Origin of the sequence: Kitasatospora sp. NPDC058492 (genome assembly GCF_042720685.1) — a bacterium.
Classification (GTDB): Bacteria; Actinomycetota; Actinomycetes; order Streptomycetales; family Streptomycetaceae; genus Kitasatospora.
On record NZ_JBHXMU010000061.1, the window covers coordinates 1 to 54,929 of the forward strand.

At 73.0% G+C, this 54,929-nt stretch carries 41 protein-coding genes and 1 other RNA gene; 31 read left to right on the plus strand and 11 right to left on the minus strand.

Translation table 11 applies throughout. The features are described from left to right. The first annotated feature begins 253 nt into the window (after positions 1 to 253). Positions 254 to 661 (plus strand): YciI family protein, encoded by a 408-nt coding sequence (locus ACFWPI_RS31260; protein ID WP_063351357.1) that lies wholly within the window; start codon positions 254 to 256, stop codon positions 659 to 661. An 8-nt stretch (positions 662 to 669) separates the two neighbouring features. After that, positions 670 to 1,815, plus strand: coding sequence for an RNA polymerase sigma factor (locus ACFWPI_RS31265; RefSeq protein WP_380377002.1), 1,146 nt, complete (start codon positions 670 to 672; stop codon positions 1,813 to 1,815). Between the two features lie 86 nt (positions 1,816 to 1,901). Here the strand turns inward: ACFWPI_RS31265 and ACFWPI_RS31270 are convergent, their stop codons facing one another. From ACFWPI_RS31270 to ACFWPI_RS31290, 5 genes are all read right to left on the minus strand, one after another. Continuing rightward, positions 1,902 to 3,212: a DUF58 domain-containing protein gene (locus ACFWPI_RS31270; protein ID WP_380376994.1), complete on the minus strand. Its 1,311-nt coding sequence runs from the start codon at positions 3,210 to 3,212 to the stop codon at positions 1,902 to 1,904. A 28-nt stretch (positions 3,213 to 3,240) separates the two neighbouring features. After that, on the minus strand, positions 3,241 to 4,161 hold the full coding sequence (locus ACFWPI_RS31275) for a MoxR family ATPase (RefSeq protein ID WP_244293663.1): 921 nt from the start codon (positions 4,159 to 4,161) through the stop codon (positions 3,241 to 3,243). A 101-nt stretch (positions 4,162 to 4,262) separates the two neighbouring features. After that, positions 4,263 to 5,495, minus strand: coding sequence for a DUF4350 domain-containing protein (locus ACFWPI_RS31280; protein WP_380376991.1), 1,233 nt, complete (start codon positions 5,493 to 5,495; stop codon positions 4,263 to 4,265). Further along, a complete protein-coding gene (locus ACFWPI_RS31285) occupies positions 5,492 to 6,151 on the minus strand; it encodes a DUF4129 domain-containing protein (RefSeq protein WP_063349151.1) in 660 nt (219 codons plus the stop codon). The genes ACFWPI_RS31280 and ACFWPI_RS31285 overlap by 4 nt, the downstream gene beginning before the upstream one ends. A 5-nt stretch (positions 6,152 to 6,156) precedes the next feature. After that, positions 6,157 to 7,332 (minus strand): hypothetical protein, encoded by a 1,176-nt coding sequence (locus ACFWPI_RS31290; RefSeq protein WP_380376989.1) that lies wholly within the window; start codon positions 7,330 to 7,332, stop codon positions 6,157 to 6,159. A 288-nt stretch (positions 7,333 to 7,620) separates the two neighbouring features. Here ACFWPI_RS31290 and mtrA point away from each other — a divergent pair, with 288 nt between their 5' ends. The 3 genes from mtrA (at position 7,621) to ACFWPI_RS31305 (ending at position 12,245) form a co-directional block, all read left to right on the plus strand. Further along, a complete protein-coding gene (gene mtrA, locus ACFWPI_RS31295) occupies positions 7,621 to 8,298 on the plus strand; it encodes an MtrAB system response regulator MtrA (protein ID WP_030247322.1) in 678 nt (225 codons plus the stop codon). A gap of 70 nt (positions 8,299 to 8,368) precedes the next feature. Beyond that, on the plus strand, positions 8,369 to 10,405 hold the full coding sequence (gene mtrB, locus ACFWPI_RS31300) for an MtrAB system histidine kinase MtrB (protein ID WP_380376987.1): 2,037 nt from the start codon (positions 8,369 to 8,371) through the stop codon (positions 10,403 to 10,405). Further along, on the plus strand, positions 10,380 to 12,245 hold the full coding sequence (locus tag ACFWPI_RS31305) for an LpqB family beta-propeller domain-containing protein (protein ID WP_380376986.1): 1,866 nt from the start codon (positions 10,380 to 10,382) through the stop codon (positions 12,243 to 12,245). The genes mtrB and ACFWPI_RS31305 overlap by 26 nt, the downstream gene beginning before the upstream one ends. Positions 12,246 to 12,321: 76 nt before the next feature. Here ACFWPI_RS31305 and ACFWPI_RS31310 read toward each other — a convergent pair whose 3' ends face one another. Beyond that, positions 12,322 to 13,041 (minus strand): ComF family protein, encoded by a 720-nt coding sequence (locus ACFWPI_RS31310; RefSeq protein WP_380376984.1) that lies wholly within the window; start codon positions 13,039 to 13,041, stop codon positions 12,322 to 12,324. 370 nt (positions 13,042 to 13,411) lie between these two features. On the opposite strand from ACFWPI_RS31310, the gene hpf reads away from it, so the two are divergent. Both hpf and ACFWPI_RS31320 read left to right on the plus strand, forming a co-directional pair. After that, positions 13,412 to 14,104, plus strand: coding sequence for a ribosome hibernation-promoting factor, HPF/YfiA family (gene hpf, locus ACFWPI_RS31315; RefSeq protein ID WP_380376983.1), 693 nt, complete (start codon positions 13,412 to 13,414; stop codon positions 14,102 to 14,104). A 205-nt stretch (positions 14,105 to 14,309) separates the two neighbouring features. Beyond that, on the plus strand, positions 14,310 to 15,068 hold the full coding sequence (locus ACFWPI_RS31320) for a response regulator transcription factor (RefSeq protein WP_079135841.1): 759 nt from the start codon (positions 14,310 to 14,312) through the stop codon (positions 15,066 to 15,068). 20 nt (positions 15,069 to 15,088) lie between these two features. Here ACFWPI_RS31320 and ACFWPI_RS31325 read toward each other — a convergent pair whose 3' ends face one another. Both ACFWPI_RS31325 and ACFWPI_RS31330 read right to left on the minus strand, forming a co-directional pair. Beyond that, positions 15,089 to 16,312, minus strand: a complete 1,224-nt coding sequence (locus ACFWPI_RS31325; RefSeq protein WP_380376982.1) for a winged helix-turn-helix domain-containing protein — start codon at positions 16,310 to 16,312, stop codon at positions 15,089 to 15,091. Positions 16,313 to 16,368: 56 nt separating this feature from the next. Next, entirely contained in the window at positions 16,369 to 16,941 is a 573-nt protein-coding gene (locus ACFWPI_RS31330; protein ID WP_380376979.1) for a GNAT family N-acetyltransferase, read from the minus strand. Positions 16,942 to 17,183: 242 nt separating this feature from the next. Here ACFWPI_RS31330 and secA point away from each other — a divergent pair, with 242 nt between their 5' ends. Further along, entirely contained in the window at positions 17,184 to 19,946 is a 2,763-nt protein-coding gene (gene secA, locus ACFWPI_RS31335; RefSeq protein ID WP_380376976.1) for a preprotein translocase subunit SecA, read from the plus strand. Positions 19,947 to 20,086: 140 nt separating this feature from the next. Here secA and ACFWPI_RS31340 read toward each other — a convergent pair whose 3' ends face one another. Next, positions 20,087 to 20,527 carry an Rv3235 family protein gene (locus ACFWPI_RS31340; RefSeq protein ID WP_063349159.1) on the minus strand — a complete coding sequence of 147 codons (441 nt, stop codon included), beginning with the start codon at positions 20,525 to 20,527 and terminating at the stop codon, positions 20,087 to 20,089. 360 nt (positions 20,528 to 20,887) lie between these two features. On the opposite strand from ACFWPI_RS31340, the gene ACFWPI_RS31345 reads away from it, so the two are divergent. From ACFWPI_RS31345 to ACFWPI_RS31400, 12 genes are all read left to right on the plus strand, one after another. After that, positions 20,888 to 22,042 carry a patatin-like phospholipase family protein gene (locus ACFWPI_RS31345; protein ID WP_380376972.1) on the plus strand — a complete coding sequence of 385 codons (1,155 nt, stop codon included), beginning with the start codon at positions 20,888 to 20,890 and terminating at the stop codon, positions 22,040 to 22,042. A 90-nt stretch (positions 22,043 to 22,132) separates the two neighbouring features. Then, positions 22,133 to 22,642 (plus strand): DUF6912 family protein, encoded by a 510-nt coding sequence (locus ACFWPI_RS31350; protein ID WP_350881082.1) that lies wholly within the window; start codon positions 22,133 to 22,135, stop codon positions 22,640 to 22,642. An 85-nt stretch (positions 22,643 to 22,727) separates the two neighbouring features. Next, positions 22,728 to 23,387, plus strand: a complete 660-nt coding sequence (locus ACFWPI_RS31355) for an HAD family hydrolase (protein WP_079135844.1) — start codon at positions 22,728 to 22,730, stop codon at positions 23,385 to 23,387. A 151-nt stretch (positions 23,388 to 23,538) separates the two neighbouring features. Next, entirely contained in the window at positions 23,539 to 25,164 is a 1,626-nt protein-coding gene (gene pruA / locus ACFWPI_RS31360; protein ID WP_380376999.1) for an L-glutamate gamma-semialdehyde dehydrogenase, read from the plus strand. A gap of 283 nt (positions 25,165 to 25,447) precedes the next feature. Beyond that, complete coding sequence (locus tag ACFWPI_RS31365) at positions 25,448 to 30,394, plus strand: NAD-glutamate dehydrogenase (protein ID WP_380376969.1); 4,947 nt, start codon at positions 25,448 to 25,450, stop codon at positions 30,392 to 30,394. Between the two features lie 365 nt (positions 30,395 to 30,759). Continuing rightward, positions 30,760 to 32,073, plus strand: a complete 1,314-nt coding sequence (locus ACFWPI_RS31370) for an ATP-binding protein (protein WP_380376966.1) — start codon at positions 30,760 to 30,762, stop codon at positions 32,071 to 32,073. Continuing rightward, a complete protein-coding gene (locus ACFWPI_RS31375) occupies positions 32,070 to 32,480 on the plus strand; it encodes a roadblock/LC7 domain-containing protein (RefSeq protein WP_063349165.1) in 411 nt (136 codons plus the stop codon). The genes ACFWPI_RS31370 and ACFWPI_RS31375 overlap by 4 nt, the downstream gene beginning before the upstream one ends. Next, complete coding sequence (locus ACFWPI_RS31380) at positions 32,477 to 32,851, plus strand: DUF742 domain-containing protein (protein WP_350881090.1); 375 nt, start codon at positions 32,477 to 32,479, stop codon at positions 32,849 to 32,851. The genes ACFWPI_RS31375 and ACFWPI_RS31380 overlap by 4 nt, the downstream gene beginning before the upstream one ends. Continuing rightward, positions 32,826 to 33,416: an ATP/GTP-binding protein gene (locus tag ACFWPI_RS31385; RefSeq protein ID WP_063349167.1), complete on the plus strand. Its 591-nt coding sequence runs from the start codon at positions 32,826 to 32,828 to the stop codon at positions 33,414 to 33,416. Before ACFWPI_RS31380 ends, ACFWPI_RS31385 begins: the two co-directional genes overlap by 26 nt. 73 nt (positions 33,417 to 33,489) lie before the next feature. Then, positions 33,490 to 34,875, plus strand: a complete 1,386-nt coding sequence (locus ACFWPI_RS31390) for a cytochrome P450 (RefSeq protein WP_380376963.1) — start codon at positions 33,490 to 33,492, stop codon at positions 34,873 to 34,875. A 266-nt stretch (positions 34,876 to 35,141) separates the two neighbouring features. Continuing rightward, positions 35,142 to 36,332 (plus strand): cytochrome P450, encoded by a 1,191-nt coding sequence (locus tag ACFWPI_RS31395; protein ID WP_380376996.1) that lies wholly within the window; start codon positions 35,142 to 35,144, stop codon positions 36,330 to 36,332. Continuing rightward, positions 36,329 to 37,261 carry an enoyl-CoA hydratase/isomerase family protein gene (locus ACFWPI_RS31400; protein ID WP_380376961.1) on the plus strand — a complete coding sequence of 311 codons (933 nt, stop codon included), beginning with the start codon at positions 36,329 to 36,331 and terminating at the stop codon, positions 37,259 to 37,261. The genes ACFWPI_RS31395 and ACFWPI_RS31400 overlap by 4 nt, the downstream gene beginning before the upstream one ends. Positions 37,262 to 37,400: 139 nt before the next feature. Here ACFWPI_RS31400 and ACFWPI_RS31405 read toward each other — a convergent pair whose 3' ends face one another. Further along, positions 37,401 to 40,358, minus strand: coding sequence for an FtsK/SpoIIIE domain-containing protein (locus tag ACFWPI_RS31405; protein WP_380376959.1), 2,958 nt, complete (start codon positions 40,356 to 40,358; stop codon positions 37,401 to 37,403). 320 nt (positions 40,359 to 40,678) lie between these two features. Between ACFWPI_RS31405 and ACFWPI_RS31410 the strand changes: the two genes are divergently transcribed. From ACFWPI_RS31410 to prfB, 3 genes are all read left to right on the plus strand, one after another. Beyond that, positions 40,679 to 42,568, plus strand: coding sequence for a serine/threonine-protein kinase (locus ACFWPI_RS31410; RefSeq protein ID WP_380376956.1), 1,890 nt, complete (start codon positions 40,679 to 40,681; stop codon positions 42,566 to 42,568). A gap of 228 nt (positions 42,569 to 42,796) precedes the next feature. Then, on the plus strand, positions 42,797 to 44,056 hold the full coding sequence (locus ACFWPI_RS31415; protein WP_063349170.1) for a serine/threonine-protein kinase: 1,260 nt from the start codon (positions 42,797 to 42,799) through the stop codon (positions 44,054 to 44,056). 80 nt (positions 44,057 to 44,136) lie between these two features. Beyond that, positions 44,137 to 45,246, plus strand: a complete 1,110-nt coding sequence (gene prfB, locus ACFWPI_RS31420) for a peptide chain release factor 2 (RefSeq protein ID WP_380343626.1) — start codon at positions 44,137 to 44,139, stop codon at positions 45,244 to 45,246. A gap of 154 nt (positions 45,247 to 45,400) precedes the next feature. Here the strand turns inward: prfB and ACFWPI_RS31425 are convergent, their stop codons facing one another. Continuing rightward, complete coding sequence (locus ACFWPI_RS31425; RefSeq protein WP_363370334.1) at positions 45,401 to 45,595, minus strand: hypothetical protein; 195 nt, start codon at positions 45,593 to 45,595, stop codon at positions 45,401 to 45,403. A gap of 349 nt (positions 45,596 to 45,944) precedes the next feature. Here ACFWPI_RS31425 and ftsE point away from each other — a divergent pair, with 349 nt between their 5' ends. The 8 genes from ftsE to ACFWPI_RS31465 all read left to right on the plus strand — a co-directional run bounded on the left by ftsE (position 45,945) and on the right by ACFWPI_RS31465 (position 54,885). After that, positions 45,945 to 46,634: a cell division ATP-binding protein FtsE gene (gene ftsE / locus ACFWPI_RS31430; RefSeq protein WP_063349173.1), complete on the plus strand. Its 690-nt coding sequence runs from the start codon at positions 45,945 to 45,947 to the stop codon at positions 46,632 to 46,634. Positions 46,635 to 46,720: 86 nt separating this feature from the next. Further along, on the plus strand, positions 46,721 to 47,632 hold the full coding sequence (gene ftsX, locus ACFWPI_RS31435; RefSeq protein WP_350881111.1) for a permease-like cell division protein FtsX: 912 nt from the start codon (positions 46,721 to 46,723) through the stop codon (positions 47,630 to 47,632). A 110-nt stretch (positions 47,633 to 47,742) separates the two neighbouring features. Continuing rightward, positions 47,743 to 48,879: a S41 family peptidase gene (locus ACFWPI_RS31440; protein WP_380380779.1), complete on the plus strand. Its 1,137-nt coding sequence runs from the start codon at positions 47,743 to 47,745 to the stop codon at positions 48,877 to 48,879. Positions 48,880 to 48,922: 43 nt separating this feature from the next. Then, a complete protein-coding gene (gene smpB / locus ACFWPI_RS31445) occupies positions 48,923 to 49,399 on the plus strand; it encodes an SsrA-binding protein SmpB (RefSeq protein WP_380380781.1) in 477 nt (158 codons plus the stop codon). 85 nt (positions 49,400 to 49,484) lie between these two features. Continuing rightward, positions 49,485 to 49,866, plus strand: a transfer-messenger RNA (tmRNA) gene (gene ssrA, locus ACFWPI_RS31450). A gap of 128 nt (positions 49,867 to 49,994) precedes the next feature. After that, positions 49,995 to 52,298, plus strand: a complete 2,304-nt coding sequence (locus tag ACFWPI_RS31455) for a HelD family protein (RefSeq protein WP_380380783.1) — start codon at positions 49,995 to 49,997, stop codon at positions 52,296 to 52,298. Positions 52,299 to 52,621: 323 nt separating this feature from the next. Then, positions 52,622 to 54,094: an NAD-dependent malic enzyme gene (locus tag ACFWPI_RS31460; protein ID WP_063349178.1), complete on the plus strand. Its 1,473-nt coding sequence runs from the start codon at positions 52,622 to 52,624 to the stop codon at positions 54,092 to 54,094. Between the two features lie 509 nt (positions 54,095 to 54,603). Continuing rightward, a complete protein-coding gene (locus ACFWPI_RS31465; RefSeq protein WP_030059737.1) occupies positions 54,604 to 54,885 on the plus strand; it encodes an HU family DNA-binding protein in 282 nt (93 codons plus the stop codon). The last annotated feature ends 44 nt before the right edge of the window (positions 54,886 to 54,929 follow it).

The following is a 54,929-nucleotide window of genomic DNA, read 5'->3' on the forward strand; positions in this document are numbered from 1 at the left end:
CGATGGTACTGCAGGGGGGACCCTGTGGGAGAGTAGGACGCCGCCGAACAATCATTCACAGAGAACCCCCATCCGGGAAACCGGATGGGGGTTCTTTGCGTTTCCGGCCCACGGGAGCACCTCACCAGGGCCCCACGAAAGTCCCCACGAAAGTTCAAAAAAGTTCGGCCGGCCATGTCGAGAACCCGTGGCTGCCTCCGTCCCCGGGGTGGACGCGGCCACAATGGGTCGCACCAGTACCGAGGAGAACATCATGGCCAAGTACCTGCTGCTCAAGCACTACCGAGGCGCCCCGGCTCCGGTCAACAACGTGCCCATGGACCGATGGACGCCCGAGGAGATCTCGGCGCACGTGCGGTACATGCAGGACTTCGCGGACCGGCTGGAGAAGACCGGCGAGTTCGTCGACGGCCAGGCGCTCGCTCCCGAGGGGACGTTCGTCCGGTACGACGGCGAGGGGCGCCCGCCGGTGACCGACGGCCCGTTCGCCGAGACCAAGGACCTGATCGCCGGCTGGATGGTGATCGACGTCGACAGCTACGAGCGCGCCGTCGAGCTGGCCGGGGAACTGTCGGCCGCTCCCGGGGCGGGCGGGCGGCCGATCCACGAGTGGCTGGAGCTGCGTCCGTTCCTGGCCGCGCCGCCCACCGTCACCGAGTGACCTCTCCGGTGGACGAAGTCCTGCTCCGGAGCCTCACGCCGAGCGTGCTCGGTATCCTCGTCCGCCGCGGAGCCGACTTCGCGGCGGCCGAGGACGCCGTGCAGGACGCGCTGGTCGAGGCGGTCCGAGTCTGGCCGGCCGACCCGCCGCGGGACCCCAAGGGCTGGCTGGTCACCGTGGCCTGGCGCCGGTTCCTTGACGGGGCCCGGGCGGACGCGGCCCGCCGCCGACGCGAGGACCGGGTCGAGGAGGAACCGGAGCCGGGGCCCGCGTCCGCGGTGGACGACACGCTCCAGCTCTACTTCCTGTGCGCGCACCCGTCGTTGACGCCGTCGTCGGCGGTCGCGCTCACGTTGCGGGCCGTGGGTGGGCTGACCACCCGCCAGATCGCCCAGGCCTACCTGGTGCCCGAGGCGAGCATGGCGCAGCGGATCAGCCGGGCCAAGCGGACCGTCTCGGGGGTGCGGTTCGACCGGCCCGGCGACGTCGCCACCGTGCTGCGCGTGCTCTACCTGGTCTTCAACGAGGGCTACTCCGGGGACGTCGACCTCGCCGCCGAGGCCATCCGGCTGACCCGGCAGCTCAAGGAGGCGATCGACCACCCCGAGGTGGCGGGGCTGCTCGCCCTGATGCTGCTCCACCATGCCCGGCGCGGGACCCGGACCGCCTCCGACGGGAGCCTGGTGCCGCTCGCCGAGCAGGACCGTGGCCGGTGGGACACCGGGTTGATCGCCGAGGGCGTCGGGATCCTGCAAGCGGCCCTCGGCCGCGACCGGTTGGGCGAGTTCCAGGCCCAGGCCGCCATCGCGGCACTCCACGCCGACGCGCTCACCGCCGAGGAGACCGACTGGGTGCAGATCGTCGAGTGGTACGACGAGCTCGCCCGCCTGACCGAGAGCCCGGTCGTCCGGCTCAACCGCGCGGTGGCCGTCGGTGAGGCCGACGGACCGCGCGCCGGGCTGGCGGCGCTCGGGGAGCTGGACGGCTCGCTGCCCCGCCACACGGCGGTGGCGGCGTACCTCCACGAGCGCGACGGCGACCTGGAGACGGCGGCCCGGCTGTACGCCGAGGCGGCCCACCGGGCCCCCGACCTCGCCGAGCGCGACCACCTGACGCGCCAGGCCGCCCGGCTCAACGCCCGTCGGCGTCGCTGACGGACCAGTAGGTTGACGCGACGCCACCACGGTCTGCCCGTTGAAGGAACGGGACCACCCGACGGGACCGTCCGTACGGCGAGGGCTCAGAGGCGGCCGGCGGCCTTGAGGGCGAGGTAGGTGTCGGCGAGGGCGGGGGCGAGCTGGGCGGGGGAGGCGTCGAGGACGGTGACGCCGTGGCGGCTGAGGAGGTCGGCGGTGGCGCGGCGGTCGGCGCGGGTCTGTTCGGCGGCGGCGGCGCCGTAGACGGCCTCCAGGGTGCCGCGCCCGGCGGCGAGGGCGTCCAGGTGGGGGTCGGCGACGGAGGCCAGGACCACCTCGTGGCGCTTGGTGAGGAGCGGCAGCAGCGGGCGCAGGCCGTCTTCGACCGGGGCCGTGTCGAGGCCGGTGAGCAGGACGATCAGCGAGCGGTGCGGTGCCATCTTGAGGGCGGTGGAGACCAGTGAGCGCATGTCGGTCTCGTGCAGGGCGGGTTGGAGGGAGGCCATCGCGTGGGTGAAGGCCGGCAGGATCTCGCTGGGCGAGCTGCCGGCGACCGCGGCGCGCTTGCGGGCGTCGTGGGCGAGCAGGTCGACGCGGTCGCCGGCGCGGGTGGCGAGGGCGGTGAGCAGCAGGGCGGCGTCGAGGGCGGCGTCGAGGCGGGGTGCGTCGCCGACCCGGCCGGCGGAGGTGCGGCCGGTGTCGAGGACGACGAGGATGTGCCGGTCGCGTTCGGGGCGCCAGGTGCGGACGGCGACGGTGTTGCGGCGGGCGCTGGCCCGCCAGTCGATGGAGCGGACGTCGTCGCCGGGCAGGTACTCGCGCAGGGAGTCGAACTCGGTGCCCTGGCCGCGGGTCAGGACGGAGGTGCGGCCGTCGAGTTCGCGCAGCCGTGCGAGCCGGGAGGGCAGGTGCTTGCGGCTGTTGAACGGGGGCAGGGCGCGGACCGTCCAGGGCAGGTGGTGCGAGCCCTGGCGGCCGGCCAGGCCGAGTGGCCCGAGCGAACGGACCGTCACCCGCCGGGCGTGGTGGTCGCCGCGGCGGGTCGGGGTGAGTGCGGTGACGGCCCGGCGCCGCTCGCCGGCGGGGACGTGCAGGGTGTGCCGGGAGGCGGCCTCGGCGGTGCCCGGCCGCCAGGCGGACGGGGCCCAGGCGTCGCGGATCCGGGCCCGGAGGGGCCGCCCGGAGGGGTTGGTGACGGTCAGTTCGACGGAGGCGGGTTCGCCGAGCCGGACGGTGGTGTCGCCGCCCCGGCCGAGTTCCAGGCTGCGGACGGGGGCGGCGAGCACCAGGTCGATCACGGCGGCGAGCAGCACGGTGCCGGTGACGAGGCCGATCCCGGCCCAGGACGGCAGCAACAGGCCCACGACGAGCGTGCCGAGCGCGGCGAGCAGGGCGGTTCGCCCGGTGAGGGCCATGCGGTGCGCTCCTTCGGGAACGGGCGGTTCAGCGGGGGGCGGGCGTCTGGGTGAGGACGGCCTGGATGACGGAGTCGGCGGTGACGCCCTCCATCTCGGCCTCGGCGCGCAGCGCGACGCGGTGCCGCAGGGTGGGCAGGGCCAGGGCCTTGACGTCGTCGGGGGTGACGTAGTCGCGGCCGGCGAGCCAGGCCCAGGCGCGCGAGGCGGCCAGCAGGGCGGTGGCACCGCGCGGCGAGACGCCGATGGACAGCGACGGGGACTGCCGGGTGGCCCGGCAGAGGTCGACGATGTACGCGAGGATCTCGGGGGAGACGGTCAGCTTGGCGATCTGCTCGCGGGCGGCGGCGAGGTGCGCGGGCCCGGCGACCGGGCGGACGCCGGCGGCGGCGAGGTTGCGGGGGTCGAAGCCGGCGGCGTGCCGGGACAGGACCTGGAACTCCTGGTCCCGGTCGGGCAGCGGCAGGACCAGCTTGAGCAGGAAGCGGTCCAGCTGGGCCTCGGGCAGCGGGTAGGTGCCCTCGTACTCGACCGGGTTCTGGGTCGCGGCGACCAGGAACGGGACGGGCAGCGGGCGCGGCACGCCGTCGACGGTGACCTGGTGCTCCTCCATGGCCTCCAGCAGGGCGGCCTGGGTCTTCGGCGGGGTGCGGTTGATCTCGTCGGCGAGCAGCAGGTTGGTGAAGACCGGGCCGGGCTGGAAGGAGAACTCGGCGGTCCGGGCGTCGTAGACGAGGGAGCCGGTGACGTCACCGGGCATCAGGTCGGGGGTGAACTGGATGCGCTTGGTGTCCAGGTTGAGCGCGGTGGACAGGGTGCGGACCAGCAGGGTCTTGGCGACGCCGGGGACGCCCTCCAGCAGGACGTGGCCGCCGCAGAGCAGGGCGACGACGAGGCCGGTGACGGCGGCGTCCTGGCCGACCACGGCCTTGCCGATCTCGGCGCGCAGGGCGGTGAGTGCGGCGCGCGGGTCGACGGCGGCGTCGGGGGTGCCCGGGGTGGCAGCCGCCGCGCCGGGGGTGCTGGACGGGGTGGCGGTGGCCTGTTCGGTCACGGGTTCCGTACCTGCCTTTCGAGGGCGTCGAGGTCGTCGGCGAGCCGCAGCAGTGCGGCGTCGTCGGTCGGGGGCGGGCCGAAGAGGAGGGCCCGGACGTCGCCGGCGGGCTGCTCGGGGAGGCGGTCGGCCACGGCCGCGCACAGGGTGTCGGGGTCGGGCGCGCCGACGTGGAGCGGGACGCCCAGGGCGGGGGCGAGGCGGTGCGCGGCGGCCCGGCGCAGGGCCTCGGCGGCGCGGCCGCGGGCCTTGGCGCGGCGGTAGAGCCGGGCGCGGCCCTCGGTGGTCTCGGCGGCGCGGACCACCACGGGCAGGTTCTCGCTGATCACCGGGCCGAGTCGGCGGCCGCGCCACAGGGCGGTCAGGACGGCCGCGGCGGCGAGCTGGTAGCCGGCCCAGCGCCAGCCGTCCGGGATGTAGTCGCCGAAGGTCTTGTCCCGGGTGCCCTGGGCGGGCGGGACGCTGTAGTCGGGCAGGTGCCAGGTGAGGCGGGGCTGGGAGCCGAGCAGGCCGAGGGCGAGGGCGGCGTTGCCGTCCTTGGCGAGCTGCTCGTTGTGCAGGAAGGCGCCGGTGCCGAGCACGATGACGTCGCCGCCGGCGGTCGGGGCGCTGACCAGCGGGTAGCCGTGGCCGCGTGGGTAGCAGCCGGCGCCGCGGCTGCCGCTGGTGTAGAGCATTCCGCCGATCTCGGCGCTGCCGGCCCGCACGGCCTCGGTGAGCGGGCACTGTGCGGCGGTGCTGCGGACGGAGGCGTAGGAGGGCCCGCCGTCCTCGTCGGAGGGGCGGATGCCGGGGGCCAGGGCGCTGAGTGCGGCCGGACCGGGGGCGATGAGGACGAGCCGGCTGTGCCGGGCTGCGGCGACGGCGCGCAGTTCGGTGGGGCCGAGCAGGTCGGGCTCGGGCAGGACGAGGGTGTCGGCGCCGCCCGGGTGGCCGATGAGGTCGGTGGTGAGGTCGGCCTTGAGGCCCTGGTGTTCGAGCAGCGCGAGGACGGCGTGGGTGCCGTCCTGGTCGTAGGAGCGCGGGTCGAGCGGCGGGTAGCGGCGGTCCTGGCCGAGGGCGGCCACGGCGGTGGCGCCGATCAGCAGGATGGCGAGGACGAGCAGGTACCAGCGGGCCCGGCGCCAGAGGCCGCGGCCGGTGAGGGCGAGGCTGGTCGTGGCCGTCCCGTCGGGGGCAGGACTGGCGGGCGGCTGCGGCGCGGGCGGCGCGGGGGTGGTGCTGGTCATGCCGCTCCTCCCAGGGCCGGGCGGGCGCGTTCCAGGGTCCGGTCGAGCTCGCGCAGCAGCTGGTACGCGGCCTGGTCTGCGGTGCGCTCGCCGTAGGCGATGTCGTCGAAGGTGCGGGCGGCGGCGGCCAGGGCGGCGGCGTGGTCGGGCAGGGCCCGGCCGGCCTCGGTGGCGGCCTCGTCGGCGGTGCGGCCGGGGCGGACGTCGAGCAGGGTGCGTTCCTCCAGGGCCCGGACCAGGGCTCGCATCTGCGCGCGGACGGCCTCGTTCCAGTGCCCGGCGGCGGCGTGCCGTTCGGCGTCGGCCCGGTACTGGCCGGCGCCGCGCGGTCCTTCGACGCCGTAGACGTCGAGGACGGTGCGGGCCGCGCGCCGTGGCGCGCCGAGGCGCCACCAGAGGGCGGCGCCGATCAGCAGGGCGACGATCAGGAAGAGCACCAGGCCGGTGGTGCCGCTGGTGCCGTTGCCGGAGATGCTGTCGAGCGCGTCGGTGATGTGGTCGTTGAGCCAGGTCATGACCCGTTCCAGGACGCTCGGGTCGTGCTTGTGGTACTCGGCGTTGAGCAGTTCGTCGCGGGCGGCGTCGCGGGCCGGGTCACGCGGGACGGTGACCGGGGCGCCGTCCGCGACGAGGAGCCTGTCCCCCCAGGTAGGCATCCGGGTCAGTGCCTCGCGGGGGGTCGGCCGGCCTGGTCGCCCCAGCCGGTGGCGCCGGGCTCGGCGAGGCCGGCGGCGCGGGCGAGTTCGATGTCCAGGGCCTCGCGGCGGATCCGCTGGTCGATGTAGATGAGGACGCCGAGGGCGGCCCGGAAGGGGATGGTGAGGGTCGCGGCGATGATGCCGGCGATCGCGGTGGTGATCAGCATCGCGGTGGGCTCGTGGGCCGCGGTGAGGTCGACCTGGCGGTCGAAGTCGCTGAAGCCGAGGACGAGTCCGGCGAAGCGGAACGGGATCGCGATGACCATGGCGACGATGAAGGTCAGCACCTCGCCGAGCAGCGAGATACCGAAGATGCGCCACCAGGAGCCGAGGGTCAGGCGCCGGGAGCGGGACAGTGCGGTCCGCACGCCCTGCTTCTCCAGCATCAGGGCGGGGGCGGCCAGGCTGAACCGGATCCACAGCCAGAACCCGACCGGGATGGTCAGGATGCCGACGAGGAAGAGGAGGGCCTCCGTCCCGGGGTCGCCCGCCGAGCCGGTGGCGTAGAAGTACCAGGGGCTGAAGCCGAGCAGCACCACGCCGCCGGACATCAGGCCGGTGAGCAGGGTCAGCCCGAGCAGCTGCGGCAGCCGGCGGCGGGCGTCGCGCCAGGCGTCCCCGGCGGTCGCGGACTGCCCGAGGACGGCGCGGCTGACGACCATGGTGAGCAGCGCGGTGGCGACCACGCCGAGCAGCACCGTCAGCGGCATCGAGGCGAGCATGGTCGTCACCTGGGTGGCGGGGCCGGTCTTGCCCTTGACCAGCAGCTGGGCGGCGACGTTGCCGGCCTGCTCGACGACGGCGATGCCGAGGGAGAGGGCGAGGGTCGTCCGCCAGTGCTTGCGGATGGTGGCGACGGAGCCGTCGAGGAGTTCGCCGAGTCCGAGCGGGCGCAGCGGGATGACGCCGGGCTTGGGGCTCTGCGGAGCGCCCCAGCCGTAGGGGTGGTGGCCGCCCGGTGCGGGCCGGCTCCAGTCGGGCCGGGCCTGCTGGCCGTTCCAGCCGGGGGCCGGGGCGGGGGCGCCCTGCGGTGGTGCCGACGGCCCGGGCACGGCGGCGGGCGCGTCGGCCGGGGGCCGGGCGTCGTCGCGGGGCGGCTCGGGCGAGCCGGGCGAGGCCCAGCCCGGAGTGTCGGTCATCACTGCTCCTCGGAGGGGCGTCACGGGCGCGGTTCCGGGCGGATCTTTCGCCCGCGCGCAGCGCCCATCGTGCCATGGGGCCTGGGGAGGCCCCATGGGTATCCGGCCGCTGATCGGAAACGGGGGCCTTCCGGTGGTCGGGCGGTGGGCCGCGGACCGTTCGAAGGTGTTCCGACCGGGCACATTAGCCCGGTATGGCCGGAATTAACCGGTGGGGGGAGTTGGCCGTTGTGGAGCATTGGCACTGCTGTGCGGCAGGTCACAATGCGGTAATGAGAGGATGGACGCATGAAGGGACGCGTCCTCGTCGTTGATGACGACTCCGCACTGGCCGAGATGCTCGGTATCGTGCTGCGTGGTGAGGGTTTTGAGCCGTTTTTCGTCGCGGATGGAGACAGGGCGCTAGCCGCGTTCCGGGAGACCAAGCCGGACCTGGTCCTGCTCGACCTGATGCTGCCCGGTCGGGACGGTATCGACGTCTGCCGGCAGATCCGGGCGGAGTCCGGTATTCCGATCGTCATGCTGACCGCGAAGACCGACACGGTCGACGTCGTGGTGGGCCTGGAGTCGGGTGCCGACGACTACGTCACCAAGCCGTTCAAGCCCAAGGAGCTGGTGGCCCGGGTACGTGCCCGGCTGCGCCGTGCCGAGGAGCCGACGCCCGAGCAGCTGACCATCGGCGACCTGGTGATCGACGTGGCCGGCCACTCGGTGAAGCGGGACGGCCGGGGCATCCCGCTGACCCCGCTGGAGTTCGACCTGCTGGTCGCGCTGGCCCGCAAGCCCTGGCAGGTGTTCACCCGCGAGGTGCTGCTGGAGCAGGTCTGGGGCTACCGGCACGCGGCGGACACCCGCCTGGTCAACGTCCACGTGCAGCGCCTGCGGTCCAAGATCGAGAAGGACCCGGAGCGCCCCGAGATCGTGGTGACCGTCCGTGGCGTCGGCTACAAGGCCGGACCCAGCTGACGTGACGCACCTGGCTGACGAAGCCCCGTCGGGTTCCGCGACCGACGGGGCCGACGCGGTTCGCGGGTCCGTGCTGAGTTCGACCACCCGCCGCCGGCGCCGGGCGGCCGCGTTCGCGCTGCTGACCCGTCAGCTGCGTCGGCCCGCGCGCCGGGTGACGGCGCTGTACCGCCGGTCGATCCAGCTGCGCGTGGTGGCGGTCTCGCTGCTCGCGTCCATCGCGGTCGTCCTGGTGCTCGGCGTGGTCGTGATGGCGCAGGTGCGCACCGGCCTGCTCGGCACCAAGATGGCGGCCGCCCGCGAGCAGGCCAGGATCGGGTTCCAGGCGGAACTGAAGAAGATCGACGAGGCGAAGGACCAGCGGCTGCGGGTCGGCGCCACGCCCGACCCCACCATCGAGGAGACCGGCACCTGGCTGCTGCGCCAGGTCAACGACCTGGCCGCGAGCGGGCAGACCGTCTACTCGGTGATCGCGATGGCCGCCGGCACCGACGCCATCGTCCCGGAGAACGGCTTCGCGCCGCGCTTCTCGGGCGACATCCTGCCCAGCAGCGTCCCCGACACCCTGCGGGACAGGGTCCACTCCGAGCCCGGCCAGATGTTCGACCAGCCGGCCCGGATCCACCGGGCCGACGAGCGGACCGAGCCCGGGCTGGCCCTCGGCATGCAGTTCACCGGCCCGGCCGGCAACAGCTACCAGATGTTCTACGTGTTCTCCTTCGGCCAGGAGACCGACACCCTCGACCTGATCACCGGCACCCTGGCGACCGCCGGCGTGTTCGTGGTGATCCTGATGGGCGGCATCGCCTGGGTCGTGGTGCGCCAGGTGGTCACCCCGGTCCGGATGGCCGCGGGCATCTCCGAGCGGCTCGCCGACGGGCACCTGGAAGAGCGGATGAAGGTCACCGGCACGGACGACATCGCCCGCCTCGGCGAGTCGTTCAACCGGATGGCCAATGCCCTCCAGGCGCAGATCCGCCAGCTGGAGGAGCTGTCCCGGGTGCAGCGGCGCTTCGTCTCGGACGTCTCGCACGAGCTGCGCACCCCGCTGACCACGGTCCGGATGGCCGCGGACCTCATCTACGACAGCCGCGAGGACCTGGACCCGATGGCGGCCCGCTCGGCGGAGCTGTTGCAGGGCCAGCTGGACCGCTTCGAGTCGTTGCTCGCCGACCTGCTGGAGATCAGCCGCTTCGACGCCGGCGCCGCGATCCTGGACGGCGAGCCGGTCGACCTGCGCGACATCGTCGCCCGGGTGGTGGAGGCCGCCGACCCGCTGGCCCAGGCCAAGGGCAGTGCGGTGGTGATCCGCGGCGACGGCGAGCCGGTCGTCGCCGAGGTGGACTCCCGCCGGATCGAGCGCATCCTGCGCAACCTGGTGGTCAACGCCCTGGAGCACGGCGAGGGCCGCGACGTGGTGGTCCGGCTGGGCTCGGCCGACGGCGCGGTCGCGGTCGGCGTGCGCGACTACGGCATCGGCCTCAAGCCGGGCGAGGCGTCCCGGGTGTTCCACCGCTTCTGGCGGGCCGACCCGTCCCGGGTGCGGACCACCGGCGGCACCGGCCTCGGCCTGTCCATCGCGGTCGAGGACGCGCACCTGCACGGCGGCTGGCTGCAGGCCTGGGGCGAGCCCGGCGGCGGCTCGCACTTCCGGCTCACCCTGCCGCGCACCCGGGGCGGCGAGATCAGCCGGGCGCCGTTCCGGCTGGAGCCGGAGGACTCCCGCAACAACCGGGGCCTGGGCACCTACGGCGCGCCGTACCGGCGGGCGATCAGCCCGGCCGGCGCGACCGCGATGACCGCGGCCGAGGAGCAGGCGGAGATGCCGGAGGGGCCCGTCAACGGCTTCGGCAGCGGGCTCGGCGGGGTGCTGAACATCGGCCCCGACCTGGGCAAGCGCCGGTTGCCCGAAGGGCCGCGCGCGGACCCCTCGGACGTCCGGACGGCGGGGACCGGGTACGGTGCCACCGGCGCCCAGGTGATGGTGGACCCGACGCCCGGACGGCCGTCGGTGGCACAGCGGACGGCGGAGCCGGACGTGACGGGTGGGATGGGCGGGACGGACCTGGAGGGGTCGCAGCGTGCGAAGGACGAGCAGCAGGACTGAGCCGCGGTTCACGGCGGTGGCCGGCGTGGTGCTCGGCGCCCTGGTGGCGAGCGGCTGCGCGGCCATGCCGGACTCCGGCGGCATCTCCAGGGTGGAGCTGTCGCAGGGGGCGGCCGACAAGAACCTGCAGGCCAAGGTCTACCCGGTGGCGCCGGCCAAGGGCGCCAAGCCGCGCGCCCTGCTGACCGGGTTCCTGGACGCGGTGACCGCCGACGAGGGGTACGAGACCGCGCGCCAGTACCTCACCGAGAACGCCTCCGCACACTGGAACCCGGACGCCGGCATCCAGGTGCTCTCCGCCGCCACCCCGAACCTCCCGGCCGGCCAGGAGATCGCCGACACCGACACCAGCGTCTCCGCGACGGTGACCGGCTCGCTGATCGCCAGGATCGACGAGAAGCACTCGTACCTGGCCGAGGGGCAGCGGGACGTCTCGGCCGACTTCACCCTCGTCCGGGAGAAGGACGGCGAGTGGCGGATCGACAGGCTGCCGGCCGGCGTGATCATGAACGAGACCAACTTCAACAACAGCTACCGCCAGGTCGACCGGTACTTCTACACCACGCCGGACCCGTCCTCGACCGTCACCGGAAGTGCCGGCCAGCAGGTCCTGATCCCCGACCCGATCTACCTGCGGCGCCGGATAGACCCGCTGACCGCCGCCGCCAAGGCCCTGGTCGCCGGGCCCTCGACCTGGCTCGCGCCGGTCGCCCGGACGTCCTTCCCGAGCGGCGTCAGCGTCGACCGGGTGAGCGTCGACGACGGCCGGATCGCCCACGTGCAGCTCGGCGGGGCGGACGTCAGCGAACCGGTGTCCTGCCGGCGGATGGCGACCCAGCTCTTCTACACCCTCGCCGACCAGGGCAAGGGACAGGTCGAACGGCTTGAGCTGAAGGGCCAGCGGGGCAACTGCTTCGCCAGCCGCAACGACCTGCCGGCCACCGGCCCCGGCGCCCTGGCCGGGCCGCTGCCCGCGCAGCAGTACTACCAGCGCGCCGACAACGGCCTGCTGATGGTCACCGACGAGCAGCGCAACGGCGAGCCGGTGCGCGGCGTCCTCGGCAAGCCGCAGCCCGCCGGCAAGGCGCCGCTCGGCACCACGGCCGTCAACCGGGACGGCTCCCGGGCCGCCGCCATCAGCGGGGACGGCCACCAGCTCTACTCGGTGCCGCTGGCGGACAGCGCGGTGGCGCTGCCCGACCCGGTGCTCACCTCGCCGGTGAAGACCGCCGACAAGGAGGACGGCCTCGCCTCGCCCAGCTGGGACGGCCGCGGCGACCTCTGGGTGGTGGACCGCAACCCGCAGGGCCCGCGGGTGGTGATGGTCCGCGGCAACCGGACGTACCCCGTCGCGGTCGAGGGGCTGGACGGGCAGACCGTGCAGGCCCTGAAGATCTCCTCGGACGGCGCCCGGGCCGCCCTGGTGGTCAAGACCGCGGGCGTGCCCAGCCGCTCGCTGTACTTCGGCCTGGTGGTGCACGGCGGCACCCCGGAGGCGCCGACCGCGCGGATCACCGGCCTGCGCCGGGCGGCCCCCTCGCTCACCGACGTCGCCTCGGTCTCCTGGGCGGAGGCCGACCAGCTGCTGGTGCTCGGCAAGGAGGCCGACCGGATCAAGCAGCTGTACTACATCGGCACCGACGGCACGCAGAGCGCCGACACCACGCTGCAGGCCGAGAACATGCTCACCGTCTCGGCCTCCGAGTCCCGGGGCAACGTCCTGGCCCAGGCGCCGGCGGTGCTCGCGGCGGCCGGAGGCGCGATCTACCGCCTGATCGGCAGTCAGTGGCGCGAGGTCCAGTTGGCCGACAAGGCCGGGTCCTTCTTCTACGCGGGCTAGGAGCCCGCCGGCCAGGCCCTGACGCCCCGTTCCCTGAGGCCCTGACCCCTGGCGCCTCGTCGGGCCGCTCGGTGCCTCAGCCGGGCCGGTGCGCGGTGGCGGCGACCGCGGCGCCCGCCCGGGCGGGCAGTCCGGCGTCCGCCAGTGCCCGGGCCGCCTCGGCGAGGCTGGCGCCGGTGGTCACCAGGTCGTCCACCAGGACCGGCTGACAGCCCAGCAGGTCGCGCCGGGCACGCGGCAGCACGGTGAGCGCGCCGTGCAGGTTGCGGTGGCGCTCGGCCGCGCTCAGCCCGGCCTGGTCGGCGACCGGGCGGGCGTGCCGCAGCAGCGGCTCGGCCCGGGCGTCCAGGCCGGACCGGCGCAGCGAGCGGGCGGCGGCCCCGGCCAGCCGCAGCGTCGGGTCGTGGCCGCGGGCGCGGACGGCGGAACGGGCCGAGGGCATCGGGACCAGCAGCAGCGGCGCGGCCCCGGCTCGCGGCCCCAGGGCGGAGCGGACGGCCCGGCCGAGCGCCTCGCCGAGCGGGCCCGCCAACCGCAGCGCGCCGCGCTCCTTGTGGGCGAGCAGCAACTGCCGGACGGGGTCGGCGTACGGGGCGGCGGAGTGCGCCCAGGGCAGCAGCGTGGGGCCGGGCCGGGTGGCGGCCAGCGCGTGCCGGCAGGCCGGGCAGAGCTGGGTGCGCTCGGCGCCGCAGCCGGCGCAGCGGGCCGGGACCAGGACGTCCAGCAGTCCGGCCAGTGCGTGGCCGAACGGCCCTTGGGCGGACGGTGGACGGGTGGGGGCGGAGGGTGGTGGCACGGCTGCTCCTGGCGACGGCAGGCACGGAGAGTGAGCAAAGGATGCGCCGTACGGGGGGTGTTGTCCAGGTATTTACCCGTGCTTCACTCGCAGGAGGGTAGACAGGGTCCAACAGCTTGACCGCCCGCCCGCAGTATCGGGTCATACCCGACTCCGCGCCTGGGGAGGCGAAAACCCCGTGTGAGGTGTTCGATAAAGCTCCAAGGGGTTTCAACCGTCCCTGGTGGGGAGGAAGTGAGGTGAGGGCCAGTCGTTTCCCGCCGCTGGCGGCGGGGGCGGGGGGCCGGCAGTGGATGGGCTGGTCCAGCTGGGTCTCAGTCCGGTCCGGTAGCACCCGGATCGGCGTCAGCACGAGGGATCGGAGTTCTGCGTGGACATCGTCGTCAAGGGCCGCAAGACCGAGGTGCCCAAGAGGTTCCGCGAGCACGTGGCCGAGAAGCTGGAGAAGGTCCAGAAGTTCGACGGCAAGGTGATCAGCCTCGACGTCGAGGTGTCCAAGGAGCACAACCCGCGGCAGGCCGACCGGTCCGAGCGGGTGGAGATCACTCTCCGTACCCGTGGGCCGGTGATCCGGGCCGAAGCCGCCGCCGCCGACCCGTACGCGGCGCTCGACCTGGCCTCGGCGAAGCTCGACGCCCAGCTGCGCAAGTCCGCGGACCGGCGCCGAGTGCACAAGGGCGGCAACGGCCGCACCCCCATCAGTGTCGCCGAGGCGACCGCGGCGCTGGCCGCGCTGCCGGACACGGCGGCGCCGGAGGGCGAGACCAACGGGGCCGTCCGCAAGACCATGATGGGATCCCTGGAAGTGGAGGGCGAAGGCCCGCTGGTGGTCCGGGAGAAGACCCACCCGGCCGCCCCCATGGCGCTGGACCAGGCGCTGTACGAGATGGAACTGGTCGGCCACGACTTCTACCTCTTCGTGGAGAAGGACAGCGGCCTGCCGAGCGTCGTCTACCGCCGTCACGGCTACCACTACGGCGTCATCCACCTGCAGACCGACGGGTCGGTCGGCGCGGGTAGTGGCGCGGGCGGGGCGATCGGCGAAAGCGACGACGAGGACTGACCGTCCGAAGACAATCCTGGAGGGGTGACCCCGGCGGCCGAGTCCGCCGGGGTCACCGGCGTTTCGGGGCAGGGCGGCTGGAGCGGGAGTCGAGGGCCGGCCCGGGAGGTCACCCGATGCGGAACGGCGGCGTCGGAGGGTGACCGCAACGGCCGCGCGGCGTGGAATGATTGGCGCACGACGACCCGCGAAGGGGGAGGAGCGGATGGGGGATCACTTCGGGCTGGGGCCCGCTACGGGGCCGGTCACCGGACTGTCACCGGGACCGGAGGAGGAACCCGCGTACGCGCCGCACCGGGGTGAGCCGATCCGCGTGCTGGTGGTGGACGACCACGCGTTGTTCCGCAGGGGGCTGGAGATCGTGCTCGCGGAGGAGCCGGACATCAAGGTCGTCGGCGAGGCCGGCGACGGCGCCGAGGCCGTGCTGAAGGCTGCCGACCTGCTGCCGGACATCATCCTGATGGACGTCCGGATGCCGCGCCGCAGCGGGATCGAGGCCTGCACCGCGATCAAGGACGTGGCACCCAGCACCAAGATCATCATGTTGACGATAAGCGACGAGGAGGCCGACCTCTACGAGGCGATCAAGGCAGGCGCCACCGGCTACCTGCTGAAGGAGATCTCCACCGACGAGGTCGCCACCGCGATCCGCGCGGTCGCCGACGGGCAGTCCCAGATCAGCCCGTCGATGGCGTCCAAGCTGCTCACCGAGTTCAAGTCGATGATCCAGCGCCGCTCCGACGACCGGGACCTGGTGCCCGCACCCCGGCTCACCGACCGGGAGTTGGAGGTGCTCAAGCTGGTGGCGACCGGGATGAACAACCGGGAGATCGCCAAGGAGCTGTTCATCAGCGAGAACACCGTGAAGAACCACGTGCGCAACATCCTGGAGAAGCTCCAACTGCACTCCAGGATGGAGGCCGTGGTGTACGCGATGCGCGAGAAGATCCTTGAAATAGGGTGACCGTGGCTGCGCCCCAAGCCCTAGCTCGCGAGGAGTTTCTCGAGGGCCGGGCGCAGCCGCTCGTCCGGCAGGGCCTCGACCCGGACGTCGTCGCAGCCCACCCAGGCGGCCGCCTCGCGCAGGGCCGCCGCCAGCGCCTCGACGTGCCGGGCGCCGTGCCCCCGGTCGCCGGACAGTGAGACCTGACGGGCCACCAGGGTGCGCCCCTCCCGGGCCGGGTCGACCCGGCCCACCAGCCGGCCGCCGGCCAGCAGCGGCATCGCGAAGTAACCGTGCACCCGCTTGTGCTTGGGCGTGTAGGCCTCCAGCCGGTGCGTCATGCCGAAGATCCGCTCGGTGCGTGCGCGGTCCCAGATCAGCGAGTCGAACGGCGAGAGCAGCGTGGTGCGGTGGCGCCCGCGCGGGGCGGTGGCCAGTGCGGCCGGATCGGCCCAGGCCGCCGCCGCGGCGCCGTCCGGGCCCCAGCCGGCCACCTCGACCGGGACGAGCCCGCAGTCCGCGAGGACCGGGTCCAGCTCCTCGGCGCGCAGCCGGTGGTAGTCCAGCAGGTCGGCCCGGGTGGCCACGCCGAGCGCGGCCCCGGCCTGGGCGACCAGGGTGCGCACGCAATCCCGGTCGGTGCGGTCCTGCCCGAACAGGGCCTCGGGGATGGCCTGTTCGGCCAGCGCGTAGACGCGCTTCCAGCTCCGGCGCTCGGTGCAGACCACGTCGCCGAAGGCCAGCGCCCGTTCCACCGCGATCTTGGTGTCCGACCAGTCCCACCACTCGGCGGTCTTCTTGGCGCCGCCCAGCTCCGTGGAGGTCAACGGGCCCTCGGCGCGCAGCTTGTCGAGCACGTGCCGGTACGTCTCGGGCGTCACCTGGTGGCCCCAGAGGTGGCCGCGCTCGCGGTAGCGGCGGCGCCGGAACGCGAACAGCGGCCACTCCTCGACCGGCAGGATGCAGGCCGCGTGCGACCAGTACTCGAAGCTCGTGCCCGCGCCCCAGTACGCCGCCTCGACGGCCGGGCGGCCGACCGCGCCGAGCCGGGCGTACGGCACCAGTTCGTGGGAGCGGGCCAGCACCGAGATGGTGTCCAGCTGGACGGCGCCCAGGTGTCGCAGCACCCCGCGCACCCCGGCCCGGCGGTCCGGCGCGCCGAGCAGGCCCTGGGCGCGAAGGGCGATCCGGCGGGCTTCGTCGGCGCTCAGGACGGTGACGGGCGGCGGGCCGGCGGGGGAGCCGGCGGCAGGCAGGGCGGTCATGTCGGCGAGGGTAGTCCGGGGCACCGACAGCCGGTCGGGGTGCGCCGACGCGGACGTCAGGGGCGGAGGTCCGGGAGGTCCGGGAGGTCCGAGGCGAGCAGCGAGGCGACCCAGGCGTCGTGGAAGGCGCCGCGCTGCTCGGCGTACGAGCGCAGGGTGCCCTCGAAGCGGTAGCCGACCTTCTCGGCCACCGCGCGGGAGCCCTCGTTGCCCACGTAGGCCTGCCACTCCAGGCGGCGCAGGCCGAGCTCGACCAGGCCGTGGCGGGCGACCGCGCGGGCGGCCTCGACCGTGTAGCCGCGGCCGCGGAACTCCTTCGTTGCCCACCAGCCGACCTCGGCGGAGCCCGGGTCGCCGTGGCGCAGCACGAGGCCCTGGGTGCCGACCAGGACGTCGGAGCCGTGCTCGAACACGCACCAGATCCGGTTCTCGCCGGTGCGCCAGCCGTGCGCGGCGAGGTCGCGGACGAAGTATTCGGCGTCCTCGCGCCGGTACGGGCTCGGGACGACCGTCCAGCGCTGGATCTCGGCGTCCTGGCAGGCGGCGAAGACGGCGTCGATGTCCGACTCCTGCGGGGCCCGCAGGACGAGGCGGTCGGTGGTGAGGGTGGCGGTGCGGGGCTCTTCCATGGGCGGATTATTCCGTGGAAAGAGGAATTCGGGCATCCGAATATCGAGCCAACCCCTCGATCCGCTGACCGGTTTGTCCCGGTGGACGGTGCTATCGGATCAAGTGCTCGCGCGGGTGACACGGGAATACCGTGCTGACGCACCTCCCGGGGCATTGGACTCCTCGCATACGATGGCCCGTGCGGTGGGGTGAACCCGCCGTGCAGTCGTCCAGTGCCAATACAGGCAAGGAGCCCGCCCAAGTGTCCGTCTTCGACAAGATCCTGCGCGCCGGCGAAGGCAAGATCCTTCGCAAGCTGCAGCGGATTGCTGCCCAGGTCAACTCCATCGAAGAGGACTTCGTCAACCTCACCGACGCCGAGCTGCGCGCGCTGACCGACGAGTACAAGCAGCGGCTCGCGGACGGCGAGACCCTGGACGACATCCTCCCCGAGGCGTTCGCCACGGTGCGCGAGGCCGCCAAGCGGGTGCTCGGTCAGCGGCACTACGACGTTCAGCTCATGGGTGGTGCGGCCCTGCACCACGGGTACGTGGCCGAGATGCGCACCGGTGAGGGCAAGACCCTCGTCGGCACCCTGCCCGCGTACCTGAACGCGCTCACCGGCAAGGGCGTCCACCTGATCACCGTCAACGACTACCTCGCCGAGCGCGACTCGGAGTGGATGGGCCGGGTGCACCGCTTCCTCGGCCTCGAAGTCGGTGTGATCCTCGGCAACATGACGCCCGCCGAGCGCAAGCACCAGTACTCGATGGACATCACGTACGGCACGAACAACGAGTTCGGCTTCGACTACCTGCGCGACAACATGGCCTGGTCGAAGGACGAACTCGTCCAGCGCGGCCACAATTTCGCGGTCGTCGACGAGGTCGACTCGATCCTCATCGACGAGGCCCGCACCCCGCTGATCATCTCCGGCCCGGCCGACCAGGCGACCAAGTGGTACGCCGACTTCGCCAAGCTGGTGCTGCGCCTGAAGATCGACCGCGACTACGAGGTCGACGAGAAGAAGCGCACCGTCGGCATCCTGGAGGAGGGCGTCGCCCGGGTCGAGGACTACCTCGGCATCGACAACCTCTACGAGTCGGTGAACACCCCGCTGGTCGGCTTCCTGAACAACGCCATCAAGGCGAAGGAGCTGTACCGGGCGGACAAGGACTACGTCGTCATGAACGGCGAGGTCATGATCGTCGACGAGCACACCGGCCGCATCCTGGCCGGCCGCCGCTACAACGAGGGCATGCACCAGGCGATCGAGGCGAAGGAGGGGGTGGAGGTCCAGAACGAGAACCAGACGCTGGCCACCATCACCCTGCAGAACTTCTTCCGCCTGTACGACAAGCTCGCCGGCATGACCGGTACCGGCACCACCGAGGCCGCCGAGTTCCACCAGATCTACAAGCTCGGCGTGGTGCCGATCCCGACGAACAAGAACCCGCTGCGCATCGACCAGCCCGACCTGATCTACAAGTCGGAGCCGGCCAAGTTCGCCGCCGTGGTCGAGGACATCGCCGAGAAGCACGAGAAGGGCCAGCCGGTGCTGGTCGGCACCGTGTCGGTGGAGAAGTCCGAGTACCTGTCGCAGGAGCTGCGCAAGCGCGGCATCCCGCACGAGGTGCTGAACGCCAAGCACCACGAGCGCGAGGCGCAGATCGTCGCGCAGGCGGGCCGCAAGGGCGCAGTGACCGTCGCCACCAACATGGCCGGCCGCGGTACCGACATCATGCTCGGCGGCAACTCCGACCACCTCGCGGCGGCCGAGCTGGCGCAGCGCGGGCTCACCCCGACCGAGACCCCGGAGGAGTACGAGGCCGCGTTCCCCGCCGCCCTGGAGAAGGCCAAGGCCTCGGTCAAGGCGGAGCAGGACGAGGTCAAGGAGGCCGGCGGCCTCTACGTGCTGGGCACCGAGCGGCACGAGTCCCGCCGGATCGACAACCAGCTGCGCGGCCGCTCCGGCCGTCAGGGCGACCCGGGCGAGTCCCGCTTCTACCTGTCGCTGGGCGACGACCTGATGCGCCTGTTCAAGGCCGGCATGGTCGAGCGCGTGCTGTCGATGGCCAACGTGCCCGAGGACGTGCCGATCGAGTCCAAGATGGTCACCCGGGCGATCGCCTCCGCGCAGACCCAGGTCGAGCAGCAGAACTTCGAGATCCGCAAGAACGTCCTCAAGTACGACGAGGTGCTGAACCGCCAGCGCGAGGTCATCTACGGCGAGCGCCGCCGCGTGCTGGAGGGCGAGGACCTGCAGGAGCAGGTCGGCCACTTCATGGACGACACCGTCGAGGCCTACGTCAAGGCGGCCACCGGCGAGGGCTTCGAGGACGACTGGGACCTGGAGAAGCTCTGGACCGCGCTCAAGCAGCTCTACCCGGTCACCCTGGACCTGGAGGAGCTGGAGGAGGAGGCCGGCGGTTCCGCCGGGATGACCTCCGAGTTCCTGGTCAAGGTCGTCCAGGAGGACATCCAGGCGCAGTACGGCGCCCGCGAGGACCAGCTCGGCGCCGAGATCATGCGTGAGCTGGAGCGCCGGGTCGTGCTGTCGGTGCTGGACCGCCGCTGGCGCGAGCACCTCTACGAGATGGACTACCTCCAGGAGGGCATCGGCCTGCGGGCCATGGCGCAGCGCGACCCGCTGATCGAGTACCAGCGCGAGGGCTTCGACATGTTCACCGCGATGATGGAGGGCATCAAGGAGGAGTCCGTCGGCTACCTGTTCAACCTGGAGGTCCAGGTCGAGCAGCAGGTCGAGGAGGTCCCGATCGCGGACGCCGAGGTGCTGCTCGACAAGCTGGAGAAGGACGCCGCCCGCCCGGAGATCAAGGCCAAGGGCCTGGAGGCCCCGAAGCCGCAGCGGCTGCACTACACGGCCCCCTCGGACGAGGTCGGCGGCGGTGTCATCGAGGGCGACTTCGAGGACCTCGGGCCGGAGGACGAGGGCGACGGGCTGACCCGCGCCGAGCGCCGCAAGGCCGCGAAGTCGGCCAAGGGCCGCCGCCGCAAGGGCTGAGCAGGCCGCAGGACGCCGCACAGGGCGCCGCTCCCGGACGGGGGCGGCGCCCTGTGCCGTCCCGGGCCGCCGCGCGGTCGTGGGGGCCGTTGTGGCCGCCCTGGCCGCTGAGACTGCCGTGGTCGCTGCGACTGCCGTGGTCATCGGGCCTCCACGGCGGTGCACTGCCACTGCCCGGCCTGGCCGCGCTGCTCCAGCCGGAAGGCCACCATGTGGTGCCGCCGGCCGAGGTCGACCCGGACGCAGGCCTCGACCGCGTCGGGCGAGGGCGAGCGGTCGTGCACCGGGCCCAGCCGGGGCCGGTCGGCGGCGCCGCCGCGGCGCAGCGCGCCGGCCCGGACCAGGGAGGCGAGCTGCCCGTAGCCGTCCAGGCTGGTGTGCCGCATCAGCTGGCCGGAGGGCCGGGCGCCGGTGAGCACCTCGACCAGCTGGTGGGCGAAGCGGGAGGCCAGCGCCCGGGGGTCGTGGCCGCCCGGGCCGGTGCAGGCGGCGCGGGGGTGGCGCGGGCGGCGCCCGGCCGGGTCGTGGGCGGCGGTCGTGCGCGGCCGGCGGTGCGGGCGGGCGGTGAGCGGTGCGGTCACGGCGGGCTCCTGGGCAAGGTGGTACGGGTGCGGACGGGTCCTTGCTAGCGGTGCGCCGCGTCGGGCGGCAAGGGCTTTTGCCGCTGCTCCCGGAGTGGCCGGCAAGTTCACCTATCCGAGTGAATCGATCAGTGCGGTGCCGGGCCCGGCGCGCGGTCGTGCGGTGCCCGATTGACGTGCGTGGGCGGGCCGTACGGTCCGAAAGAGGACGGTTCGATGCGCCGGACCGGGTGGCCCGAACCGCCGCCCCCGTTGCGGCGCCGGGCCGTCGGCGCGCACCATCGGAGCCTGATCGGGAACCGCGCGGAGCGGGACGGGGCCGGGCGGCCACGACCGCACCCACGACGACGGGCGGTCGCGATGACGACACGGGTAGCGGCGGTTCCGGCTCCGGCAGCCGCGGGCACCGCCCCGCCGACCGGGGACGCACCCCGGCGCGGCCTGGTGCTGGGCGGCGGCGGGATGCTCGGCGCGGCCTGGACGGTCGGCGCGCTCTGCGCCGTCGAGGAGGCCACCGGCTGGCGGCCGGGCCACGCGGACGTGCTGCTCGGCACCTCGGCGGGCTCGATCCTCGGCGCGATGCTGGCCGGCGGGGTCCGCACCGAGCAACTGCGCGACCACCAGCGCGGCCTGCCGATCACCGACGGCCCGCTGGCCGGGGTGGACTTCGACTACGACACGGCCGCCGGCGGCGCGCTGCCGCCCCGCCCCGGGGCCGGCATCGGCTCGCCCGGCCTGCTGCGGGACGCCGTCCGGCACCCGCGCGAGTACCCGCTGCTGACCATGGTGTCGGCGATGGCGCCGCCCGGCCGCGGTTCGCTGGCCCCGGTCGGCGAGCTGGTGCGCGGCCTGCTCGGCCCGGGCGGCTGGCCGCCGCCGGGCGCCGACGGCGAGGCCGACGCCGGGGCCGGGGCCGGGGCCGGAGCGGCGGTGCTGCGGGTGGCGGCCGTGGACTACCGCAGCGGCCGCCGGGTGGTCTTCGGGGACCCGGACGCCCCGGCGGTCGCGGTCGCCGACGCGGTGATGGCCTCCTGCTCGATCCCCGGCTGGTTCGCGCCGGTGCGGCTGAACGGCTCGGCGTACGTGGACGGCGGCTGCTGGTCCGCCACCAACGCCGACCTGCTGCTCGGCCGCGGCCTGGACGAGGTGTACGTGCTCGCCCCGATGGCCCTGCGGCTGCGCCCCCGCGCCGACCGTGCCGACGCCGACGCCGGCGGGGTCGCCGGCACCAGCGGGCTCGCGGGCTCCCTCGCCGCGCTGCGCGAGTGGCGCGTCCGGGACCGCCCGCGCGGCGTGCTGGCCCAGCTGGTCAGCCGCTACCGCCGCGCCGTCACCCGGCAGCTGCTGCGCGAGGCCGTGCTGCTGCGGGCCGAGGGCGTACGGGTGCGGCTGCTCGCGCCGACCCCGGCCGACCTGGCCGTGATGGGCCCGAACATGATGGACCCGGCCCGCCGCGACGCGGTGCTGGAGAGCGCCCTGCACACGTGCGGCGAGGCCCTGCGGGCCGCCCGCTGAGTCGGGCCGAGGTGATCACGCCCGGCCCGGCGGCGCTTATTCTTGGGGCGCTGGAAGCTGTGCCGCTGGACGAACCGGAGAGTGCCACCGATGCGCGTGTACGTGCCCACCACCCTGAACGGCCTGGCGGCGGCGCACCCGGGTGGTGCCCTGGACCAGTCCGCGGCCTACGCCGTGACGCCCGCGCTGCGCGAGTGGTACGTCAGTGACGACCTGGAGGAGCTGGAGTACGCGGCGCTGAACCGGGCCGCGCAGTCCTCCCTGCGGCTGCTGGCCGCCGACCCGGACGCCCCGCGCCGCCGGGTCGTGGTGGCCCTGGACGTGGCCGACTCGGCCGTCCGGCCGTTCCCCGGCGACGAGTACCAGGACCAGGCCTCGCTCGGCCGGGTCGTGCTGGCCGGCCCGCTGCCGCTGGCGAAGGCGGCGGCGGTGCACGCGGACGTCGCCGACGGCGAGGTGGTCGAGGACGTCGCGGCCGCGGTGGCGGCGGTGGCCGCGGCCGACGCGGGCGACCAGGACGCCCAGTTCACCGTGGACGGGGCCGAGGACCACGACCTGCTCTGGTTCGCCACCCAGGAGATCTCCGCGCTGCTGGCCTGAACGGCCGGGTGCACCCGAGCGGAGCAGAGGGGTGCGTGAGCCCCGTCCTACCGGCGTGTCGGTGGTCGGGGCTACCGTTTCGCGCGTGGCTACACACATCGTTTGGGACTGGAACGGCACGCTCTTCCACGACATGGAGGCGGTGCTCGGCGCGAGCAACGCCGCGTTCGCGACCATCGGCGTCGGGCCGATGACCATGCGGGAGTACCGCGAGCAGTACGAGATCCCGATCCCCCGGTTCTACGAGCGGCTGCTCGGCCGGATGCCGTCCCAGGAGGAGTGGCTCCGGCTGGACGAGGCCTTCCACGACCGCTACCGGGAGCTGAGCCCGGCCTGCGGGCTGACGGACGGCGTGCACGAGCTGATGGACGGCTGGCGGGAGGCCGGGCACAGCCAGTCGCTGCTGTCGATGTACGAGCACGAGAAGCTGCTGCCGCTGGTCGACGCCTTCGGCCTGACCGGCCGGTTCCTGCGGGTGGACGGCCGCAGCGGCCCGTCCGGCGGCCAGAAGGCGGAGCAGTTGGCCCGGCACCTGGCCGCGCTCGGCGAGCGGGTGGATCCGGCCCGTACGGTGCTGATCGGCGACGCGGCGGACGACGCCCGGGCGGCCCTGGGCGCGGGTGCGCGCGCGGTGCTCTACACCGGCGGCTCGCACACCCGGGAGAAGCTGGAGCCGCTCGGGGTGCCGGTGGTGGACAGCCTGGCGGAGGCGGTCGAGCTGGCCGGGCGGCTGGGGCGGGGCTGACCGGCCGGGGCGGGCGTGGCGGGCGCCACGTCCGCCGTCCGCGTGTCTGAGCGGGCGGATCGCGTGGCCGCTGGTCAGGCTGGACCAGGGCCTGTCCGGTGGGATCGGGCCCTCCCACCGGAGCAGTCAGCAGGACGGAGCCGCCATGCCGATCGACGCAGTCACCGAGGTGCCCCTCCCGGTCAACGAGCCGGTGCTGGGGTACGCGCCCGGCAGCCCGGAGCGGGGCCGGCTGGTCCGGCGGCTGGACGAGCTGGCGGCCGAGCAGATCCCGTTGCCGATGACCATCGGCGGCGAGCAGCGGTTCGGCGGCGGTGAGCGGATCGACGTGGTCCAGCCGCACCACCACGCCGCCAAGCTGGGGGTGCTCGGCAACGCCACCCGGGAGGACGCCCGCGCGGCGGTGGACTCGGCGCTCGCGGCGGGCCGGCAGTGGCGGTCGCTGTCCTTCGACGACCGGGCGGCGGTCTTCCTGCGGGCCGCCGACCTGCTGGCCGGGCCCTGGCGGGAGACCCTCAACGCGGCCACCATGCTCGGCCAGTCCAAGACCGCGCAGCAGGCCGAGATCGACTCCGCCTGCGAACTGATCGACTTCTGGCGGTTCAACGTCCAGTTCGCCCGGCGGATCCTGGCCGAGCAGCCGATCTCCGCGCCGGGCGTCTGGAACCGGGTGGACCACCGCCCGCTGGAGGGTTTCGTCTACGCGATCACCCCGTTCAACTTCACCGCGATCGCCGGCAACCTGCCGACCGCGCCCGCGCTGATGGGCAACACCGTGGTCTGGAAGCCCGCGCCGACCCAGACCCTGGCCGCGTACTACCTGATGCGGCTGCTGGAGGCGGCCGGTCTGCCGCCCGGGGTGATCAACCTGGTCACCGGCGACGGCGTCCAGCTGTCCGCGGTGGCCCTCGCCGATCCGGCGCTCGCCGGGCTGCACTTCACCGGCTCCACCGCCACCTTCCAGTCGCTCTGGCAGACCATCGGCGCCAACATCGGCGGCTACCGGGCGTACCCGCGGATCGTCGGCGAGACCGGCGGCAAGGACTTCCTGCTGGCGCACCGCTCGGCCGACCCGGCGATCCTGAAGGCGGCGCTGGTCCGCGGCGCGTTCGAGTACCAGGGCCAGAAGTGCTCGGCGCTCTCCCGGGCCTACCTGCCGCGCAGCCTCTGGCAGAAGATCAAGGACGAGCTGCTGGCCGAGGTGGACGCGCTCACGGTGGGCGACGTCACCGACCTCTCCAACTTCATGGGCGCCCTCATCGACCGGCGCGCCTTCGAGAAGAACCGGGACGCCATCGAGCGGGCCAAGGCCGATTCGACGATCGAGCTGGCGGCGGGCGGCCAGTACGACGACGCGATCGGCTGGTTCGTCCGGCCGACCGTGCTGGTCTCCTCCGACTACCGCAACGAGATCTTCCGGACGGAGTACTTCGGCCCGATCCTGGCCGTCCACGTCTACGAGGACGCCCGCTGGGAGGACGTGCTGCGCCGGGTCGACTCCGGCGCCCCGTACGCTCTGACCGGCTCGGTGATCGCGCAGGATCGTTACGCCATCGCCCAGGCGGTGGAGGCGCTGAGGTTCACCGCCGGGAACTTCTACATCAACGACAAGCCGACCGGCGCGGTCGTCGGCCAGCAGCCCTTCGGCGGCGGCCGGGCCTCCGGGACCAACGACAAGGCGGGCGCCGCCCAGAACCTCCTGCGCTGGACCTCGGCCCGCGCGATCAAGGAGACCTTCGTTCCCCCCACGGACCTGCGGTACCCGCACATGGGCTGAGAGTGAACGGGAGGCTCCGGTTTGGACATGGTGTCCAGGACGGACCGATCATCCTGCGAGTTTGCGCCTCCCTGTCCCTGTCCACCTTCGATTGATCCGGTTAGGCTGGCTGGCGTCGTCGGGTGGCTCCGCAGGACGAATCGTCCTACCCATTGCGAAGGAATTTCATGCGCGCCATGAAGCCTTTTCAGTCGGAAGGTGCGGCAGGATTGCGAGTGACCCGTCGGTGTACACCCACACACCACCGAGTCACGCAACGGCGCGCGACAGGAGCCAAGAAGTCATGCAGACCAAGCTGGACGCAGCCAAGGCCGACCTGCTCAAGAAAGCAGCCGCAGCCGCTGAGAACAGCCAGGTGGGGGGAGCGGCGCCGGGGGAAGGTCTGAGCAACGGCGCTCTGACCGCGTACCTGCACCACTACTACCTCCACACCGCGCCCGAGGACCTGGTCGACCGCGACCCGGTCGACGTCTACGGCGCGGCGGCCTCCCACTACCGGCTGGGCCTCAAGCGCCCGCAGGGCACCGCCGAGGTGCGGGTGCACACCCCCTCGGTCGAGGAGAACGCCTGGTCCTGCGGCCACACCGTGGTCGAGGTCGTCACCGACGACATGCCCTTCCTGGTCGACTCCGTCACCAACGAGCTGTCCCGCCAGGACCGCGCCATCCACGTCGTGATCCACCCCCAGCTGGTCGTCCGCCGTGACATCACCGGCAAGCTGCTGGAGATCCTGGACGTCGACGCCTGCTCCCGCAGCCAGGCCGCCGGCGCCGAGTGGCCCGCCGACGCGAGCGTCGAGTCGTGGATGCACATCGAGATCGACCGCGAGACCGACCGCGACGACCTGCGCGCGATCGAGGCCGACCTGCGCCGGGTGCTCGGCGACGTCCGCGAGGTCGTCGAGGACTGGAGCAAGATGCGCGAGAGCGCGCTGCGCCTGGCCGACGAGCTCGCCGAGGAGCCCCCGACCGGCCTGCCCGAGCAGGAGGTCGGCGAGGCCTGGGAGCTGATGCGCTGGCTCGCCGACGACCACTTCACCTTCCTCGGCTACCGCGAGTACGACCTGGTCGGGCACGAGGGCGAGGAGGTCCTGAAGGCCGTCGCCGGGACCGGCCTCGGCATCCTGCGTTCCGACCCGCGCGGCCACGACGACCACCACCACCCGGCCAGCGAGGCCTTCGGCCGCCTCTCCGCGCCGGTCCGCGCCAAGGCCCACGAGAAGAAGCTGCTCGTCCTCACCAAGGCCAACAGCCGCTCCACCGTGCACCGCCCGTCCTACCTGGACTACGTCGGCGTGAAGAAGTTCAACGCCGCCGGCGAGCCGATCGGCGAGCGCCGCTTCCTCGGCCTGTTCTCCTCCGCCGCCTACACCGAGTCGGTCACCCGCATCCCGGTCGTGCGCCGCAAGGTGCAGGAGGTGCTCGAAGGCTCCGGCTTCTCCAGCGAGAGCCACGACGGCCGCGACCTGCTGCAGATCATGGAGACCTTCCCGCGGGACGAGATGTTCCAGACCGCGGCGTCCGAACTGATCTCCATCGCCACCAGCGTGCTGTACCTCCAGGAGCGCCGTAAGCTGCGGCTCTTCCTGCGCCAGGACGAGTACGGGCGCTACTTCTCCGCGTTCATCTACCTGCCGCGCGACCGCTACACCACCCGGATCCGGCTGCTGCTCACCGACATCCTCAAGGAAGAGCTGAACGGCGCCACCATCGACTACACGGTGTACGCCACCGAGTCGGTGCTGACCCGTCTGCACTTCGTGGTCCGCGTCGCCCCCGGCACCGAACTGCCGCAGCTCACCGACTCCGACATCGAGCGGATCGAGAACCGCCTCGCCGAGGCCGCCCGGTTCTGGATGGACGGCTTCCACGACCAGCTGCACACCGAACTGGGCGAGGAGAAGGCCGCCGAGCTCGGCCACAAGTACGCCAACGCCTTCCCCGACGGCTACCGCGCCGACTTCCCGCCGCGCACCGCCGTCGCCGACATCAAGCAGATCGAGTCGCTGCACGGCGAGGGCGACTTCCGCCTCAACCTGTACCAGCCGGTCGGTGCCGGCGCCGACGAGCGCCGCTTCAAGGTCTACCGGGTCGGCGGCCCGATCTCGCTGACCGAGGTCCTGCCGGTGCTCCAGCGCCTGGGCGTCGAGGTGCTGGACGAGCACCCGTACGCGCTGCGCCGCTCCGACGACACCACCGCGTGGGTGTACGACTTCGGCCTGAAGCTGCGCGAGGCCACCGAGCTCACCGACGAGGCCCGCGAGCGCTTCCAGGAGACCTTCGCCGCCACCTGGACCGGCAAGGCCGAGAACGACGGCTTCAACGAGCTGGTCCTCACCGCCGGGCTGACCTGGCGCCAGGCGACGGTGCTGCGCGCGTACGCCAAGTACCTGCGCCAGGCGGGCTCCACGTTCTCCCAGGACTACATGGAGGACGCGCTCCGCAACAACACCCACACCACCCGGCTGCTGGTCAACCTGTTCGAGGCCCGGCTGAGCCCCAGCCACCAGCAGGGCGCCGCCGAGCTGACCGAGGGCATCCTGGAGGAGCTGTCCGGCGCGCTCGACGAGGTCGTCTCGCTGGACGAGGACCGCATCCTGCGCTCCTTCCTGCACCTCATCACGGCCACCCTGCGGACCAACTTCTTCCAGCACGACGGCTCCGGTGACTGGCACTCCTACGTGTCGATGAAGTTCGACCCGAAGGCCATCCCGGACCTGCCGGCCCCGCGCCCCGCGTTCGAGATCTGGGTGTACTCGCCGCAGGTCGAGGGCGTGCACCTGCGCTTCGGCAAGGTCGCCCGCGGCGGTCTGCGCTGGTCCGACCGGCGCGAGGACTTCCGCACCGAGATCCTCGGCCTGGTCAAGGCGCAGATGGTCAAGAACACCGTCATCGTGCCGGTCGGCGCCAAGGGCGGCTTCGTCGCCAAGCAGCTGCCGGACCCGTCGGTCGACCGGGACGCCTGGCTGGCCGAGGGCATCTCCTCGTACAAGACGTTCATCTCCGCGCTGCTCGACATCACCGACAACCTGGTCGCCGGCGAGGTCGTCCACCCGGCCGACGTCGTCCGCCACGACGAGGACGACACCTACCTCGTCGTCGCCGCCGACAAGGGCACCGCGACCTTCTCCGACATCGCCAACGGCGTCGCCGAGTCCTACGGCTTCTGGCTGGGCGACGCGTTCGCCTCCGGCGGCTCGGCCGGCTACGACCACAAGGGCATGGGCATCACGGCCCGCGGCGCCTGGGAGTCGGTCAAGCGCAACTTCCGCGAACTCGGCGTCGACACCCAGACCGAGGACTTCAAGGTCATCGGCATCGGCGACATGTCCGGCGACGTCTTCGGCAACGGCATGCTGCTCAGCGAGCACATCCGCCTGGTCGCCGCCTTCGACCACCGCCACATCTTCCTCGACCCGAACCCGGACGCCGCCGCCTCCTACGCCGAGCGGCGCCGGCTCTTCGAACTGCCCCGCAGCTCCTGGGACGACTACGACAAGTCGCTGATCTCGTCCGGCGGCGGCGTCTTCCCGCGCACCGCCAAGTCGATCCAGCTCAGCACGCAGGTCCGGGCCGCCCTCGGCGTCCAGGACACCCGGCTCACCCCGGCCGAGCTGATGAAGGCGATCCTCCAGGCACCGGTCGACCTGTTCTGGAACGGGGGCATCGGCACCTACGTCAAGGCCTCCACCGAGACCAACGCCGAGGTCGGCGACAAGGCCAACGACGCCATCCGCGTCAACGGCGACCAGGTCCGGGCCCGCGTCATCGGCGAGGGCGGCAACCTCGGCTGCACCCAGCTCGGCCGCATCGAGTACGCCGCGGTCGGCGGCCCCGAGAGCGCCGGCGGCTGGATCAACACCGACGCCATCGACAACTCGGCCGGCGTGGACACCTCGGACCACGAGGTCAACATCAAGATCCTGCTCAACCAGGTCGTCACCGACGGCGACATGACGGTCAAGCAGCGCAACGTCCTGCTCGCCGAGATGACCGACGAGGTCGGCCACCTGGTGCTGCGCAACAACTACGCGCAGAACGTGGTGCTGGCCAACGCCGTCGCCCAGGCGCACAGCATGGTCAACGTCCACTCCCGGATGATCAACCGCTTCGAGCGGGCCGGCCGGCTCGACCGGGGCCTGGAGTTCCTGCCCGCCGAGCGCCAGATCCGCGAGCGCCAGCAGGGCGGCCGCGGCCTGTCGCAGCCGGAGATGTCCGTCCTGCTCGCGTACACCAAGATCATCCTGGCCGACGAGCTGCTGGCCACCGACCTGCCGGACGACCCGTACTTCCGCACCGCGCTGCACGACTACTTCCCGAGCGCGCTGCGGGCGAAGTTCGCCGACGCGATCGACAACCACGCGCTGCGCCGCGAGATCATCACCACGCTGATCGTCAACGACACGATCAACCGCGGTGGTTGCACCTTCGCCTTCCGCCTGAAGGAGGAGACCGGCGCGACCTACGAGGAGATCGCCCGGACGCACACCGCCGCGCGGGCCGTCTTCGGCCTGGAGGAGATCTGGGCCGAGATCGAGGGCCTGGACAACAAGGTCCCGGCCCGGATCCAGACCAAGATGCGGCTGCACTCGCGGCGCCTGGTCGAGCGCGCCACCCGGTGGATGCTCAACAACCGCCGCCAGCCGCTCGACATCGCCGGCACCATCGAGTTCTTCCACGACCGGGTCAGCCAGGTCTGGGGCTCGCTGCCCAAGCCGCTGCGCGGCGAGGACCTGACCTGGTTCGAGGGCATCCAGGGCGAGCTCGCCGCGGCCGGCGTGCCGGACGAGCTGGTCACCCGGATCGCCGGGCTGTCCTCGGTCTTCCCGACCCTGGACATCACCGAGGTCGCGGACCGCTCCGGCAAGGACGTCGCCGAGGTCGCCGAGCTCTACTACGACCTGGGCGACCGCCTGCAGATCTCGCACCTGCTCGACCGCATCATCGACCTGCCCCGCACCGACCGCTGGTCGTCCATGGCCCGGGCCGCGATCCGCGAGGACCTCTTCGCGGCGCACGCGGCGCTGACCGCCGACATCCTGGCCTGCGGCCCCGAGGGCGCCACCCCCGAGGAGCGCTACACCGCCTGGGCGGACCTCAACTCCACCCTGCTGAACCGCGCCAAGAGCACCCTCGACGACATAAGGGGTTCGGACAACTACGAGCTGTCCAGCCTCTCGGTCGCGATGCGCGTCATCCGCACCCTCCTGCGCACGGGTTCCATGCGCTGACGGCAGGCGGCACAGCAGGGCGGCGGATTCCGGACGGTGACGGAGCCATCACGCTGCGCGCGAGCCGGGGTGGGGTCGGGAAGTGTCCCCGCGATTAACGTCGCGCTACGAAGTCCGCCCATTCCCACCGGAGTTCCCGTCCGGTCGCGAAATTTCGCCCCAACTGCCCTTTTTGGCAGCTGTTCTGACCTACCAGGAGTTGCAGTAGGCTGACCCCGCGATAGGCGTCGCCGCAGGTCCCGTGCCGGAAAGCACCGCGATGTGATGTGACATCAGGTGTCTTTCGGAGGGGGTTCAGGCCGCCAGTCCCATTCGCGCCTCGGGGCCCGGACCGGCTCCACACGGTGCCACCTGAAGAGAGTTTCATGACGTCATTTGTGCAGGAACCCTTTTTCTGGGTCTTCATCGTGGTGATGCTCGCAGCCGTCGGAGCGGCCCTCCAGGCCCGCAGGACGAACCTCGCCCTGCGGAGGCGAAACGTTTCCCTGGAGGAGGCCGGCGCCCTGGCGCAGCGGCAGCGCGACGAGTTCGCCGTGCTGCACGACCAGCTGCGGAACCAGCACGCATCCGAGCTGACGGACGTCCGCCGCGACGCCGAGGAGGACACCAAGGCCGTCCTCAAGGCGGCGATGCGGACGCTGCAGGGCCTGGCCGACGAGCAGCAGGTCGTCATCGACAAGGTGCAGCGGAAGTACGGCGACAGCCCGCAGATCCTGGCCGACCTGATGACGATCGACCACACGAACAGCCAGTTCGGCCGACGCGCCCAGGGCATCGCGGTGCTCTGCGGCGGCTGGCTGGGCCGCCGTGAGAGCGTCGCCTCGGTCTACGACGTGGTCCGCAGCGCCCAGGGCCGGATCCGGCACTTCGACCGGGTGCGGATCCACTCCCAGGTCAGCGTCGCGCTCGTCAGCAAGGTCGTCGAGCCCGTCGCCGTCGTGCTGTCCGAGCTGCTCGCCAACGCGACCAACTACTCCGCCCCGGACACCCCGGTGGAGGTCAGCGTCCAGGCCGTCCCCACCGGCGTCTGCCTGATCGTCGACGACGCCGGCCTCGGCATGGGCCAGGAGGAGAAGGACCGCGCGGCGGTGCTCCTGAACCCGGGCGCGCCGATCGGCCTCACCAGCCTGGGCAACCCCCCGAAGTTCGGCTTCGCCGTCTCCGGCATGCTGGCCGCCCGCTACGGCTTCCGGGTCTCCGTCGACTCGGTCTCCCCGTACGGGGGCGTGCGGGCCGTGGTGCTGCTGCCGGCCGAGCTGCTCAGCAGCGAGGTCGCGGCCCCGGCCCCGGCCGCCGCCGTGCACGGCGAGCACCAGGCCGCGCACGGTGACCACCAGGGCGCGGGCGGCGACTACCAGGCCCCGCCGGCGGAGCAGCCCGCGCAGGCGTGGGCGCAGGCCCCCGGTCAGCGGCTCGTGTCGCTGCCCGAACCGGCGGCGCCGCTGGCCCCGGTGCCGGCGGCGGCGGTGACGGAACCGGAGATGACCGCGGACGGGCAGCTGCCCCGCCGCCGCCGCAACCGCCCGGTGTCCGTCCTCCCCTCCCCGCAGGACCCCGGCCGGGCCGAGGCACCGGTGCGGAGCCCCGTCCAGAACACGCCGTCCCGCCTCGGCGCGTTCCAGCGCGGCACGCTGTCCGGGCGCAACACCACGAACACGGAAGGAACCGAGATCCAGTGAGCCGCGATCTTTCCTGGGTGCTCAACGACGTACTCCAGGTACCCGGCGCCCGGCACGCCATCCTCGTCTCCGCCGACGGCCTCCTGCTCGAACGGTCCAGCGAGATAGGCCGTGACGAGGCGGAGACCAACGCCGCCGCGATGAGCTCGATGCAGTCGCTGAGCCGCGCGGTCGCTCCGTTCGTCGGCGCAGACGGCGCAGGCGCCGGGGTCTGGCGCCAGACCTTGCTGGAGTACGACCACGGCTGGATCTTCCTGATCGCGGCCGGCAGCGGCGCGTACCTGGCCGCCTCCACCGCCCCCGACGTCGACATGGAGGCGATGTCCTTCCGGATGCAGCAGCAGGTCGGCGCGCTCGGACGGGCGATGTCGGCGGCGCCGCGCCAGAGCACGCTCAGCGGCTCATGACGGCCGGCGGCGAGGAACAGCGGGTCACCGGCGGCTTCATCCGCTCCTACGTGATCACCGGTGGGCGCGAGTTACCGAGTGCGGAGGCCCTGTCTCTGATCACCTTGGTCACCGTCGCGCCCGAGCAGGACCTCCCGGCCCTGCCGAGCCCGGAGACCCGGGCGATCTGGGAGCTGTGCTCCGGCGGCTACCTCTCGGTGGCCGAGGTCGCGGCCCGGCTGGAGCTGCCGGTGGGGGTCGTGAGGCTGCTGCTGACGGACCTGATCCATGAGGGACGGTTGCTGTGCCGGTCGGCCCCGCCCCCGGCCCAGGCCCCGGATCCGAGACTTCTAGAGAAGGTACTGCATGGACTTCAACGCCGGTTCGCCTGAGGACATCTACGTCCCGGGCGCGGTGACGACCGCGGTCAAGATCCTGGTCGTGGGGCACTTCGCGGTCGGCAAGACCACGCTCATCGGGGCCTTGTCGGAGATCGCCCCGCTGAGCACCGAGGAGAGCATGACGCAGGCGTCCATCCGCGTCGACGACCTCCGCGGCGTACCGGACAAGAAGACCACGACCGTCGCCCTGGACTTCGGCCGGCTGACACTCGGCGACGACCTGGTGCTGTACCTGTTCGGCACTCCGGGGCAGCAACGGTTCATGCAGCTCTGGGAGGACATGGCGCGGGGCGCGCTGGGAGCGCTGCTGCTGGCCGACCCGACCCGCCTCGCGGACACCTTCCCCGTCATCGACCTGATCGAGCAGTACGGCCTGGAGTACGCCGTGGCGGTCAACAGCTTCGACCGGCAGGACGAGTACACCGAGGACCAGCTGCGCGAGGCACTCGACCTGCTGCCGCACACCCCGGTGGTGTTCTGCGACGCGCGGGACCAGCGCTCCTCGGCCGACGCCCTGCTGACGCTCGTCCGGCACCTGCTCGCCCGCGCCTCCTGACCTCCCCCGCGCCTCCCTCCCCGCACGCCTCCCGGGTCCGCACCCGCCCGGGGCCACCTCCAAGGAACGACCCATGGATTCTCCGCAGCGACCCGCCCCGCAGTCGCCTCCGCAGGGCTGCCCGATGCACGTCGGCGTGAGCACACCGCTCCACGGGGAGATGTTCTCGTCCGACCCCGGCGCGGTCTACGACAAGCTGCGCGCCAACGGCCCCGCCGCGCCGGTGGAGTTGGCCCCGGGGGTGGAGGCCACCCTGGTCACCTCGCACGAGGCCGCCCTGCGGGTGCTGCAGAACCCGGGGATGTTCGCCCGGGACTCGCGGCGCTGGGCGGCGCTCAACGAAGGACGGGTGCCGATGGACAGCCCCGTCCTGCCGATGATGTTCTACCGGCCCAACTGCCTCTTCACGGACGGCGCCGAACACCTGCGGCTGCGCAAGGCCGTCACCGAGAGCCTGGGTCGGCTCAACGACAACCGGCTCAACCGGCACGTCGAGCGGATCGCCGGCTACCTGATCGACCAGTTCAGTCCGCTGGGCCGGGCCGACCTGCTCAACGACTACGCCAAGCTGCTGCCGCTGCTGCTGTTCAACCAGCTGTTCGGCTGCCCGGCCGACATCGGCGACCGGCTGACCCGCAGCATGTCCGCGCTCTTCGACGGCCTCGACGTGATCCAGGCCAACGAGGAGCTGACCGCCTGCCTGATGGACCTGGTCGCGCTGAAGCGCCGCCAGCCCGGCGACGACATCACCTCGTGGCTCATCCAGCACCCGGCCGGCCTGCGGGACGAGGAGCTCAAGGACCAGCTGGTCATGCTGATGGGCGCCGGCGTCGAGCCCGAGCGCAACCTGATCGGCAACGCGCTGCTCCTGCTGCTGTCCGGCGAGGGCCGCTCCGGACTGCGCATCGAGGACGCCCTCGACGACGTGCTGTGGAACAACCCGCCGATCGCCAACTACGCCACGCACTACCCGATGCAGGACCTCGACGTGGGCGGGGTCCCGATGGACGCAGGCAGCCCGGTGGTGATCAGCTTCGCCGCCGCCAACAGCGACCCCGCGCTGACGGATGCCCGGCTGACCCTCAGCAAGGGGGCCCACCTGGCCTGGGGCGCCGGCCCGCACGCGTGCCCGGCCAAGTCTCCGGCCCAGCTGATCGCCCTGAGCGCGATCGAGTGCCTGCTCAACGCCCTCCCGGACGTCACGCTCGCGGTGCCCGCGGAGAGCGTGGAGTGGCGGCCGGGCCCGTTCCAGCGCGGCCTGGTCTCGCTGCCGGTGCGGTTCAGCCCGGCGCCCGCCCGGACCACGCGGCCGGCCGCGGGCGCGGACACCGCGCCGGGCGGGTCGCCGGTCGGCGCCGAGGCGACGCAGGCGTACCCGCAGGCCACCGCCCCCGCACCGGGCCGGGCCGGGCAGAAGAAGGGGTGGTGGAGCTCCTTCCTGGACGTCTTCCGGGTCTGACACGCCCCGGGCTCCGATCCGACGCGCCGTCGGAAGCCGTTCCGCCACCGCGGCGTGAACGGAGTCCGACGGCGGTGCGGGTACGTGACAGGGGCAACACGGATCGACGCTTGAGCGCGCTGTTGCTGGGTAGATCGCCGCCGTACTGCCCGCCCGCGCGTAAGGAGCCCCGTGTGACCGCCACGTTGGAAGCCCGCCCCGCAGACCCGGAGCGCCCGGACGGAAGGGTGGTCGACCGCCGTGCCGCCGTGCCGCTCCTGCGCAGGCTGCGGTCGGCCGAGGGACTCGCCGACCCGAGCCCGGTCTACGACGGGCTGCGGGCGCTGGGAGACCTCGTCCCGGCGCCCTGGGGCGGCTACCTGGTCACCGGGTACGACGCGTGCGACCAGGTCCTGCGCGGCAGGACCTGGCTCGTCCCCGACTTCGCCTGGCAGGAACGGCAGACCGGGACGGGGCGCTGGGACGCCGTCGCCACCCAGGAGATGAGCCGGACCCTCTCCCGGCTCAACGCCCCCGACCACACCCGGCAGCGGCGCAGCCTCGGAAACCTCTTCGACCGGAACACCCTGCGGGACATGGAGCCGCAGATCGAGGCCGACGTCGCCGAACTGCTCGACCGCCTGGCCGAGCGAATACGGACGGACGGCGAGGCGGACCTCTCCGCCCTGGTCAGCGAGCAGCTGCCGATCAACACCGTCGGGCGCTGGCTGGACATCGCGCCCGAGGACTACCCGCACATCCTGACGATGACCCACAACCAGGTGCACGCCCAGGAACTGCTGCCCACCAAGAGCCAGCTGGCGGTCTCCGAGCAGGCCACCATGGACCTGCGCGAGTACTTCACCCGCCTCGTCCGGGAGCGCCGCGACAATGACGGCGACGACGTGATCGCCGGCTGGATCCGCACCTGGGACGCGCTGGAGTCCGACCGCGAGGCCACCGACCGGATGGTCTACCAGCTCACCATGTTCGTCACCATCGCCTCGCTGGAGACCACGGCGACGCTGCTCTCCTCGCTGGTGTGGTCGCTGCTGCGGTCGCCCGGCCGGTGGGAGTGGCTGCGGGAGCGGCCGGAGCACATCGACGACGCGATCGACGAGGCGCTGCGCTACGACCCGCCGGTCCGCGTCAACAGCCGCGTCGCGGGCGAGGACACCGAGCTGGCCGGGGTGTTCCTGCCCAAGGACACCATGGTCCACGTGATGTACGGCGCGGCCAACCGCGATCCGCGCCGCAACCCGGACCCGCACACCTTCGACGTGCTCCGCCGGGGCACCCACCTCACCTTCGGCGGCGGCGCCCACTACTGCCTCGGCGCGGGCCTGGCCAGGCTGGAGGCGCGCGCCCTGCTCGGCCAGCTGCTGCGGCGCTTCCCGACCCTGAGGGTGGCGAGCCCGCCCGAGTACGCACCCCGGATGGTCTTCCACCGGGTGACGTCCCTGAGAGTGGCCGCATGAACGTGTTCCCGCAGGTTCCCCAGGTGCCCCAGGTGCCCCAGGTGCCCCAGGTTCCGCAGTACCCGCCGCACGCGGCGCAGCCGTCGTACCTCCCGTACCCGTACCCGTACCCCGAGCCCGTCGCGTCGCCCGCCCCGGAGCCCGTTCCCGCGCCCGCGGTGGCCCGTACGGTCCGTACCGAGCGCCAGGGCCCCGTGCTCCACATCGAGCTGGACAGCCCGGCGACCGGGAACGCCGTCACCTCGGCCATGCTGGACGAACTCCTCGCCGTGCTGGCCGTACCCGATCCGGCCGTGCGCGTGATCGTGCTGTCCGCGGCCGGCCGGGACTTCTGCCTCGGCGGCGACCGCGACGAACTCTTCGCGGGCCTGGAGCAGGACCCGACCGGCGGCGGCATACGGAGCTACGGGGAGAAGGCCCGCAGGGTCTGCGATGCCCTGACCAACAGCTCCGCCGTGACCGTCGCCCGGGTCCAGGGCCGGGCCACCGGCGCCGGCTTCGCCCTGGCGCTCGCCTGCGACCTGCGGGCCGGCGCCGACAACGCCGTCTTCCGGCTGCCCGAACTGGCCCTGGGCCTGCCTGTCGCCTGGGGCGGACTGCTGCCTCGGCTGCTCCACGAGGTCGGCGCGGCCCGGGTCCGCGAGATCATCCTCACCAGCCGCCCGGTCGGCGCGGTGGAGGCGCGGGAGCTCGCCATCCTGCAACGCGTCGTCCCCGAGCAGGACCTGGACGGGGCGGTCGCCGAGTGGGTCAGGCCCGTCACCCGCCGCCCCGAGGCCGCACTGCGGGTCACCAAGACGCTGCTGGCCTCCCACGCCTCGGCGACCCGGCTGGCCGACGCCTCCATGCTCGACGCCGAGCTGATGGCCTCGGTCCTGGCCGCCGCCCACTACACCCGCGGCCTCGCCGCCCAGCCCCCGGCCCACTGACCGCCAGCTGCCGTCCGCCGCCTTCGACCTCCGTCCGGTCGAGGCGGCGCGTACGTGGCTCCGCTTTCGGCGGCCCCGGCGGGGGCCGCCGGGGTGTTCGCGGTTCCTGGGAAGTGGGTGGCGCGCTGGTGCGAGCCGGTCAGTGGGCGGCCGCGCGTTGGAGGGCGCTGGCGAGGAGGGCGAGGTCGGTGGGGCCGTTGCCGAGTTCGCGGACCGGGCGGCGGGCGGGTGGGGCGCCGAGTTGGAGCGGGTCGATCGCGACGACGGTGGGGCGCAGGGTGGCGGTGCGCGGGATGCGGCCGCTGATCCGGGCGGTCTGGAAGGCGGTGACGCCGCCGTCCGGCAGGCGCAGGTAGCCGCGGCCGGGGGTGTCCTCGGGCAGGGCGGCCGCGTCGCCGAGGTGGATCAGCAGGTCGGAGTCGGCCGGGTCCTCGGTGCGCAGCGCGATGCGGAGCAGGGCGGCCTCGTCGACCTCGGTGCCGGCGCTCTCCTCCGGGTGGCCGGTGGTGACCGCGAGGTGGACGCCGAGCGGGCCGCCGTGGCGGGCGACGGCGGCGAGGGCGCGGGCGAGCGGGCGGCCGGCCGGGGAGGTGGGGGAGAGGAGGGCGTCGTAGTCGTCCACGACGACGACCAGGCGGGCGGGGCAGGGGGCGGCGGCGGGGGAGGTGACCGGCCGGGGGCCGTCGCCACCGCTGCGCGGGTGGATGATCTTCGGGGTGGCGGCGGAGGCCGCGCCGACGACGGCGGGCACCGGGACGGCCGGGTGTCCGGCGAGACTCTGTCCAGCCAGGCCCTGCCCGTCCAGGCTCTGCGCGTCCAGGCTCTGCCCGTCCAAGATGCGGGCGGCGTGCCAGGAGGCGAAGTCCAGTCCGTCGAACAGCCGCTCGCGCAGGGCGAGTTCGTCCTCCAGGGCCTCCGCGGCGAGCAGTGCGGCCCGCGGGTCGTCGGCGGCGTTCACCAGGCCGGTGACGTGCGGCAGTTCGGTGCAGCCGTCCAGGCCGTCCTCGGTGGACCGGCCCTCGATGAGGGTGACGGTGAGGCGCTCGGGGCGTTCGGAGACGGCGAGCGAGGCGACCAGGGTGCGCAGCAGCTCGGTCTTGCCGGAGCCGCGGGCGCCGCCGATGAGCAGGTGCGGGCCGCCCGGGTCGGGGGAGGGGAGGGCGAGTTCGGGGTCGGCCAGGTCGAGCGTGCAGAGTTCGTCCCGGGTGGTGCCGAGCAGCGCGGTGGCGGCGCCGATGCCGCCGGCGTGCGCCGCCCAGCGGGCGGACAGCTTGGCCGGGGTGACGGTGTCGAGCTGGAGCAGGTCGAGCAGCCGCAGTGCGTCGGGCAGCGGGCCGCGGGCGGCCGGGGCGGCCTCGCGCAGCGGGGCGAGCACGCGGGCGAGCCGTTCGGCCCAGGCGTCGGAGACGGCGTCCAGGGAGACCTCGTGCAAGGTCTCCCTGCCGCGGGCGACGGGGCGGTCGAGGGAGAGCTGGGTGCCGACCTCACCGGTGATCAGGGCGGTGGCGCCGAGGCCTCGGGGGAGCAGTTCGGGCTGCTCGGCGAGGCAGACCGGGAAGATGCCGACGGCCGGTCCCTGGCGCAGCAGCAGGTCGACGGCCTGCCGGGCGGTCTCGGTGGTCGGGCGGCCGTCCACCACGACGACGGTGGCGGGGTGGCCGCCGAGGCCGGCCGGGCCGCTGAGCCGGGCGGTGAGTTCGGTCAGCCGGGCGGTGGCCTGTTCGTCGTCGAGGCCGAGCAGCAGCCGGCAGTCCTGGCCGTCGGCGGGGCGCAGGTGGGGCAGCCAGAGGGCCCAGGCCCAGGTGTCGGCGCGTTCTTCGGGGGTGCGGGCCTGGTCGGCGTCGACGACGACCAGGCTCAGGCCGGTCGGCGGGTGCAGGGCGGCGAGCTGGGCGACGACGGCCCGGGTGAGTGCGTCCAGGCGTTCGCGCGGGCCGCTGAGGCCGAGGCTGCCGGCGGTCTGCAGGTCGAGGGTGACGGGGACGGCGGGCAGCATGGTGCCGGGTGCGGTGCCGGGGCCGCCGGGGCGGTCGGCGGTGCCCAGGCGCAGGGTGAGCGCGTCGGGGTGGCCGGGGCCGCGCTCCCAGAGCCGGGGGCCGGGGCCGACGGCGTTGAGCAGCAGGGTGGCGAGATCCGGCCACCGTTCGCGTTGGGCGGCGGCCTGGCGCAGCCGTACGGCGGTGTGGTGGCGTTCGGCGCTCTCCTGGCCGGGCGGTTCGGCGGTGCGGCCGAGTCGCAGCGAGAGCAGGCCGCGGCCGCGGCCGGGGGCCGGTTCGGGGGCGGCGGGGGGTTCGGCCACCGGCGGGGTGGGGCGGACCGGGCCTGGGGCGGCGAGCTGGAGGTGGCCGTGGCCGTCGGGCAGGGCGGCGCGGCCGGTGCCGTCGGCCGGGTCGGGGGTGGCCACGTGCAGGGTGGATTCGCCGATGCGCAGCAGGGCGCCGGCTTCCAGCGGGACGGCTTCCTCGGGGGCTCCGGGCGGGACGAGCCGACCGTCCAGGGTGGTGCCGTTGGTGGAGCCGAGGTCGCGGACGGTGATCCTGCCGTCGTCGGCGAGGTGCAGGGCCAGGTGCAGCCGGGAGACGTCGGGGTCGTCGAGCGGGACGTCGGCTTCGCCGGAGCGGCCGATCCGGATCTCCCGGCCGTGCAGCCGGTGCACTCCGCCGGCGTCCGGGCCGCCGACCACGCGAAGTTCGGCGGCGGCGGGGGTGTCGTCGGGGTCGTCGGCGGTCGGGTCGGGCTCGTTGAGGCTGAGGACGGCCCCGTCGAGGAGCGGGGGGTGGCCGAGCAGCGTGTGCTCGTCGACCCGGTGCGCCCCGGCGTACAGGTGCACGTGGGTGGCGGCCCGGGGCCCGCGCACGCCGACGGCGCCCGCGAGGGCGCCCGCGAGGGAGCCGAGCGCGGTGCCGACGGGGGCGGTGACCAGCACGTCCACGTAGGGGATGGCGGAGCCGGCGGCGGCCGGGCCGCTGCGCGGTCGGAGGACGGTCAGCCGGATCTGCATCTCGCCCGCGGGTCCCTTCTGCTGGTGTGGAGCCTGGTACCGCTGCCCGGTGTCGTCGCGGGCGCGCGGGGCGGCCGCGGCGACCCTTTGGGCCACACGAGTGGCGAGTGTCCATCCTGCCATCCGTCACGGACAGTCCGCGCACCGTACCGGATTTGACGATCTTGCGATCATCGCCATGGTGGAGGCGACGGAGGGTCAGGTCAACCGGTGCGGCGAGGGCCCCGTCGGCGGGCCCGCCGAACCGGTCCGGGAACTCCCCTAGGGGATGTCCCCCAACCCCTCCGGGATGGCCTGCCGGTCGCCCCAAAAACCTGAACGGACACCGTTAGAGTGGCCGCAGACACGGGCCCGGCAGGCTCACCGCACCGGCGGAGGAGCGCCCCGCGCGGGCGGCACGACGAGGAGTGCGACAGGTGCGGCCAGTCGGCAGCAAGTATCTGCTTGAGGAGACCCTCGGACGGGGTGCCACCGGGACGGTCTGGCGCGGCCGGGTGCGCCCCGACGTCCAGGTGCCCGGCAGCGAGCCCGGGCAGCTGGTGGCGATCAAGGTGCTGCGCGAGGAACTGGCGTCCGACCCGGACGTCGTGATGCGCTTCCTGCGCGAGCGCTCGCTGCTGCTGCGGCTGACCCACCCGAACATCGTCCGGGTCCGCGACCTGGTGGTCGAGGGCGAGCTGCTGGCCCTGGTGATGGACCTGATCGACGGCCCCGACCTGGCCCGCTACCTGCGTTCCAACGGCCCGTTCAGCCCGATCGCCGGCGCCCTGCTGATGGCCCAGGTCGCGGACGCGCTGGCGGCCAGCCACGAGGACGGGATCGTCCACCGCGACCTCAAGCCGGCCAACGTGCTGCTCGCCTCCACGGTGCTGGACGGCACCGAGCAGATGCACCCGATGCTGACCGACTTCGGCATCGCCCGCCTCGCCGACTCCCCGGGCATCACCCGCACCCACGAGTTCGTCGGCACCCCCGCCTACATCGCGCCGGAGTCCGCCGAGGGCCGCCCGCAGACCTCCGCGGTGGACGTCTACGGCGCCGGGATCATGCTGTACGAGCTGGTCACCGGCCGCCAGCCGTTCCAGGGTGACAGCGCGATCGCGCTCCTCCACGCCCACCTGGCGCAGGAGCCGCAGCGGCCCAGCACCATGCCCGAGCCGCTGTGGACGGTGATCGAGCGCTGCCTGCGCAAGGACCCGGCGCAGCGGCCGTCCGCGACCTCGCTGGCCCGCGCGCTGCGGGTGGTGGCGGCCGGCGTCGGGGTGCACGCCTCCCCGTCGGCGGTGGACGAGGCGCTCGCGGTCGGCTCGCTGCTGCTGCCGGACCCGCGCCCGACCTCCGTCCCGAGTGCCGGCGCGGGCGTCCCCGGCCTGACGCCGGCCGCCCCCGCGGCCCCGCAGTACGACCCGGCCGGGGCGACCCAGGTGATGGGCACCCAGCCGCCGCCCGCCCCGCCGTTCGGGGCCCCGGACCGCACCCAGGTGATGCCGCCCACCGTCGTGCCCCCGCCCCCGCCGGGCGCTCCGGGTGCTCCGGGCGCTCCGGCGGAGGAGACGCCGCACCCGTGGCAGACGCAGCTGCGGGCGGCCCGGGACCGCAACCAGCAGACCCAGGTCGGCTACTTCGGCCCGGAGGACTTCGAGGACCCGCAGGTCGCCCCGAGGCCCTTCCAGGCCGGGCCGGCCGGCCCCCCCGGCTACCAGCCGCAGCCGCCGGCCGGCTACCACCCGGACCAGCGGCGCCAGGGCCCGCCGCCGCCCGGGTACGCCCAGCGGCCGCCGGTGGCCCCGCCGCCCTACCAGGGCGGTCAGGGCGGTCAGGGCTACCAGGCCGGGCAGTCCGGTCACGGCGGCCCGCCGCAGCCCGGGCCCGGTGGACGCCCGCAGCCGCCCGGCGGCTACCGGCCGGCCCCGGCCGCGTACGGGCAGTCGCAGGGCGGCTACCCGCCCCCGCCCGCCCCGGTCCCGCGCCGGGCCGAGCCGCCGGCGCCGCAGCACCGCGAATCGCCGCAGCACCGCGAGCCCCCGCAGCACCGCGAATCGCCGCAGCGCCGGGACGAGCCGCGCGAGCAGGACCGCCGCGAGCCCGCCCCGCCGCGCGAGCGGCGCCCGCGCAGCCGCAACCGGATGTACATCCCCGGGCTCGGCTGCCTCAAGGGGTGCCTGGTGGTGCTGGTGGTGCTGGTGGTGGCCGGGGTGGCGCTGTGGAACTTCACGCCGCTGCCGCACTACTGGGACAACATCCAGGGCTGGTTCAACACCGTGCGCGACTGGGCGGACGCCCTGTTCGGCAGCTCGAAGAACTGACGCCGGGCCAGACCCTGCCGTGCGGGCCCGCCCGGTCCAGGGCCGGGCCCGCGCGGCGGGATTGACGCTTTGTCGACAATTCGCAAGATTTCTCGCCCGCGGCTGCCCGCCCAGGGCCCTCGGGCGGCCCGCGCGGGGCGCCGGGGCGCGTAGGTTGGTCGCTGTTGTCCCGCCCCATCGAGCGCACCGGACCCCCGGGCGCGCTCCCGCGCCGCCCACGGAGCAGCATTGGCACGCAAGATCGGCAGCCGGTACACCGTCCACCAGGTGATCGGCCGGGGTTCGGCCGGGACGGTCTGGCTCGGTGAGGGGCCCGACGGCCCGGTGGCGGTCAAGCTGCTGCGCGAGGACCTGGCCGCCGACCAGGTGCTGGTCGGCCGCTTCGTCCAGGAGCGCGCCGCGCTGACCAGCCTCGACCACCCCCGGGTGGTCGGCGTGCGTGACATGGTCGTGGACGGCAGCGACCTCGCCCTGGTGATGGAGCTGGTCCAGGGCACCGACCTGCGCTCCCGGCTGGAGCGTGACGGCGCGCTCCCGCCGCAGACCGCCGCCTCGGTCATCGCGGACGTCGCCGACGGCCTGGCCGCCGCGCACGCCGCCGGCATCGTCCACCGCGACGTCAAGCCGGAGAACGTCCTGCTCGACCTCGCCGCCGCCCCCGGCCCCGGCGGCGCCCCGCGCGCCAAGCTCACCGACTTCGGCGTGGCCCGCCTGGTCGACGCCCCGCGCCGCACCCGGGCCACCCGGATCATCGGCACCCCCGACTACCTCGCCCCGGAGATCATCGAGGGCCTGGAGCCGCGCGCCGCCGTCGACATCTACGCCCTCGCCACCGTGCTGTACGAGCTGCTGGCCGGGTTCACCCCGTTCGGCGGCGGCCACACCGGCGCGGTGCTGCGCCGGCACGTCACCGAGCAGGTGCCGCCGATCCCCGGCCTGCCGGACGGGCTGTGGCGGATCATCTCCGAGTGCCTGGCCAAGGCCCCGGCCTCCCGGCTGCGGGCCGCCGAGCTGGCGGCCCGGCTGCGCGAGCAGCTGCCCTCGCTGGCCGGCCTGCCGGTGCTGGCCGTGCCCTCCCAGGGCCGCGCCCCGGCGGAGGAGGCGCTGACCCCCGGTGAGGCCGTGTACGCCGAGGTGGACGCAGGCCCGGGAATCCACAAGCGCCGCCGGGGCCCGGCCGTCCCGCTGGTGCCCGGAGTCGCCCCCGACTCGACCCGGGACACCCACACCAGCCTGCGCCGCCCCTCCGCGGACGAGCTGGCCGCGTACGCCGCGGAGTCCCGTGCCCAGCGCACCGCCCCGGGCACCGGGCACCGCCGGGACCGGCAGGCGCTGCTGCGCCGCCGCCGGGTGCTGGCCGTCCTGCTGGCCACCGTCCTGCTGCTGGCGGGCGCCGCCGCGGCCTGGACGGCCTTCGCGGCCACCGCCCCGGACGCCGGTCACCCGGCCCGCCCGACGGTGTCCGGCACGGCCCCGCGGGCACCGTAGCGGGCCGTCGGGCGGGTACCGCGAGAGCCGGAGGACCCCGGTGTCGTCATGACCACCCCCGGAACCATTACCCTGGGGGCGTGGCAGCCGTCGATCCTTCCGAAGAGCTCAAGAACCTCGAAACGACCATGGGGTCGATCGAGGCCGTCCTCGACCTGGACAAGATCCGGGCCGACATCGCTGTCCTGGAGGAGGCGGCAGGCGCCCCCAACCTGTGGGACGACATCGCGAACGCGCAGAAGGTGACCAGCCGGCTCTCCTTCCTCCAAGGCGAACTGCGCAAGGTCGAGGGCCTGCGCAGCCGCATCGACGACCTGGGCGTGCTGTTCGAGCTGGCCGAGGCCGAGGACGACGCGGACACCCGGGTCGAGGCCGAGTCCGAACTCGTCTCCCTCCAGAAGGCGGTCGAGGAGCTGGAGGTCCGCACCCTCCTGTCCGGCGAGTACGACGCCCGCGAGGCGCTGATCAACATCCGCGCCGAGGCCGGTGGCGTCGACGCCGCCGACTTCGCCGAGCAGCTGATGCGCATGTACCTGCGCTGGGCCGAGCGGCACGGGTACCCCACCGAGGTGTACGACACCTCGTACGCCGAAGAGGCCGGCATCAAGTCCGCGACCTTCACGGTCAAGGCGCCGTACGCCTACGGCACCCTGTCGGTCGAGCAGGGCACCCACCGCCTGGTCCGCATCTCGCCCTTCGACAACCAGGGCCGCCGGCAGACCTCCTTCGCCGGTGTCGAGGTGCTCCCGGTCGTCGAGCAGTCCGACCACGTCGACATCGACGAGGGCGACCTGCGGATCGACGTCTACCGCGCCTCCGGCCCCGGCGGCCAGGGCGTCAACACCACCGACTCGGCGGTGCGCATCACGCACCTCCCGACCGGTGTCGTGGTCTCCTGCCAGAACGAGCGCTCGCAGATCCAGAACAAGGCGTCCGCGATGAACGTCCTCCAGGCGAAGCTGCTGGAGCGGCGCCGCCAGGAGGAGCGGGCGGCGATGGACGCGCTCAAGGACAGCGGCAGCTCCTGGGGCAACCAGATGCGCTCCTACGTGCTGCACCCGTACCAGATGGTCAAGGACGTCCGGACGGAGTACGAGGTCGGCAACCCGCAGGGCGTGCTGGACGGCGACATCGACGGCTTCATCGAGGCCGGCATCCGATGGAGGAAGCAGCGGGAAACCGCGAGCTGAGCGTGAGGATGCCGGCCTCGATGAACATCAAGCACAGCATCGAGGCCGGCATCCGCTGGCGCAAGCAGCGCGAGACCGCCGCGCAGTAGGCGCAGGCATGCGAAAGGGCCCCCGACCGCAGTGGTCGGGGGCCCTTTCGTATGCCTCGGTGGGTTCAGGCCAGTGCCTGCCGGGCGATCAGCGCCACCGCGAGCAGACCGGCCAGCAGGGCCAGCAGCATCGCGGGGGAGAGCGCCGCGAACGGACCCTGCTGCTCCTGCAGCCGGGCCCGGTTGGCGCGGCAGACCGCGCAGCGCCCGTCACTCACGCGGCCGTTGCAGTTGGCGCACACCAGATGGTCGCAGGTCATGCGATCTCCTCCTCGCTGCTACAGCCAACGCACCGGACGGGGCTTTGGTTCCTCTTCTTGCCCTGTGCGGGGGAGCGCCCGAACACGGACGCCACCTCCACTCTGCCAGGTTCTGACCGTTCCGGCTCCCGGGCTGTGAGATGCCTCCCAATTTTCGGGGCATAACCAGACATTCTCCCCCAGATTTCGACGGCTGTCCTGGGCGGGCCCTGCGCGCCGACCGCCGATTCGCGTATGGTCCCAGACCGGGAGCGGCCCTTTCCGCTCCCGCCACCCGCCCCAGGGCCGGGCGCCCGGGGTGGACCGACCGAGGACTGGCGCCGCCTAGGATGGCCTCCGTGATGCAGCCGTGATCAGATTCGACAACGTCTCCAAGACCTATCCCAAGCAGAACCGTCCCGCCCTGGACAACGTCTCGCTGGAGATCGAGAAGGGTGAGTTCGTCTTCCTGGTCGGCTCGTCCGGCTCGGGCAAGTCCACCTTCCTGCGCCTGTGCCTGCGCGAGGAGCGCCCCTCCACGGGCGAGGTGCACGTGCTGGGCAAGGACCTCGGCAAGCTGTCCAACTGGAAGGTGCCGCACATGCGCCGCCAGCTGGGCACCGTCTTCCAGGACTTCCGCCTGCTGCCCAACAAGACGGTCGCGCAGAACGTCGCCTTCGCCCTCGAAGTGATCGGCAAGCCCAAGAGCGCCATCAACAAGGTGGTGCCCGAGGTGCTGGAGCTGGTCGGCCTCGGCGGCAAGGAGGACCGCATGCCGGGCGAGCTGTCCGGTGGTGAGCAGCAGCGCGTGGCGATCGCCCGCGCGTTCGTGAACCGTCCGATGCTGCTGATCGCGGACGAGCCCACCGGCAACCTCGACCCGCAGAACTCGGTCGGCATCATGAAGCTGCTCGACCGCATCAACCGCACCGGCACCACGGTGCTGATGGCCACCCACGACCAGGCCATCGTCGACCAGATGCGCAAGCGCGTCATCGAGCTCGACAAGGGGCTGCTCGTCCGCGACCAGGCCCGCGGCGTCTACGGATACCAGCACTGACCGACCGGCGCAGCCGGCGCTGAACCCGTAGGGCCGTCCGCCCGCGTCGCCAGACCAGCAGTACCGACCCTGGAGTTGTTACCCGCATGCGTGCCCAGTTCGTCCTGTCGGAGATCGGTGTGGGTCTCCGCCGCAACCTGACGATGACCATCGCGGTCGTGGTCAGTGTCGCGCTCTCCCTCGCCCTGGCCGGTTCCTCGCTCCTGGTCCGCGACCAGGTGAACTCCATGAAGGGGTACTGGTACGACAAGGTCGAGGTGAGCATCTACTTCTGCACCAAGTCGGACGCGCGCAACTCGCCGCAGTGCGACAAGGGTGCGGCCACCGACCAGCAGGTGCAGGACATCAAGGCCCAGCTGGACAAGATGGACTCGGTGGTCCAGTCGTCGACCTTCGAGAGCTCCGCCGAGGCGTACAAGCACTGGAAGGAGATGAACCCGGACAACCCGCTCATCTCCGTCCTGGGCCCGGACGCGATGCCGCAGTCCTGGCGGGTCAAGCTGAACGACCCGACCAAGTACGACGTCATCCAGAGCGCCTTCGCCGGCAAACCCGGCGTCAAGTCGGTGGAGGACCAGCGGAAGATCCTGGAGAACCTGTTCGGCCTGCTCAACGGCCTCCAGACGGCGGCCTTCGTGATCATGGTGCTGATGCTGTTCGTCGCCCTGCTGCTGATCGTCAACACCGTCCGGGTGTCGGCGTACAGCAGGCGGCGCGAAACCGGCATCATGCGCCTGGTCGGTGCCTCGAACTTCTACGTCCAGATGCCGTTCATCGCCGAGGCCGCGTTCTCCGCGCTGCTCGGCGCGGCCATGGCCTCCGGGCTGCTGGTCGGCGGGCACTTCTTCGTCCAGAACTGGCTGGCCGACCGGGTGCAGTTCATCCACTTCATCGGCCTCGGCTCGGTGCTCGCGGTGATACCGCTGCTGATCGTGGTCGGTATGGGCATGGCCGGCGTGGCGGCGTTCTTCACCCTGCGCAAGTACCTCAAGGTCTGACCACCTCCGGCCCCGGCGGCCCCGGACGGCACTGCGCCGTCCGGGGCCGCCGTCGTTTCGCCCGCCGTTGTGGCCCGTCGCGCCCGACACGGTGTCTACACTCCGGTGCCATGCTGGAAACTCCGCGCAGGGCACGTCAGGTGGCCACCCTCAGCCTGGTGTTCGGCGTCGTGCTGATCGCCGGGGCCGCCACCGGCGCCTGGGGCGACCCGCCACGGCACCCGGCCGCCGGCGCCGCCCCGGTCGGGGGCGCCGCCCCGGGCCTCCCGGCGGACCCGGCCGGCACCGCGCTGTCCGAGCAGCAGGCCGAGCACCTGCTCGGGGCCAACGGCGACCGCTGGGGCGCGTACTACAGCGCCCAGGAGTACGCCGCGTTCAGCCAGGGACTGGACGGCCGCTACCTGGGCGTCGGGCTCTCGGTCGGCCGCGGCGAGGACGGCGCCACCGCGGTCTCCCAGGTCGCGCCCGCCGGGCCCGCCGCCACGGCCGGGATCGAGGCCGGCGACCGGCTGCTGCGGATCGACCAGGACCAGGCCGACCACCTGCCGGTCACCGAGGTGGTGGCCCGGCTGCGCGGGCGCGACGGCGAGCGCGGGGTGGGCTCCGAGGTCACCCTCGCCGTGCGGCGCGGTGCCGGCGAGGTCCGCGAACTGCGGCTGCGGCGCGCCCTGTTGGACAGCCGGCAGGTCACCGCCGAGCAGCTGGAGAAGGGCGTGCTGCGGATCGCCGTACGGGCCTTCACCAGCGGCGTGTCCGATCAGGTGCGCGCCGCTCTGCGCGCCCCGCACGCCGGTGTGGTGCTCGATCTGCGCGGCAACTCGGGCGGGTTGGTCGAGGAGGCCGCCGGCACCGCCGGGATCTTCCTGGACGGCGGCCCGGTCGGCTCGTACCAGGAGCGCGGCGAGACCAGGGAGTTGACCGCCCCGCCCGGGGGCGACCAGCGCACCCCGCTGGTGGTGCTGGTCGACGGCGGCACGATGAGCGCCGCCGAACTGCTCACCGGCGCGCTCCAGGACCGCAGCCGCGCCGTGGTGGTGGGCTCCCGGACCTTCGGCAAGGGCACCGTCCAGCAGCCCAGCCGGCTCGCCGACGGCGCCGTGCTGGAGCTGACCGTCGGCCGCTACTACACCCCGGCCGGCCGCTCCCCGGAGGGCTCCGGCCTGACCCCGGACGTCCCGGCGGCGGCCGGCGAGGACGCCGACGCGCTCGCCCTGCGGGTGCTGGCCGGGCTCGGCACCCGCGCCTAAAGGGGCTGCCCCGAACCGGCCGAAGTGCGAGAATGGCCGCGCTATGGCAAAGGAAACCGGACAGAAGCTGATCGCGCAGAACAAGAAGGCGCGACACGAGTACACGATCCTCGACACCTATGAGTGCGGCCTCGTGCTCACCGGCACGGAGGTGAAGTCACTGCGCGAGGGGCGGGCCAACCTGGTCGACGGCTACGCCTACATCCAGAACCACGAGGCCTGGATCGACAACGTGTTCATCCCCGAGTACACCCAGGGGACGTGGACCAACCACGCGGCCCGGCGCAAGCGCAAGCTGCTGCTGCACCGGCTGGAGATCCGCAAGATCGAGAGCACGGTCCGCGACGCGGGCCACACGCTCGTCCCGCTCTCGCTGTACTTCAAGGACGGCCGGGTGAAGCTCGAACTGGCGCTCGCGGTCGGCAAGAAGCTCTACGACAAGCGGCAGACGCTGCGCGAGAAGCAGGACACCCGCGAGACGGCCCGCGCGGTGGCGGCCGCCCGGCGGCGCCAGAGTTAATCCGCTGGACCCTCACCCGCCGCCTCGCGTAGTATGGCGTCAGCAACACGGACGGTCACCGTCCGGCTGTTTCTCAACAAAACATGGGGATGATCGGTTTCGACAGGGGATGTTGAAACAGGGGAAGCGAGCCGAGGAACGCGGCAATGATCTCGTTAACCACGTGTCGCAAAAAAATAATCGCCAACTCTAAGCGCGATTCCCAGCAGTTCGCTCTCGCTGCCTAATAAGCACCGATAGCGCTTGGGTGTCAGACCGGGGAGTTCCCGACCCGGACCCTGGCATAATCTAGGGAACTCAACCGTCCGCCCGGGCTGCGAGGGCGGATGGGAAATCAAACAGCAGCTGGGCCTGTTGGCGGCTTGTCCGTGTGACTGCCAGGGCCGAGAAAATCACAGCGGACTGCGCTCGGAGAAGCCCTGAATTAACTCCACTGGACCCGGGTTCGATTCCCGGCATCTCCACCACCCCATGTTGACAGTGAAGGCCGTCCACCGCTTTGCGGTGGGCGGCCTTCACGTTTACCCCGGTTGGGGCGTAGGATCATCCGTCCGCTCGTTTTCCGGAGCCGGATTCCGCCGCTACCACCGAGGCCATGCAGAGCAACACGGACACCACCGCCGCCACCGACCGCGAGACCGTACGCGAGCGCGAGATCGCCGGTGAGCAGCAGCACCTCGACACCGTCTACCACCGGCTGGAGGAGAAGCTTGCCGAGGCCGAGTACATCCTGGAGGACGCCGCCAAGCGGGTCCACGTCGGCACCCCCGGCGCGCTCGCCGAGCGCGACGCCCAGGTCTACCGGGCCGGCGCCCACCTCCAGCGCCTGAACAACGAGTTCGAGGACTTCCTGTTCGGCCGGATCGACCTCCAGCGGGCGGACGCCCCGGAGGAACACGGCATCCCCTCCGACACGCCGCTCGACCCGGCCGACCCGGCCGTCGCCGAGACCCTGCACATCGGCCGTCTCGGTGTGCTGGACGCCGAGTACGGGCCGCTGGTGATCGACTGGCGGGCGCCCGCCGCCGCGCCGTTCTACCGTGCCACCCCGGTCGAGCCGGGCCGGGTGGTCCGCCGCCGGGTGATCCGCTCCAAGGGGCGCAGGGTGATCGGCGTCGAGGACGACCTGCTGCGTCCCGACCTCACCCCGACCCTGAACGGCCGGGAGCTGGCGGTGGTCGGCGACGGCGCACTGATGGCCTCGCTCGGCCGCGCCCGCAGCCACTCGATGCGCGACATCGTCTCCTCCATCCAGAAGGAGCAGGACGAGGTGATCCGGGCGGCCGCCGCCGGCGCCACGCTCGTCACCGGCGGCCCGGGCACCGGCAAGACCGCCGTCGCCCTGCACCGCGCCGCGTACCTGCTGTACCAGGACCGCCGCCGCTACGCCGGGGGCATCCTGGTGGTCTCGCCGACCCCGCTGCTGGTCTCCTACACCGAGGGCGTGCTGCCCTCGCTCGGCGAGGAGGGGCAGGTCGCCATCCGCGCGGTCGGCTCGCTGGTGGACGGCATCGAGGCGGGCACCTACGACAGTCCGGAGGCGGCCCGGGTCAAGGGCTCGGGCCGGATGGTGCAGATGCTGCGCCGGGCCGCCCGGGCCGCGCTGGAGCTGGGCGCGCCGCAGGAGCTGAAGGTGGTCGCCCGCGGCGAGGTGCTCAAGCTGGACGCGGGCCGGCTCAAGGCCGTGCGCGGCAACGTGATCGGCGCCGGCGGCACCCCGCTGAACCTGCTGCGCCCGCGCGCCCGCCGGATGCTGCTGGACGCCCTGTGGCAGGAGCTCACCCGGCACCTGCCGAAGCCGACCGACCACTACGCCCGCGAGCAGCGCCAGGAGGAGAAGGAGTCCTTCGACGAGTACGTCTCGGACGAGGCGCCGTTCCTGGACTTCCTGGACGCCTGGTGGCCCGCCGTGACCCCGCGCCGGGTGCTCGGCACGCTCAAGCAGCACCGGCACATCAACCGGATCGCCCGCCGCGCCGTCTCCCCGGACGAGGCGAGGCTGCTGGCGGCGTCCTGGCGCCAGCTGTCCCCGAACGGCGAGGGCGCGCTGTCCGCGCACGACGTCGCGCTGGTGGACGAGCTCCAGGTGCTGCTCGGCGAGGCGGCCCGGCCGAAGGTGCGCGAGGTGAACGCGGTGGACCTGCTGAGCGGGCTGGAGGAGGTCACCACCTTCGCCGACCGCAGCTCCCGTCAGCGCGAGCGCGTCCCCGTCGAGCGCACCGAGTACGCGCACGTGATCGTGGACGAGGCGCAGGACCTCACCCCGATGCAGTGGCGCATGATCGGCCGCCGGGCCCGGATGGCGACCTGGACGATCGTCGGCGACCCGGCGCAGTCCTCCTGGCCGTTCCCGCAGGAGGCGCAGGCCGCACTGGACGAGGTGCTGTCCGGCAAGCCGCGCCGCCGCTTCACGCTGACCGTCAACTACCGCAACCCGGCCGAGATCGCCGAGGTCGCGGCCAAGGTGCTGGCGCTGGCCGCGCCGGGCACCCCGTCGCCGACCGCGGTGCGCCGGGTCGGCGTCGAGCCGCGCTTCGCGGCCGTCGTGGATCCCGCCCCGGAGGCCTTCGGCGCGGCGGCCCGGGCGGAGCTGGAGCGGCTGCTGGGCGAGGTGGACGGCACCGTGGCGATCGTGGTGCCGATGGACCGCCGGGCCGAGGCGGCCGGCTGGGCCGAGGGCCTGGGCGAGCGGGCGGTGGTGCTGGGCAGCCTGGAGGCGAAGGGCCTGGAGTACGACGCGACCGTGGTGGCCGACCCGACCGGCATCGCCGGCGAGTCGGAGGCCGGCCTGCGGGTGCTGTACGTGGCGCTCACCCGGGCGACCCAGCGGCTGACCGTGCTGTCCGGTCCGGACGACCTGCCGGACGCGGCCGGCGTGCCCGCGCTGCTGCACGGCTGACGGCCGGTCCGCCGGACGAAGAAGGCCCCTCACCGGATGGTGAGGGGCCTTCAGACGTTAGTGACACCGACCCGCCATGCTCGCCTCGCGGCAAGTGGTCCCTCGAAGGGACGAAGGTTGGGCCCGGGGGCTTGGATCGAGCCGGTGTCCCGTCCAATGTAACGCATCGGCCCGGAGAGGCAAGAAGTTGTCGGGTCCACACACTCAATGAACGTTATTTCTGGCTACCCCTTGGAAGGTGCGACGATCGAGGTCTAGCATGCGCAGGCGATGCCTTCAACAAAATGTTGAACCTGCCGCACGGACGGAAGAAGGAAGCGTCGATGGCGACGGTGCCCAGTGTCTCCAACTCGATCACGGTGCGGCTGGAGGTCCCGGCCCGGGGCAACGCCGTCAGTGCGATCACCACGGCCGTGGAGTCCTCCGGCGGTTCGGTGACCGGTCTCGACGTCACCGCCTCCGGCCTGGAGGCGCTGCGGATCGACGTCACGGTGGCGGCCTCCTCGGTCGCGCACGGCGAGGAGATCGTCGAGAAGCTGCGGGCGATCGACGGCGTGTCGATCGGCAAGGTCTCGGACCGCACCTTCCTGATGCACCTCGGCGGCAAGATCGAGATGTCGTCCAAGCTCCCGATCCGCAACCGTGACGACCTCAGCATGATCTACACCCCGGGCGTCGCCCGGGTCTGCATGGCGATCGCCGAGAACCCCGAGGACGCCCGCCGCCTCACCATCAAGCGCAACAGCGTCGCCGTGGTCACCGACGGCTCGGCGGTGCTGGGCCTGGGCAACATCGGCCCGGCCGCCGCGCTGCCGGTCATGGAGGGCAAGGCGGCCCTGTTCAAGCGCTTCGCCGGGATCGACGCCTGGCCGATCTGCCTGGACACCCAGGACACCGACGAGATCGTGGCCATCGTCAAGGCGATCGCCCCCGGCTTCGCGGGCATCAACCTGGAGGACATCTCCGCGCCGCGCTGCTTCGAGATCGAGGCCCGGCTGCGCGAGGCCCTGGACATCCCGGTCTTCCACGACGACCAGCACGGCACCGCGATCGTGGTGCTGGCCGCCCTCACCAACGCGCTGAAGGTGGTCGGCAAGGAGATCAGCGACATCCGGGTGGTGATGTCGGGCGCCGGTGCCGCCGGCACCGCGATCCTCAAGCTGCTGCTGGCGGCCGGCGTCGAGCATGCCACCGTGGCGGACGTGCGCGGTGTGGTCCACCAGGGCCGGGAGGACCTCAACGACAGCCTGCGCTGGATCGCCGAGCACACCAACCGCTCGGGCCGCACCGGCAGCCTCAAGGAGGCCGTGGCGGACGCCGACGTCTTCATCGGCGTCTCGGCCCCGAACGTCCTGGACGGCGACGACCTGGCCACCATGGCCGAGGACTCGATCGTCTTCGCGCTGGCCAACCCGGACCCGGAGGTCGACCCGGCCATCGCCCGGCAGACCGCCGCCGTGGTCGCCACCGGCCGCAGCGACTTCCCCAACCAGATCAACAACGTGCTGGTCTTCCCGGGTGTCTTCCGCGGCCTCCTGGACGCCCAGAGCCGCACCGTCAACACCGAGATGATGATCGCCGCCGCCCGGGCGCTGGCCACCACCGTCGCCGACGACGAGCTGAACGCCAACTACATCATCCCGAGCGTCTTCCACAAGGACGTCGCCAAGACGGTCGCCTCGGCGGTGCGCGAGGCGGCGCTGGCGGGCGTCCAGGAGAGCACGGAGCCGGCCCGTCCGACCCCGGGCATCGTCGGCACGCTCGACGCCTCCTCCTTCCCCACCGTCAAGCTCTGACCGGCGAGGCGGCCGACGTGTCGCTGATCGGTCAAATGTCCGAATAGCGGCCTTACCCGTCCGAGTCCGCCCCGAACCCTTGCGACACAAGGGCGAGGGGCGTGTTTGGGCTTGTCGTGCCTAGGGCGTACGGTAGCCCTGCACGGGGCAGGCGTGTCCGACAAGTACGGAACGTCCCCCTGGTCTTCCGGCGCGTCGTCCCGACCGCCGCCCGGGCCCGGTCCGCCGGAGCCGACGGAGCGTCACACCTCCAACGGGCGGGGTTCGTTCGGGTGTCGTGGCCGGGGCCCGATTGGCTTTCTCGGGGCCGGTCGGGGCAGGATTCGTATCCAGGCAGGCGGACGGGCCTTCGACGGCACCGGCGCGCGGCATCGGGTACGGACCCGGCCTGCGACCACGCATTGCCTGCATGAGCACAGTGTGCGGACCTGCGGCCTATCCGGGTGCCCCCCGGTGGGAGTACCGATGGGCCCCCGCACACCGCAAGCGAACAGACCACAGGAGTACACATGAACCGCAGTGAGCTGGTGGCCGCGCTGTCCGAGCGCGCCGAGGTGACCCGCAAGGACGCCGACGCCGTTCTGGCCGCCTTCGCCGAGATCGTCGGCGAGGTCGTCGCCAAGGGCGACGAGAAGGTCACCATCCCCGGTTTCCTGACCTTCGAGCGCACCCACCGCGCCGCCCGCACCGCCCGCAACCCGCAGACCGGTGAGCCGATCCAGATCGCGGCCGGCTACAGCGCCAAGGTGAGCGCGGGCTCCAAGCTGAAGGAAGCCGCCAAGGGCGCCTGAACCACCCCTTGAACGCCCGAGAGGCCGGGCTCCCCGTCTGGGGA

What these genes read in the sequence shown, in the direction of transcription:
- ACFWPI_RS31290 (WP_380376989.1), bottom strand. Translation starts at nt 7,332, where the DNA reads ATGACCGACACTCCGGGCTGGGCCTCGCCCGGCTCGCCCGAGCCGCCC.
- ACFWPI_RS31460 (WP_063349178.1), top strand. Translation starts at nt 52,622, where the DNA reads ATGGCGACGGTGCCCAGTGTCTCCAACTCGATCACGGTGCGGCTGGAG.
- smpB (WP_380380781.1), top strand. Translation starts at nt 48,923, where the DNA reads ATGGCAAAGGAAACCGGACAGAAGCTGATCGCGCAGAACAAGAAGGCG.
- ACFWPI_RS31440 (WP_380380779.1), top strand. Translation starts at nt 47,743, where the DNA reads ATGCTGGAAACTCCGCGCAGGGCACGTCAGGTGGCCACCCTCAGCCTG.
- ACFWPI_RS31320 (WP_079135841.1), top strand. Translation starts at nt 14,310, where the DNA reads ATGGGGGATCACTTCGGGCTGGGGCCCGCTACGGGGCCGGTCACCGGA.
- ACFWPI_RS31350 (WP_350881082.1), top strand. Translation starts at nt 22,133, where the DNA reads ATGCGCGTGTACGTGCCCACCACCCTGAACGGCCTGGCGGCGGCGCAC.
- mtrA (WP_030247322.1), top strand. Translation starts at nt 7,621, where the DNA reads ATGAAGGGACGCGTCCTCGTCGTTGATGACGACTCCGCACTGGCCGAG.
- ACFWPI_RS31270 (WP_380376994.1), bottom strand. Translation starts at nt 3,212, where the DNA reads ATGGCCCTCACCGGGCGAACCGCCCTGCTCGCCGCGCTCGGCACGCTC.
- ACFWPI_RS31380 (WP_350881090.1), top strand. Translation starts at nt 32,477, where the DNA reads ATGACGGCCGGCGGCGAGGAACAGCGGGTCACCGGCGGCTTCATCCGC.
- ACFWPI_RS31370 (WP_380376966.1), top strand. Translation starts at nt 30,760, where the DNA reads ATGACGTCATTTGTGCAGGAACCCTTTTTCTGGGTCTTCATCGTGGTG.
- ACFWPI_RS31455 (WP_380380783.1), top strand. Translation starts at nt 49,995, where the DNA reads ATGCAGAGCAACACGGACACCACCGCCGCCACCGACCGCGAGACCGTA.
- ACFWPI_RS31330 (WP_380376979.1), bottom strand. Translation starts at nt 16,941, where the DNA reads ATGGAAGAGCCCCGCACCGCCACCCTCACCACCGACCGCCTCGTCCTG.
- ACFWPI_RS31285 (WP_063349151.1), bottom strand. Translation starts at nt 6,151, where the DNA reads ATGCCTACCTGGGGGGACAGGCTCCTCGTCGCGGACGGCGCCCCGGTC.
- ACFWPI_RS31385 (WP_063349167.1), top strand. Translation starts at nt 32,826, where the DNA reads ATGGACTTCAACGCCGGTTCGCCTGAGGACATCTACGTCCCGGGCGCG.
- ACFWPI_RS31260 (WP_063351357.1), top strand. Translation starts at nt 254, where the DNA reads ATGGCCAAGTACCTGCTGCTCAAGCACTACCGAGGCGCCCCGGCTCCG.
- ftsX (WP_350881111.1), top strand. Translation starts at nt 46,721, where the DNA reads ATGCGTGCCCAGTTCGTCCTGTCGGAGATCGGTGTGGGTCTCCGCCGC.
- ACFWPI_RS31425 (WP_363370334.1), bottom strand. Translation starts at nt 45,595, where the DNA reads ATGACCTGCGACCATCTGGTGTGCGCCAACTGCAACGGCCGCGTGAGT.
- ACFWPI_RS31390 (WP_380376963.1), top strand. Translation starts at nt 33,490, where the DNA reads ATGGATTCTCCGCAGCGACCCGCCCCGCAGTCGCCTCCGCAGGGCTGC.
- ACFWPI_RS31465 (WP_030059737.1), top strand. Translation starts at nt 54,604, where the DNA reads ATGAACCGCAGTGAGCTGGTGGCCGCGCTGTCCGAGCGCGCCGAGGTG.
- ACFWPI_RS31325 (WP_380376982.1), bottom strand. Translation starts at nt 16,312, where the DNA reads ATGACCGCCCTGCCTGCCGCCGGCTCCCCCGCCGGCCCGCCGCCCGTC.
- ACFWPI_RS31280 (WP_380376991.1), bottom strand. Translation starts at nt 5,495, where the DNA reads ATGACCAGCACCACCCCCGCGCCGCCCGCGCCGCAGCCGCCCGCCAGT.
- ACFWPI_RS31345 (WP_380376972.1), top strand. Translation starts at nt 20,888, where the DNA reads ATGACGACACGGGTAGCGGCGGTTCCGGCTCCGGCAGCCGCGGGCACC.
- ACFWPI_RS31400 (WP_380376961.1), top strand. Translation starts at nt 36,329, where the DNA reads ATGAACGTGTTCCCGCAGGTTCCCCAGGTGCCCCAGGTGCCCCAGGTG.
- ACFWPI_RS31365 (WP_380376969.1), top strand. Translation starts at nt 25,448, where the DNA reads ATGCAGACCAAGCTGGACGCAGCCAAGGCCGACCTGCTCAAGAAAGCA.